Origin of the sequence: Paraburkholderia sp. RL17-373-BIF-A, from assembly GCF_046030175.1 — a bacterium.
Taxonomy (GTDB): Bacteria; Pseudomonadota; Gammaproteobacteria; order Burkholderiales; family Burkholderiaceae; genus Paraburkholderia.
Genome location: NZ_JARESO010000027.1, coordinates 1 through 57,671 on the forward strand (window position 1 = coordinate 1; position 57,671 = coordinate 57,671).

The following is a 57,671-nucleotide window of genomic DNA, read 5'->3' on the forward strand; positions in this document are numbered from 1 at the left end:
CCGCCTTCAATCCCTCCCCATCCGCAGCGCGTTCGCGTAGCCCGTCAATTCCAGATAGGCCCGTCCGACATCCACGCCTTCGCGGCTCACCCGCACCGCGCCTTCCCAGTACACCGCGCCTGTCGATTGCCGCGAATCGAGTTCTTGATCGTCCATCAGCGGATCGAGTTTCCACGTCAGCGTACCGGTTTTGACTGTCATCGAAACGGGATAGGACGTGTTCGTGCGCGGCGAGAGCCAAGTGCGAAGCGGCGTAAAGTCGACCTGATCGGGACCGAATGTCGTTACCTCGCCGTCGGGTTTGCGAAATGCCGCATGCGCCCACACGGCGTGTCCATCGTGACTTCGTACCTTGAATGCCATCAGCGCAGAGCCGTCGGTGAGATTGGCGCCCAGCCAATCCCATCCCACAGCATTGGCGTCGAGCAGCGTGCTCGACCACTCGTGATCGAGCCACGCCATCCCCGTTACGGCAGTCTCGCCATGCGACGGGCCGCCCGCGGCGACCGGCCGAACCACGCCACCAGTCACGCGCAATTGAGGCTCGCTGTAGTAATAACTCGCCTGCTCTGGCCGTGGACCTTTGCGTGAATAGCCGCGTTCGCCCTGAATCAAAGGTGCCTGCGTCGGCGTCAACTTGAGATGCAGCGAGAAGCCGGTCGCGTCGACAGTGACGTCGTAGTGACCGTCAGGTGCCCGGGTCATTTTCCACGCGTCGAGTTTGACGTCGGTGTTGGCCGGCTTCGCATAGGCGAGGCCAAAGCCCTGACGGCCAATGCGTTGATCGTGGGCAAGATGGCCGAGCGCGGGATCGCTTAACGCGGCATGGGCAATGATCAATTGCGAAGGCGCGAAAGCGCTTGGGTCAGCGGCATCATGGCCGGTTGCCGAGCGGAAGAATGTGATTTGAAAACCGAGCGGCTGATTGTCCGGCGTAGTGAGCCAACCCGTCGCGTACCACCACTCGGTGCGAAAAGCCGCGTGTGCGCCGCTGTCCTGCGGCAGGGCGATAGCGTGATCGGGCGTGACCGCCGCAAATTCAGGCGCCGCGGCGAACGCGGTCGACACAGTCAGCATCCAGATAGACAGCAAGCCGCGAATACGCAGACCTATGCGCCGATTAGCCACACGAGCGGACTTAGCCGGCGGCTCGCATGACAGCTCGCGCGTAATCGAGGTGTAGCCGGGCACAGTTCCGCTCGAAGCCACGCCCGTGATCTGCGGCGCATGTCGTTGCAGAGCGAAGCAATACCTGCTGCCAGAGGTCAGATCGAAGCACGATCTCATCCATGACAACTCGCGTGCGATCGATGCGTAGCCGAGCATACTCTCGCTCAAAACCGCGCTCATGATCCGCAACCCACGTCGTTGCAAAGCGGCGCAATACCCGCCGTTAGCGGCCAAATCGAAGCGCGACACCAATGACAGCTCACGCGCGATCAGTGTCCCTTGCCCCATGGTCCCGCCCAAACCCACGAGCGCCATCCGCAGCTCGCGCCGCCGCAAGACGAGCCAACTTCCGTCGCCAGCGAGTTCAAAGCGCGCCGCCCCCGCCCGCATAACCCCTCGTGCCAACTCGCGCGACAAAGCCCGCATCACCAATCCTCCTTCACGGCGCGCACCGCATCCACCGACACTGCGCCGCGTCCCGCGATCACCGCCGTCGAACACGACGAAGCGAGCATCACCAACGCGACGGTGGCGAGCGCCATCCACGGCACGTGCAGCGACATACTCCAATGAAATGACTGCGGATTGACGACGAACACCAGAATCAGACTGATCGCGAACCCGAGCACGAAGCCCATTGCAATGCCGCACGCGGTGAGCATGCCGCCTTCGAGCGCGAGGACGGCGAACACCTGCGAGCGCGTCACGCCGACGTGCCGCAGCATGCCGAACTCACGCGAGCGCGCGAGTGTCTGCGCGGAGAAGGTCGCCGCCACGCCGAACAAGCCGATCACGATAGCGACCGCTTCGAGAAGATAGGTGACCGCAAAGCTGCGATCGAAAATCACCAGCGTGCGCGCACGGATTTCACCTGGTAGCGACAAATCCAGCGATGCCCCGAAGGGCAGTGCGCGCAGCCCCGTGGCTACCTGCTCGACGCTCGTCCCCGGCTGAACGGTGACGGCCACATCGGTTGCACTCGTGTCGCGGGTCAAGCGCCGGTAATCGGCGAGCCGTATCTGAATGGCGCCGGTCTGCCGCACGTAATCGCGCCATACGCCGGCCACCACGAACATATGGTCGCGTTCACCAAGCGGCAATCGAACACGCTGACCCAATTTGTATCCATATAGATCGACCATTGCTTCGGATACCCAAACAGGTGTTTCACCTGCGTGAAGCTCAGCAGGCGACAGCACGGCTCCGGTCATCTGCAGATTCGCGCCCGGATCGGCCGCGTCGATCTCGCGCGCGAGCACAGCGATGTCAGGCCGCGCAGGGGCGAGCGTCAGATGCGAAGTGCGGGCAAATGCGGCTGTTCTGATGCCTGGCACGGCCGCGAGCCGGCTCTGTTCGTCCAACCGCAAACCGCCTGTGTCGCCGTTCGGCGCTACGCGGACATAGAGATCGGCGGAGAGCAGATGAACCAGCCAGTCTTCGACGGATACCCGGAAGCTCGCCACCATGATGGCCATCGCGACGATCAGCGCAAAGCTCGACAACACGCCGCCCATGGCGATCGACGCATGCCCCGGCGCGTTCGCCAGCCGCGCCAGCGCCAGCGTACCGGCTGCGCCGGCGCGGCTTCGCGCTGCGAAAGCACGGCTTGCCGCGCCGAAGATGAGCGCGGTTACGCGGGGCATCAGCGCAATCCCGCCGACCAGCAGCAATGCGACGGCCAGATAGCCGCCGATCGGCGCGTCGAACATCGGCGGCAACTGCGTGAGCACGGCAGCGGCCAGCAGGCATAGCAAGGCGGGCCACGGTGTGGCGAGCCGCGCCAACGCGCCTTCTTCGGCGCCTGCCTTGAGCGCCGTGGCGGGCCGGGCACGCGCCGCCTCCAGTGCAGGGGCGAGACTACCCAATACCGCCACGGCGAGCCCAAGCGTCAGAAACAACGCGGTCGCGAGCGGTTCGAAGCCGACTTGCGGTTGCACGCCGGGAAAGTAGCCGCCGCCCAGATCGCTGCCGAAAAAATGCAGTGCGCCGCTTGCCATCGCGTAGCCGAGCGCGAGTCCAGCGAGCGAGCCGAGCAGGCCCAGCAACGCGCCCTCCATCAAGATCTGGCGCAGCAACTGACCACGCGTCAGCCCGAGCACACGCAGCATGGCGAACTGCGCGCGGCGTCGCACGACGCTCAGCGCCTGGGTCGAAAACACCAGAAACGCGCCGGTGAACAACGCCACCAGCGCGAGCACATTCATATTGATCCGATAGGCGCGGGAGAGACGATCGGTGCGGCTCTCGGCGTCACGCGTTTCGGCAATGACCCACTGGCTGCCGAGCCGCGCTTGCAGCTCGCGCCTGAAGCGCTCCCGGTCGACGCCGCGTTCGAGCTGCACGTCGACGCGCGACAGCTTGCCCACCTTGCCGAACTTCCACTGCGCCGCGGCGATATCCATGACGGCGAGCCGCTGACCCGGCCGTGTTCTCACGATGCCACCGGCCACGCGCAAACGCACGATCGAGGTGCCGCTGCGCAGCGCCACCTCGTCGCCCACTTTCACATTGAGCCATTGCTGGGCCGCCGTCGAGAGAAACACGGTGTCTGACGCGAGCGTATCGAACGGCCTATCCGGCGACGGCACGCCGATCAGGTCCGGCGCAATACGGCTTGCCTTGAACGCGTCGATGCCGAGCACCGGCAGTGCCGCGCTCCGGTCGGGCACAGTGACGTCGAGTGCGAGCACCGGACTGGCCAGCGCAACACCGGGTTCGTTGGCGAGCAGCGGATAGATGGTTTCGTCGACTGAAGGTTGCGCACCGCGTACCTGGAGATCGGCCTCGCCCGACAGACTGCGGGCCGCCGCGGAGAATTCATTGAACGCCGCGCTGTTGATCAACTGCACGGCGTAACCGAGCGCGACGCCCAGCGCGATCGTTGCGATTGCGACCAGGGCACGTCCGCGATGACTACGCCATTCGGCGCCCAGCAGCCAGCGCGCGAGAACTCGGTGTCCTCGCAAGCGCAGCAGAGGACGGGAATCAGCGGACATCATCGGCGGAAGGCGCGCGCGTACGGGAGCCGAAAGGCCCGGCTGCGCCGGGCGCAGCATGCAGGCCGCCGTCGCTCAGAATCAGGATGCGGTCGGCAACGGCCGCGGCGGCTTCCGAGTGCGTCACCATGATCGTGGCCGCGCCGGTTGCCTTGCTTTGCGCGCGGAACAGGCCGAGCACCTCGTGAGCGGTATCGGGATCGAGGTTGCCGGTGGGTTCGTCGGCGAGAAGCAGTTTCGGGCGATGTACGAGCGCTCGCGCAATCGCAACCCGCTGCAATTCGCCGCCCGAGAGTTGGCGCGGAAAATCGTCGCCGCGTCCGCCCAGCCCGACCGCCGCGAGCATGTCGAGCGCGGCTGCGGTGGGCAGTTCGTTGAGCAGCAACGGCAGCGCCACATTCTGCGCAAGCGTCAGATGCGGCAGCACGTGAAACGCCTGGAAGACAAAGCCGAGTTTCTGCCTGCGCAGGCGCGTCGCCGCGTTGTCGTCCAGACGCGAAACGGCGCTGCCGTCGATGATCACGTCGCCACTATCCGCGCTGTCGAGGCCGGCCACCAGATTGAGCAGCGTCGATTTGCCGACACCGGAATCGCCCATGATCGCGACGAACTCACCCGGTTCGAGTGTGAAGTCCAGTTGCGCCAGTACGATGCGGCCTGCGCCGTAGGTCTTGCTGAGCCCGCGGCACTCGAGCGCGGGAACGACGCCTTCGTCACGAAGCATGCGGTTTCCGAAAAGTGTGGCCGGTGAGGGCGGCGTCCGGGCAGGCGAAACGCAGACGAAAAAGCGGCGCACTCATGCACGAACATCGGCCGTGAATCGCCGAAGTATATTCGGCTTCCGTAAGGCACGCAGAAGCTTGGCGCACGTGATCGGGCCGGGCCGAAAAATGAACGGCTGATCAACTGCGCTCCCACTTTTGAGCGCCGCGCGCCGGATTATTTAGAGCGCGGGATCAAAAAAATTTTCTGCTCGCGGGTAAGCAAATTTTTCTCCGGACGCTCGAAATTCGCGCGCGCACCGCGTCATGCGTCGGCACGTTCTATCCCAGTTTGAATTGCGCGCCTGGGCATCCGTGCAAGAGTTCCTAACTGACTGCCAATTGCACGCTTTTTCGCGCAAAATTTGCCCCTGCGAAACCAGGTCGGTCAGTTTGTGCATCTGCACATTTTTATCCATTTCGCAAGGGCCGGCGCCGCAACAATACATTGCCAGTTGCTTTGCAGCGTTGTTGCGCTGCAAAAGTATTCTTATCTTGGTAATCTCCCACCCTTGGTCATTCGACTGCGGGTAAACGTGTAGCGGTCAACCCCGATTGCACGTCAATTTCAGCGAAATCCAGCCTACATATCCATTTCAATGCTTTCCATTTTGAAGGCGTTGATGTGGCGTTTTGTACTTAAAGTTTTCGATAGAGCACATGCCATTGCCTCTTCTTAGCCTTCTAATCTGGATCCCTATTATCGCCGGCGTGGTGGTTTTGCGTGCCGGATCCGACGCGGCACGTAGTCGCACCCGGTGGCTCGCGCTAATCGGCGCGATTGCGGGTTTCCTGCCGGTGATTCCGCTGGTGTCGAATTTCCGCAACGACGTCACGTCGATGCAGTTCGTCGAGAACGTGCGCTGGTCGCCCACGTTCGATATCGCCTGGCATGTGGGCGTGGACGGGATTTCGCTGTGGCTCGTCGCGCTGACCGCGCTCACCACGATCATCATCGTGGTCGCCTCGTGGGAGTCGATCACCGAGCGGACCGCGCAGTACTTCGGCGCGTTCCTGATGCTGTCGGGTTTCATGCAGGGCGTGTTCACATCGCTCGACGGCATGCTGTTCTTCATCTCGTTCGAAGCGACGCTGATTCCGCTCTATCTGTTGATCGGCACGTGGGGCCAGTCGAACCGGTCGTACGCCGCGGTGAAGTTCTTCTTCGTGTCGTTCCTCGGCTCGCTGATGATGCTGATGTCGATGCTGTATCTGTACAGCCAGACGCACAGCTTCGACCTCGCGCTGTGGCGTGAGACGCGCCTCGGCACGTGGCCGCAGGTTCTGATCTTCCTCGGTTTCCTCGCCGCCTTCGGCGTGAAGGTGCCGATGTGGCCGCTGCACACGTGGCTGCCGGACGTCCACCTCGACGGTCCGACGGGCGCCGCCGTGATGATCGGCATGCTGAAGCTGGGCGGCTATGGTCTGCTGCGTTTCGCCTTGCCGATCGCGCCGCAGGCGAGCCACTTCTTCGCGCCGATGATGATCACGCTCTCGCTGGTCGCGGTGATCTATGCAAGCCTGCTCGCGCTCGTGCAGACCGACATGCGCCGCCTGCTCGCGTATTCGACGGTCGCGCACATGGGCCTCGTCACACTCGGCCTGTTCGTTTTCAACCGCATCGGCCAGGCCGGCGCGATCGTGCAGATGCTGTCGTACGGCGTGGTGTCGGGCGCGATGCTGCTGTGCACGGGCATGCTCTACGACCGCACGAAAACCGCGTCGATCACCGAGTACGGCGGTGTGGCCAACACCATGCCGCGCTTCGCCGCTTTCGTGATGCTGTTCTCCATGGCCAACATTGGCTTGCCGGGCACTTCGGGTTTCGTCGGCGAATTCATGGTGTTGATGGGCGCGATTCGCTTCAACTTCTGGATCGGCGCGATGGCGGCCACCACGCTGATCCTGAGCGCGGCTTACACGCTGTGGATGTACAAGCGCGTGATCTTCGGCGCGATCGCCAACGCTCGTGTGGCGAACCTCAAGGATCTCGGCAAGCGCGAGTTCGTGCTGCTCGGCGCGATGGCGCTGCTGGTGCTCGCCATCGGCATCAATCCGAAACCGTTCACCGATGCGATCGATCCTTCGGTCGGCACGCTGCTGGCTCAATCGGAGCGCTCGGCTCATCCTTCGGACGGCGCGCCGGCTGATGGCGGAGAGCATCTGCAAGCCGCAGTGCCCGCACCGGCAGCCGCGACCACCCGCTCGCCGGGCTGATCGAACGAGCTGCGGCGCAGCCGCAGCATTCGCCTCGCGAATGCTGCCTCGCCGATGCGCTTTTTTCCTTATGGATCAAGTCTCTTTGCACGCATGACACGCGGCGTGGCCAATCAGGCCGCGTCGCGTTTTCGCGCTTGTTTAAAGGGGTTTTCGCGTTTCGCCGGCATTTCAATACTCGGCAAGAGGGCACGGCAGACGCCCACCTGCGCGCAGCCGTGCGGCAACGTGTCGCACGGTGCTGCGACGCAATAGATCGTTGCTAAATCGAGTGTTTATTACGGCCGAACGTCCCCCTATTATGCGAGCGCTTACTATTGGAGAGCGGTCGAATGACGTTCGTGGAAGACGTAAAAAAGAGGCAATGGATATGAAAGGAAAGACTCTACGAGGGTCGCTTAGTTTCCTTTCCGGCAGCCTCGTGTTGTTGCTCTCGGGTTGCAGCAACCTCGATATTCTGAATCCGAAGGGGAGTGTGGGTCTGGCGGAACGTGAGCTGATTGCCACGTCCACCTGGGCCATGCTGATCGTGGTCGTGCCGGTTATCGCGCTCACGCTGCTGTTCGCGTGGCGTTACCGCGCGTCGAACAGGAGCGCCGACTATCGTCCGGGCTGGGTGCATTCGACCGGTATCGAAATCGCCATCTGGACGATTCCGACGCTGATCATTCTGTTCCTCGCCGTGTTGACGTGGAAGACCACGCACGAACTCGATCCGTACAAGCCGCTCGAGTCGCAGGTCAAGCCGATCAACATCGAAGTCGTCGCGCTCGACTGGAAATGGCTGTTCATCTATCCGGACCTCGGCATTGCGTCGGTGAACCAGCTCGCGTTCCCGGTCGGCACGCCGGTGAACTTCACGATCACGTCGGACACGGTGATGAACTCGTTCTTCATTCCGCAACTCGGCGGCCAGATCTACGCGATGGCGGGCATGCAAACGCGCCTGCATCTGATCGCGGATGAAGCCGGCAACTACGCGGGCGCCTCGGCGAATTTCAGCGGCAAGGGCTTCTCGGACATGAAGTTCCGCGCGCTCGCCACTTCGCCTGAAGAGTTCAACGCATGGGTTGCGAAAGTGCGCGCTTCGTCGGACAACCTCAGCATGGACCGTTATCACACGGTATCCGCGCCGACCGAGAAGGAGCCGGTGCGCTACTTCTCGAGCGTCGATCCGAAGCTCTTTCACAACATCATTGCCCGATACAACAACGGTAACGTCCTCGATAACATGAAGGACGCCAACTGTGCGCCAAAGGGCAAGGGGTAACACATGTTCGGCAAACTCTCACTAGACTCGATTCCGTACCACGAGCCGATCATCATGGTCACGGCCGTGATGATCGCCCTCGGCGGTGCGACGGTCCTGGGTCTTATCACCTATTTCGGCAAGTGGCGCTATCTGTGGACCGAATGGCTCACGTCGGTGGACCACAAGAAGCTGGGCGTGATGTACATCGTCGTTGCGCTGATCATGCTGTTCCGCGGCTTCGCGGACGCGATCATGATGCGTCTGCAGCAGGCGCTCGCTTACGCGAACCCGGGCTACCTGCCGCCGCATCACTACGACCAGGTGTTTACGGCGCACGGCGTCATCATGATTTTCTTCATGGCGATGGCGTTCATGATCGGCCTGATGAACATCATCGTGCCGCTGCAAATTGGCGCACGCGACGTCGCGTTCCCGTTCATCAACTCGCTCTCATTCTGGATGACCGCAGTCAGCGCGATCCTGATCAACATCTCGCTGGTGATCGGTGAATTCGCGCAGACCGGCTGGCTGGCTTATCCGCCGCTCTCCGAATTGCAGTTCAGTCCGGGTGTCGGGGTCGACTATTACCTGTGGAGCTTGCAGCTCTCCGGTATCGGCACCTTGCTGACTGGCGTGAACTTCTTCGCGACCATCGTGAAGATGCGCGCGCCGGGCATGACGTTCATGAAGATGCCGGTGTTCACGTGGACGGCGCTCTGCACCAACGTGCTGATCATGGCGTCGTTCCCGATCCTGACCGTGACGCTCGCGCTGCTGGGTCTGGACCGCTACCTCGGCATGCACTTCTTCACGAACGATGGCGGCGGCAACGCCATGATGTACCTGAACCTGATCTGGGCATGGGGTCACCCCGAGGTGTACATCCTGATCCTGCCGGCGTTCGGTATCTTCTCGGAAGTCGTGGCGACCTTCGCCAAGAAGCCGCTGTTCGGCTACAAGACGATGGTGTGGGCGACCTGCGCGATCATGGTGCTGTCGTTCCTCGTGTGGCTGCATCACTTCTTCACGATGGGTTCGGGCGCTGACGTCAATGCATTCTTCGGTATCGCCACGATGGTGATCGCGATTCCGACCGGCGTGAAGGTGTTCAACTGGCTGTTCACGATCTACAAGGGCCGCTTGACGTTTACCCCGCCGATCCTGTGGACCATCGGGTTCATGATTACTTTCACGATCGGCGGAATGACCGGCGTGATGATGGCGATTCCGGGCGCGGACTTCGTGCTGCACAACAGCCTGTTCCTGATTGCTCACTTCCACAACGTGATCATCGGTGGCGTGCTGTTCGGCTATCTGGCCGGCTTCAACTACTGGTTCCCGAAGGCGTTCGGCTTCAAGCTGAACGAAAAGCTGGGCAAGGCATCGTTCTGGTTCTGGCAGATCGGTTTCTGGGTGGCATTCACGCCGCTGTACGTGCTGGGCTTTATGGGCATGACGCGCCGTATCAACCACTATGACAACCCGCTGTGGCACCCGTGGCTGATCCTGGCCGCAGGCGGTGCGGCGCTCATCGCTATCGGTATCGCGCTCCAGGTGGCGCAGATCATCGTCAGCATTCGCGATCGCAATCTGCCGCAAAATCGCGACGTCACGGGCGATCCGTGGGACGCCCACACGCTGGAATGGTCAATCAGCTCGCCGCCGCCGGTGTACAACTTCGCGATCATCCCGACGGTGCACAAGCTCGACGCGTTCTCCGACATGAAGTCGCGCAAGGGCACGCAAGCGAAGCCTGTGTATCGCGACATTCACATGCCATCGAATACGTCCGCGGGTGTGATTGCCGGCGTGTTCTCACTGGTGCTCGGTTTCGCCGCTGTCTGGCACATCTGGTGGCTGGCAATCGTCGGCCTGGTCGGCGCGGTCGGCACCGTGATCGTCTACAGCTTCCAGAAGAACGAAGGCTATTACATCCCGGCCGCCACGGTCGCGGAGATTGAAGAGAAACGCTCCGGCGTTGGTGCGCAGGTCGCGTTGGAGGTGGATTGATGATAACCAGGACTATTGACGCCGGCTCGCATCACGACGCGGACCACGTACCATCGCAATCGGTGTTCGGCTTCTGGCTGTATCTGATGACCGACTGCATCATCTTCGCGGCGCTGTTCGCCGTGTTCGCAGTGATGGGCCATCAGTTCGCAGGCGGCCCGAGCGGCAAGGATCTGTTCGAGATTCCAGGCGTCGCGCTCGAAACGACGATGCTGCTCCTGAGCAGCATCACGTACGGCTTCGCGATGCTCGGCGCGCACAAGAAGAAGAAGGGCGTGCTGCTGTTCTGGCTCGGCGTGACCTTCCTGCTCGGTCTCGCGTTTCTCGTGCTGGAACTGCGCGAGTTCTCGCACCTGATCGCCGAAGGCGCCGGCCCGAGCCGTAGCGCGTTCCTGTCGTCGTTCTTCACGCTGGTCGGCACGCACGGTCTGCACGTCACGTGCGGCCTGATCTGGATGGTGGTGCTCGCCATTCAGGTGATCAGCCATCGCGACCTGACCGAACGCGACATGATTCGCCTGACGTGCCTGAGCCTTTTCTGGCACTTTCTGGACGTCGTGTGGATCGGCGTCTTCACCTTTGTCTATCTCGCGAGCGTGATCTAAATGGACCATAGCCATAACGCCCACGCAGGTGAAAGTCACGGCAGCATCGGCAGCTATACGACGGGCTTCATTCTCTCCGTCATTCTGACCGTCGCCGCTTTCGGCCTCGTCATGACCGGCACGTTGACGGGCGAGAACGCGTTGCTCGCGATCGCGGGCCTTGCGCTCGTGCAGATCGTCGTGCACCTGATTTTCTTCCTGCATCTGAATACGTCGTCGGAGCAACGCTGGAATGTGATGGCGTTTGCCTTCACGCTGCTGACCGCCGTCATCGTGATCGGCGGCACGTTGTGGGTCATGCACAACGTCAGCATGCACATGATGTCGCGCTAGACGAACGACCATTCGTTCGAAACGAGGCCCCGCAAGGCGAGAGTCTTGCGGGGCTTTTTTCGTGCGTCGACTGCAAGCGCGTGGCCTGCACTGAAGTGCGTCGGCGATTGACCGCACCGGCAAACCCGCGTTAGGATCGTTTCCATGACCGCTTCTATCCTTTCCCGTCCGCATTCTTTGCGCGCATGCTGTCACAGCCTGCCGAGGGGAGCTTGCGTCTAGCGTTCGATCTGCATACGTCCGCATCCCTGAGGCCACCCGTCACACGACCGGTGGCCTTTTTGCTTTTGAACACCCAGCGCCTGGAGACATGACATGCCGCTTCGCCTCTACGACACCTGGTCGCGCGCCGTGCGCGAATTCACGCCGATTCACGCGGATCAGGTCGGCCTGTATTGCTGCGGCCCGACGGTGTACGACCACGCGCATATCGGCAATCTTCGGACCTATGTGTTCGAAGACGTGCTGCGGCGCGCGCTGGTGTTGAACGGATACAACGTGCGGCACGTGGTGAACATTACCGACGTCGGCCATCTGGTGTCCGATGCGGACGAAGGCGAAGACAAGATGGAGAAGGGCAGCCGGCGCACCGGCGAATCGGCGTGGGCGATTGCCGAGCGGTACACGGCGGCGTTCATGAACGACTGGCGCGCGCTCAACCTGCTGGAGCCCGCCCTCTGGTGCCGCGCGACGGATCACATTGCGGAGCAGATCGACTTCATCGTCGAGCTCGAGCGCAACGGCTACACTTACCGCACGGCCGACGGCGTCTATTTCGACACCAGCAGGCAGGATGACTACGGCTATCTGGCGCGTCTCGATGTTACGGGCCTGCAGGCGGGCAAGCGCGTTGCGCCCGGCGAGAAGCAGCGTGCGACCGACTTCGCGCTATGGAAATTCAGTCCGCCCGGCGCCACGCGGCAAATGGAATGGGACAGTCCGTGGGGCCGCGGCTTTCCCGGCTGGCATATCGAGTGCTCGGCGATGTCGGCGAAGTATCTGAGCCCGTGGTTCGACATTCATTGCGGCGGCGAAGACCACATCCCCGTGCATCACAGCAACGAGATTGCGCAAACCCAGGCGCGCCACGGCACGCGCCTCGCCAACTTCTGGATGCACGGCCATTTTCTGTTGCTGGACGCCGGCAAGATGTCGAAGTCGGGCGGCGACTTCGTGCGTTTGCAGACGCTGATCGAGCGCGGCAACGATCCGCTCGCGTATCGCTATTTATGCCTTAGCGCGCACTACCGCAGCAGCCTGCGCTTCAGTGAGGCCGCGCTGGATGCGGCACAAGCCGCGTTGGACCGCTTGCGTAAAACCTATGTGCGATGGCCGCAAGGCGGCACGCCGGACGCGCCGAGCGTGGCGCGCTTCAAGGCGGAGGTCGATCAGGATCTGAACTTGCCGCGCGCGCTCGCGGTGCTGTGGGACGTGGTCAGAAGCGATCTGCCGGCGGCGACGCGAAGGGCTACCGTCGATCGCTTCGATACGGTGCTGGGATTGCGCCTCGCCGACTGGCAAGAAGTTGATGCGGCCGAGATTCCGGCGGATATTGCGGCGCTCGCTGACGAACGCCAGCAAGCACGCGCCGCGAAGCAATGGACCGAAGCAGACCGTTTGCGTGACGCGTTGGCGGCGGCAGGCTGGCTGGTGGAAGACAGCGCAAGCGGCCCCGTGCTGCGGCAACGCGGCAAAGCGGAGTAGCGCGACAGACAAACAGACGGACAGACGGCGTGGCGGTAGCGTTCAGGCTTGCGCAACCGCCACGCCGTGGCGTGGACGAGCCGCACCGTTTACATCGGGCCTTGCCGGCACACTATAACGGCACCACCTTCGGTTCCGAGTGCGAAGGCAGTTTGTCGAACGGGAAGTACACCGGTCCACAACCGAGATGAACCGGCGGAAATGCATCCCAGCCGCGTCGAATGAGCGCGGGCTGTTCCGCGCCGCCACAACCGGAAGGCGCTTCACGTGTCAGGTAGGCAATGCCGCCGCGAATCGATAGCGATGCCGTGCGGTCGAGTTCGTCGATGCGGGCCAGGTCTTTGAGGACGAGGTTTTTCATGGTGGATCTCCTGCGGAGTGAGTGAATCAAGGTGGATCGAGGAGAGCGGAGAAATGCCGCACTCATGCCTGTTGATTGCACACACCATGCCATCGGCGGCAAAGCGCCGTGCCGCGTGCTTCTCCGGCGTTTCCCGAGCAACTGTGATGGAGATCGGCCAACTGGCTGCAAGGCGATGTCGGCAATTCGCCGACATGCGTCCGCGTGTCATGCAGTCATGAAGCTCGCTGAAAATCACGTCACAATAGACCGCTACCGTGAACCGTGCGCATGGAGCGCAGGGTTCGTTGAATCTCGTCAGCAAGGAAAGGAGAACGCATGAGCCAGCTCAAAGCCATCGAATATTCCGCGGCGTCGCCGGAAGTCAAAGCCGTGTACGACGATATCAAGCAGACCCGTCAGGTCGACGACGTCAACAACTTCTGGAAGTACATCGCCCAGCATCCGCCGACCCTCGCGCGCACATGGGACAGTCTGAAGGACGTGATGGCGCCCGGCGCGCTCGATCCGCTCATCAAGGAACTGCTCTACGTCGCGGTGAGCGTGACGAACAATTGCGGCTACTGCGTGGCGAGTCACACGGCGGCAGCGCGCCGCGCCGGCATGACCGACGAGATGTTCGGCGAACTGCTCGCGGTCGTGGGCATGGCCAACGAGACGAATCGGCTGGCAGTGGGATACCGCGTGCCGATCGATCCGGCCTTCGAATAAGCGCTGTAGCGGGCGTGGCAGTCCGCGCGGTGTTCTGCGCCGTCGACAATGCGATATTCAGCGCCGTAGTCAGTGCGATACGTCGCGCCATCCCGCCAGCAAGGCGGGCAACGCGCCCATGTCCCTGAACACATGTGTGGCACCCGCGCCATGCAAGGCAGTCGCGCTGCTATGGCCGAGTTCGATCGGGCAGTAGCCGAACACGGTGGCGCCCACGGCAACGCCCGCGGTCGCGCCTGTCACCGTGTCTTCGATCACCGCGCAACGGCGCGGATCCACACCGAGCGCCGCGGCCGCGGCCAGGTAGACGTCGGGAAAGGGTTTGCTGCGGGGCATTTCGTGGCCGCTGAAGATGCGTCCTTCGAAGCAGTCGAGAATCCCTGCCTTGGCCAGTTGCATCTCCACCTTGATGCGATCCGCGCCCGACGCGACCGCGATGCGCCCATTCAGCGCCGCATGAAGCGCGCGCACCGCATCCGGCGCGCCGGGAATCGCAACGAGTTCGAGGTCCAGCGCCGCATTGCGCCGCTCGCGAAACTGCATGAGCCAGTCTGTCGTGATCGCGACGCCGGTGCGCGCTTCGATCAGCGCGGCTTCGTCCCGGACGGCTTTGCCCACGAAAATGCGCATCGTCTCTTCGACGCTCAAGTGCCAGCCCAGCTCGCCGAGCATCTCGGTGAGCACGCGGTTGGTGATGGGTTCGGAGTCGACGAGTACGCCGTCGCAGTCAAAGAGTACGGCGTCGAAGGGGAAATCGGCCATCGGGCAGGGTACGGATAAAGTTCGCGGAACCGGCAAGGATACCTCACCGGCTCGCTCCCCGCAGTGCAAGGGCCGCGTGAGCGGCCTTTGCACCTGGCTCGCAACGTTACTCCTTGTACCCGTCGCTCAGCGTCTTCATGAACGCGATGATGTCCTGAATATCCTGATCGCTCATCGCCGGTTGATCGCCGAACTTACGATCGAACGGTGCGTCGGCCACGTCCACGTTGGCATGGTACTGAGCCGGCAGATCGTTGTACTTCTGCACCTTGCCCGACGCATCGCGCGGATAGATTTTCTCCGGCGACGTATTGCGCAGGTTGTAAAAGTCCATCACCTGCTTCAGATCGTGATACACGCCGTTATGGAAAAACACCTTGCGTTCAGCCGCATTGCGCAGCGTCGGCGTGAGGAACATGCCGCAATACTGCGTCTGTCTGGCGAGGTCGTCGCGGAACGGTCCGCACACGCCCATATCGAAGAACTTCGGATCCTTGTTGACCGGAATCGCCGGGTTGCGCGGCACGCCGAGCGCTTCGTATTGCGTGTCGGTGAACACCGGCGGCAAGCCGTCCTTACTCGGCTGGCTCAAATGGCAGCCGGCGCAGTTCGCCTTGTCCTTGTCGTTGAACAACTGCAAGCCGTGCAGCTCGGCATGCGTCAAACGCGCCTTGCCTTCGAGCCAGTAGTCATACTTGCTGCTGAAAGCATGGAACGACGGATCCTCGATCTGATATCGCCCGACGGCGAACATCGCCTCGGAAATCAACAGGCTCGGATTGGTGACGATGCCGGGTCCGAAGATCTGCTTGAATTGATCCAGGTACTTGGTCGCCAGCAGCTTGTGAGCGACATCCTGCGGTGTTGCGTTGGCCATTTCCACCGGATTGGTCAGCGGTCCGAGGGCCTGGTCCTGCAAAGTATCGACACGGCCGTCCCAGAACAATCCGCCTTGCGGCACCATTGCCGGAGCGGCGGGCGCGGCGAGCGCCGTCTTTTGCGCGCGCTGCACGCCGGCAGCTTGCGTCGCCAGTTGCGTCATATCCACCGGCACGTCGGTGTCGCCCTGATCCGGGCCGATGCTGAACGGCGCCTGACGGTACAGATACGTGAGCGAAGGCGGCGGACGATAACCCGCCTGGTTCATATGCGCGCCGCCGAGTTGCACCGGGAACGCGTTGTCCGGCCCATACGAATGCTGCGGCGAGTGACACGACGCACACGACTGCGTGCCCGACGCCGACAAACTCTGGTCGAAGAAAATCTGTTTGCCGAGCAGCGCCACCGCGCTCAGCGGCGCGCTCTGCGGACGCAGCAACGTGACCGGATGCGGATTCGCGCCGGTGATTTCCTCGACGATCTCGCCGACCGCGGACGGCGTGCGCTCCGGGTACACGAGCGCGTACGCGCAGTAGACGATGAACACGAGCACGATACCGGCCGCGCTCCACGCGAGCAGCCTGAGCCACGAGCGGCGGGTAATCACGGGGCCGGGCTCGCCGCCGGCCGGCAGATGCGAAGGCAGCGCGGCGTCTGAAGGAGGGTTCATGGCGGTGATGACAGCTAGTGCGACAAAAAGCAAAATCGAGCCAGCACGTTTGCACTGGCTCGACGCCCAACTACGGCTTATGGTGCGTGACGCTTTTCACTACACGCTGCCGCGCGGCGTGAGGCACGCATGGGGCGCGTGCGTCACACAACGGCAAGCGGAAGCGGAGAGCGCTAGGCACGTCCGCGGATCAGCTCGCCGGCGCGGCTGCCGGCTTCGTACCCAGGCTCTGATCCAGGAACAGCGTCGGATTGTTGCCGGAGCCGGAGAAGTTGAACATGTTCATGATGCTGCCCGCCGTCGCGTCGAACGAACCACCGCCCAGGCGTTGCCCGCTCAGCCAGTTGTCTTCGATGAAGCGCACCACGGAGGCCTGGGTGATCGGCGTATCGTCGACGAAGTTGACCTTTGCCCACGGCGACACCACGATAAACGGCGTACGCGTACCCGGGCCGCAACGGCCGTTCACCGCGCCGCCGTTCACGCCTTGCGGCTGCACCGCGCCCGCTGCCGTGCACTGACCCACGCCGCTCAGGTTGTCGCTGCCTGCCACCGTCTTGCCGCCCGCGGATTGCGGCGTGGTCGAATCGAACGATGCGCTCGTCGGCGCCTTGAAGCGGTGGTCGTACCAGCCGTCCGAATCGTCGTAGGCGATGATCACGGCGGTGTTCTTCCAGTCAGGCTGCTGTTGCAGGAAGTTGATCACCTTCGTGACGAAGGCCTGTTCGTCGATCGGATCCGAATTGCCCGGGTGGCCGTCGCTGATCGCCGGCGCCTTGAGGAAGTTGACGGACGGATAGTTGCCCGCCTTCACCGCGGCGAAGAAGTCGTCGGTGTCGTACTGGTGGTGCACCGGCGTTGCCGTGTTGTCGAGCGGATCGGTCGCGCCGATCAGCGCCGTCGACGTCGGACGCGTATGCGCCAGGTTGGCCGTGCTCGCGTAATACTGGAACCACGCGTGATGCTGCACGTAGTCGGCCTTGGTCGCGTTCAGCACTTGCGAGAAGGTCGAGCGCGCGCAGCCGACCGTGCCGTTCGGGTTGACGGTCTGCAGATTGAAGCCGCCCATGAAACCGCCCCACGTCAGGCCCTTCGCGTTGAGCAGGTCGCCGATGTTCTTGTTCTTCGACGACATCACCGCCGTCGGCGGGCTGTTCGCCGCGATCGTGCAGACGTCGCCGGTCGGGTCGAGGTCGCCGATCATCGTGAAGCCGCCGGCGGAGTCCGGAATCGCGTTGGGCGAGGTGCCGCCCGTGACGACCGCGCCGTTGTTCTGGCCGGAGACCACTTCAATCGCGCCCGGCGTCGACGGGCCGTACGTGTCCGTGTACGCGTTCTGGTTCATCGCGAAGTTCTGCGCGTAGTTCCACATGGCCGTGACCGTGTTGCCGTCGAAGTAGCCGAGCACCTGGCCCTTCGTGGCGAACGCGCCGGTGCTGCCGGCGATCGTCGAGGTGGCGGCCGTAAACAGCGGGAACGCGTCCATCGCGCCGTTGTCATAGGCGAGCTCTTCGGCCGCGTAGGCGTGGTTCTGGCTCGACGTATTGGCTTGCGAACGGTCCAGGCGGAACGGCACCAGATCGGTTGCCGGCAGGCCCAGGCCCGCGATCGCCACGCTGCCGACCGTGCGGCCCGCCGTGTTCGGCGAGGTGGCCAGGGCGTTCGGGTTGACCGTGATCAGGTTGTTGCTGATGAGGTTGTTGACCGTCGGCGTGCCCGCGGCTGCCACGAATTGCGGCTCGCCGGTCGGGTTGGCTGCGCTCGGGTAGGTCCCGAAGTAGTGGTCGAACGAAACGTTCTCGCCGAAAATCACCACGACGTGCTTGATCGGCGTGGCCGTGGCCACGGCGTCCTGAGCCGATACCACCGGTGCGGGCGTGTTCACGTTGTTGTTCCCGCAAGCTGCGAGCGCCAGCAGCGCCGCGAACGGGATGGGTAAGAGGGTTCTACGGAACATTTGACAGGGCTCCAGATTCGACTTCGCCGTTCAGCGTTTCCATCGGAATACGTGTGGATGATCGCTGGGGATATCGCTAGAAATACAGCTAGTGCTAGTGGTCTTGCCGCGACGAACTGCGCGCATTGGACCATTCGATAATTAAGATTTCGAGGCGCGAACCTTACCGAAGCCCTCGGTTTTTATTCATTTGCGTAACCTTTCCTGTCGTTCCGCTAACGCAGCGTGGGCGCGCGGCAACAGCTGCGACCCTGCGCCTCGCGTTCCATCGCGGTTTTTCCCGCATCCTTCTTTCCTTTTGAATTTTTCACACGCTCGTGGCGACGGATTTTTTCCGCTGCTGCGTTCAACAGGAAACGGCGCCGCTTTTTCCGGCTTCGGCTCTTATGGGAGAAACCAACATGACATCCACCAAACCGCTTCGCTTGCTCACCTCCATGCTGGCTGCCGCGCTGACCTGCGCCGCCACGCTGACCGCCGCGCCGGCCTTCGCGCAGGCGGTGATCGTCGCGCCGATGGCGCCGCCGCCGCCGCGCGTCGAAGTGATGCCGGCGCCGCGTGCCGGTTACGCATGGGATCCTGGCCACTGGCGTTGGGCCGAAGGCCGTTATGTCTGGGTGGGCGGCCACTGGCAGGCGGTGCGCGTCGGGCATCGCTGGGTGCCGGGGCACTGGGTGGCGCGTGGCCCCAACTGGCGTTGGGTGGAAGGCCATTGGGCATGACCGGGAAGCGCTGCGGCGCTCGACGTTGTTCGGCGCGCCGCGTCCCCCAACCAGGCAGACTGCTATGAAAACGTTCGTGACGATTCTGCTGGCGGCCATGCTCGCCGGCTGTGTGGTGTACCCGGCGCGGCCGGCCTACTATCGGCCGGCGGTCGTCGTATATTGATTGCGGTTGTGCATGGCAAGGCGTGCTGTCTTCTGTCCCGCGCTCACCGTTCGAACCGGTGCGCGTGCAACCATCCGTGAGAGGTGCAGCCAGCATGAGAGGCATCAGAAGGCGTGACGTTCGTCCCACGGCGCGATCCATGCGGTGCGACGCACTCGCGCTCAGGAGCGCCATGCCTTGAGCGAACGCGACCCCGACGCGGAACTGCTCGAACAGGTCGGCCGGCAAGATCCGGCCGCCGTCCGCTCGCTCGTCTCGCGCAAGCTGCCGCGTCTGCTCGCGCTCGCCACCCGCATGCTCGGCGACCGCATGGAAGCGGAAGACGTGGCGCAGGAGGTGTTCGTGCGTATCTGGAAACAGGCGTCGCGCTGGCGGGAAGGCGAGGCGAAGTTCGACACGTGGGTCCATCGCGTCGCGCTCAATCTCTGCTATGACCGGCTGCGCGACCGGCGCGAGGAAACCCGCGACGAGATGCCCGAGGAGGTCGATCCCGCGCCGCTGCCTGAGGCCGGACTCGAAGCGCGCGCCCAGGACCAGCGGGTCCGCGATGCACTCGCCGCGTTGCCGGCACGCCAGCGCGAGGCGTTGGTACTCAACTACTACCAGGAAATGTCGAACATCGACGCCGCGGCCCTGATGGGCATCAGCGTCGATGCGTTGGAAAGTCTGCTGGCACGCGCGCGCCGCAATCTGCGCGCTCAACTGGCCGGCAGCGCCCTTAGCAAGGACAAGTCATGACGCCCGAAAGATTTCAGCAGATCGTCGAGGCCTACGGCGCCGAGCCGCGCCGCTGGCCGCAACAGGACCGCGCGGCGGCGCAGGCGTGGGCGCAGTCGCATCGCGCCGAAGCCGATGCGCTGCTGGCGGAGGCGGCCGGCGTCGATGCGTGGCTTGCCGCCGACAAGGTCGAGCCGCCGGACGCGGCCCTGCTCGAGCGCGTGCTCGACAGCGCGCCGGTGCGACAGCCGGCGGCGCCGCGGCGGCGCCTGTGGTGGTCGGGCGCGGCGGTCGCGGGCGTCGGACTGCTGGGCGGCGTGGCCGGCGCTTTCGCCGTGTCGTTCTTCGTGCTGACGGGAACGGGGCCGCAGGCGTCGCAGGCGCATGAGTCGTCTTATTTAACTTCGAGCTTCGGTGGTTCGTCCGCCGATTGGAGCGACGAATGAACGGCCGGTCGTGGAAAATCGTGCTGGTGGCCTCGCTGGTGCTGAATGTGTTTCTGGTGGGCGCGATCGTCGGTGGTGCGTATCAATGGTTTACCGCGCGCGGCGCCACGGCGCCCGTGCTGGCGCAACAGCGCGCGCTGCGCTTCGCCGCCGAAACGCTTTCGGCCGAGCGCCAGAAGGCCTTTGTCGACGGCCTGAAAGACGCGCGCCGCGACGGCCGGCAATATGCCCGCGAAGGCCGCGAAGGGCGTCGCGAAGTGTTGCGTCTGCTGGCGGCGCCGCAGTTCGATCGCGCCGCGCTCGACGCCGCGCTCACGCGTACGCGCGAAGCCGACAGCCATCTGCGCGCGCAAGTGGAAGGCAGTGTGGCCGACTTCGCGGCGAGCTTGTCGCCCGAGGAGCGGGTTCAATTCGCCGACAGCCTGAAAGTGCGCGGGCAATGGCGTGAACCTGCGCCGGCGGCGAATGCGAAGAAACCGGCGAACCAGGCATCGAGCGAATCTTCGGGCGATTAAAAAAACCGCGGCGGCCGCGACGGATTTTCGCGTGGCGGCCGTTCAAGGAATATCCACAGCCGAAGAGGATGGTATGGCCAACTCACCGAACCTGAACACCGCGGCGATTGCGCTGAACCGCTTCGGCCTGGGCGCGCGTGCCGACGACACGCCGCCCGCCGACCCCAAAGCCTGGCTGCTCGCCCAGTTCGAACAGTACCAGGCGCGGCCGGCCGCGTGGGCGAACCAGCCCGACTCGGTGGCGCTCTCGACCGAACTGGTGCAGCAGCGCATGCAGTTCAATCAGCAGGCTCGCCAGAATGCGGGCGAGGGCGCGGCGACTCGCTCCGCGAACGCGCAGAACATAGCGAGACCTGATGGGCAAACCAGCGCGCAAGCAGCGAACGCGCAAGACATGACAAAGCCTGGTCGGCAAAGCAGCGCTCAGGCGAACGCACAAGCAAACGCGCAGGCCGACACGCTAAGCCCGGCGCAAGCGAACGCGCAATCTACCAGGCAAGCCGAACGAAAAGCGCTTCGCGGTGAAATACTCGACATGTACCGCTCGTCGGTGAATGCGCGGGTCACGAGTGCATTGACCACGCAGACGCCGTTCGTCGAACGGATGGTGCATTTCTGGGCCAACCACTTCGCGGTCTCGACAGAAAAGCCCGGCGTCGCGGCGCTGGCCGGCTCTTTCGAGGCCGAGGCGATTCGCCTGCACGTGCTGGGCCGCTTTGAAGACATGCTGGTGGCCGTCGAGCGTCATCCGGCCATGCAACTGTTTCTCGACCAGACGCGCTCGGTGGGACCGGACAGCATGGCGGCCATGCGTGCCGCGCAGCGAAACCCGGAGCGCAAGCGCGGCCTGAACGAAAACCTCGCGCGCGAAATCATGGAACTGCATACGCTCGGCGTGCGCAGCGGCTATAGCCAGGACGACGTCACCGAATTCGCCCGCGCGCTGACCGGCTGGAGCGTCGCGGGCAATCCGGCCAACGCCGGCAATGCGGGCAACGCGGGCCGGCTGGCCATGCAGCAGAACGCCGCGCCGGGCACCTTCGTATTTCGCGCCGCACTGCACGAGCCCGGTTCGCGGACCATCATGGGACGCCGTTACGACCAGGCGGGCGAAGAGCAGGCGCTCGCGATCCTGCATGACCTCGCAAGCGCACGGGCGACCGCGCGGCATATCGGCGGCAAGCTGGCCCGTCATTTCGTCGCCGATAATCCGCCACCCGGCGTGAGCGAGCATCTGGCCAGCGCGTTCGAGCGCAGCGGCGGCGATCTGCCGACCGTCTATCGCGCGTTGATCGACATGCCGCAAGCGTGGTCGCCCACCGCCGTGAAGTTCAAGACGCCGTGGGAGTGGACCATTTCCTCGATGCGTGGGCTCGGCTGGCAGGACCTCGGCAAGCTGCAGGCGGCGCCCATTCTCACGCAGCTCGGCCAGCCGGTGTGGCGCCCCGGCTCGCCCGCCGGTTACGACGACATCGCCGCGAGCTGGGCTGCGCCCGACGCGCTCGTGCGCCGGGTCGAAGTGGCGCAGCGTTTCGCGTCGCAAGTCGGCGACCGGCTCGATGCGCGTGCACTCGGCCAGAACTTGCTCGCCGGTTCGCTCAGTGCGCCGACGGCCACAGCGGTATCGCGCGCCGAAAGCGCATCCACGGCGATCGCGCTGTTGCTGGTCTCGCCGGATTTTCAACGGAGATGAATGCCATGCTGTCACGCCGCAAGTTTCTGAGTGTCGCCGCTGCCGGCGCGGGCGCGATGCTCGTGTCGCCGCAGATCGCGTTCGCGAGCGTCGCCACGGAGAGCCGTTTCGTGTTCGTGATCCAGCGCGGCGCCGCCGATGGTCTGAACATCGTCGTGCCCTACGCCGAACCCGCCTACGCGACATTGCGCGGCCCGCTCGCCATCGACACCGCGAACGCGCCACGCCTGAACGGCACCTTCGCGCTGCATCCCGCGATGGGGCAGACCGCCGCGATGTACGCGAACCATCAGGCGCTGTTCGTGCACGCGGTGGCGTCGCCATATCGCGACCGTTCGCACTTTGACGGACAGAACGTGCTCGAGACCGGCGGCACGTCGCCGTATCAGATGAAAGACGGCTGGCTGAACCGGCTCGTCGCGCAGTTGCCCGCCACGCGCGAGAACGCGATCGCGTTCGCGCCGACTGTGCCGATGGCGTTGCGCGGCCCAGCGGCGGTGACGTCGTATGCGCCCTCGGCGTTGCCGCAAGCCCCCGACGATCTGCTCACGCGGGTCTCGCAACTCTACGACCAGGACGCGCAGTTGCGCCCGCTGTGGGAGTCGGCGATGACCGCGCGCGGCCTGGCCGGCGACGCCAGCGCGCGCCAGGATCCGGCGAGTCTCGGCAAGCTCGCCGCCAGTTTCCTGTCGCGCGAGAACGGTCCACGGATCGCGATGATCGAAACCGGCGGCTGGGATACGCACAGCGCGCAGAACGCGCGTCTCGCCAATCAGTTGAAGGCGCTCGACACGATGCTCGCGTCGTTGCGCGATGGCATGGGCCCGTTGTGGAGCAAGACCACCGTGCTGGTCGCGACGGAGTTCGGCAGAACCGCTGCCGCCAACGGCACGGGCGGCACCGATCACGGCACGGGTTCGGTGGCGATGGTGCTGGGCGGCTCGGTGCAGGGCGGACGCGTGATCGCCGACTGGCCAGGCCTTGCGCCGCACAATCTTTACGAAGCACGCGACCTCAAGCCGACCACCTCGCTCGATGCGTTGATCGCCGGCACCGCAAGCGAAAGCCTCGGGCTCGATCCGCAGCGCACGGCGTCCGCGCTGTTCGGCCAGACGCCGGCAGGGCGGCCGCTGAGCGGCATCGTGCGCGCGTAACGGCGGTCGCCGCGAAAGAGTGCGCTTTCATCCACGTCGTCAACCAAAGAGCCGGTAAGGGAACCGGCTTAAATCAAATGAAAACACTCAGGAGAGGAACTTGAAAACGATATCGAATGTACGCGCCGTATCGCTCGCGGGTCTTTGCGTTGCGCTGTTGTCAGCCTGCGTGGTCGAGCCCGCCAGACCGCCGCAACCCGAGCCGCTCGTCGAGGTGGTGCCCGCCGCGCCCGCGCCGGGCTATCACTGGGTGAAAGGCCACTACCGTTGGGAAGGCAATCATTGGGCGTGGGTGCCGGGGCATTGGAGAGGATGACTAGTAGCGGCCCAGCGGCCCTAACGCCGGCCACCCGCAAGCCGTCGCGCATCCGGCAAACGCCGCAAACGCGCCATCGCGACACAGCCGAGAATCGGCCCGATCGCGAGCATGGTGAAGGCGCCGCGCCAACCCGCCAGCGCGACGACGTCCGGCACCAGATGAATGCTCACCAACGTCAACAGAAAGCCCGCGCAAGTCTGCGCGGTCAACAGTGTCCCGATCGACGCCGGCTCGGCGAGCTCGGCAATACTCGCCGAGAACTGCGCGGAATCGGCAATCACGGAAATCCCCCAGCACAGCGCCACGCAGCCGACCAGCCAGACCGGCGCGCCGAGCAGCCAGCCCATCAGCGCGGCGCACGCGCCGCTCACGGCCATCGCGCCAATCGTCACCGTCGTGCGGCCGAGCCGGTCCGCCAATACGCCGCCGAGCCATGCGCCGAGCGCGCCCGCCGCGACCGCGCCGAAGGTCAGCCATTCGGCTGCCGCGCGCGGCTCCGGTATACCGGCCGCCGCAAAGCTCGCTTGCAGGAACACGGCGAGCCATGCCCACATCGCGTACAACTCCCACATGTGGCCGAGATAACCGAGGTTCGCGAGCCGCAACGCGGGGTTGCGCCAGGCGCCGGCCAGCGCGGACCATTCGATGCGCGTCGCGCGCGCCATGTTCGGGCCGACGCCGCACAGCAGAATCGCGACGCCCGCCAGCAGCGCGCAGCACGCCGAGATGCCATAGATGGCGCGCCAGTTTGAACCGCCGAGTGCGGCCAGCAGATGCGGACTCGCCGAGCCGAAGGTCAGCGCGCCGACCAGCAGTCCGATCAACAGGCCCAGGTCGCCTTTTGCCCAAGTCGCCGCGAGCCGCATGCCGACCGGATAGACGCCCGCCATACAGATGCCCGTCAACAGCCGCAGCATGATTGCGAGCGGACTCGCCGGCGCGAGAAACACGAGACACGCGGTGGCCACGCCCGCCGTCAGCGCGCTGGCCATGAAGAGTCGCCGTGGATCGAAGCGGTCGGCGAGGGAGAGCAGGGCGCTCGTGACGGTGCCGGCCACGAACCCGGCTTGTACGGCGCTCGTGAGCAAGGTCGCCTGCAAGGCGGACAGACTCTCCGCCTGCTTGACGATCGCCACGACCGCCGACGATGAAAACCATACGCTCATCGCGCCCACCTGGCAGAGCAGCAGAATCACGAGCGAACGGGTCTTGCCGGCCATCGCGCGGCTCGATCGATGGGGGCTTGCCGAGGCCTCTTTCATGCGTGTGTTGTGCCGTGCATCCTGCGTTAGCCGGCCGATTCAGCGGCGAGCGCGCCGCTGGCTTCTGCCGTATGCGTCGCGTGCACGGAGCGCGCGCCGACTCGGTGATAACGGCGGCCGTAGTAGATCAGCGCGTCGCCTTCGACTTGCGTATGCGCGGCTTTCACCGCGCAGAAGAACACCGTATGCGTGCCGACTTCGGTGACCGATTCGATCTCGCAGTCCAGCGAGGCAAGCGCGCCGTGCAGGACCGGTGCGCCTGTCGCGAGGGTATCCCATTGCGCGGCGGCAAAGCGTTCCGCCATCGGCAGCGTGCTGGTGGCGAAGTGGGCGGCGAGTGTCTGCTGCTCCGCGCTCAACACGTTGACGCAGAGTTTGCCATTGGCGCGAAAAGCCGCGTTGTTGCGGCTGCTGCGATTGATGCAGACGAGCAGCGTGGGCGGCTCGTCCGTCACGCCGCAGACCGCCGATGCGGTGCAGCCGGCCAGACCCGCCGCGCCATCGCTCGTGATGATGTTGACGGCGGCGCCGAGGCCGGCCATCGCGTCGCGGAAGGTGCTTTTGTCAAGCATGGGAGCCTCTGCGGAAAAATCGCCGCGCCGTTGCATGCCGGTGCCGGTGGCGCGGGCCGCGCGAAGTGAAAACGTGCATGACGGCGTGATTGCTAAGCATTGCCTGGAACCGGGGCGGCGGCACAAGCGGGCGAGCGGAATTTCGCGGCCGTGTGGCTGGAAGGCAAACGCGCATGCCCGAAGAGTTTTTCGCGCAACGTGCCCTCACGATACGCTCGCTTGTAGGCGCCGCGTTCCTGCAGAATCGGCACGACGTGCGCGACGAAATCCTCGAAGCATTCCGGCGCGACCGTGCGCGATAGATTGAAGCCGTCCACGCCCGCTTCTTCGGTCCACGCGATCAACTCGCTCGCCACCCGTTCGGCCGAGCCGACGAGCGGCGCCTGGCGGCTGCCCAGCATCATCTGTTCGAGCAGCTTGCGTTTGGTCCACTGCGGACCGGCGGCGCGCGTCATGGCTTCGACGTTCGATACGATGGCCTGGCTCTTGCCGGTTTCGATCGGCTCGTCGAGGTCGTAGCGCGCGAAATCGATACCGAGCGACGCCGCCGCATGCACGAGCGCCGCTTCGGAACTGACATAACGGCGGTACTCCGCGTACTTCTCCTGCGCCTCGTCATCCGTGCGTCCGGTGATGATGGTTTGTCCGAGCAGCACCTTGATGTCGTCCGCGTGGCGGCCACCCGTAACGGCATGCGCGCGAATATCATCGACAATCGCTTTCACGGCCGGTCTCGCCTGGCCGTTGACGAACACGCACTCGGCGTGCGCCGCGGCGAACTGTTTGCCGCGCGCCGACGAACCCGCCTGATACAACACCGGCGTACGCTGCGGCGATGGCTCGCTCAAATGCATGGCGTCCACCCGATACTGCTTGCCGTGATGATGGATCACATGGACTTTCGACGCGTCCGCATACACGCCCTGAACTTTGTCGCGCAGCACCGCGCCGTCTTCCCAACTGCATTCCCACAGTTTGTAGACCAGTTCCATGTATTCGTCGGCGAGGTCGTAGCGGTCGTCGTGCGCCATCTGGCCGGTCAGGCCGATCGCGCGCGACGCGCTATCCAGATAGCCGGTGACGATGTTCCAGCCGACCCGGCCGCGCGTCAGATGATCGAGCGTCGACATGCGCCGCGCGAACAGATACGGCTGCTCAACCGTGAGATTGGACGTGACGCCGAACGACAGATGACGTGTCACCGCGGCCATGGCCGGAATCAGCAGCGTCGGGTCGTTGACTGGCACCTGCACGGCGCCGCGCAGGGCAGCGTCGGGGTTGCCGCCGTAGACGTCGTAGACGCCGGCGACATCGGCGAAAAAGATGCCGTCGAACAGGCCCGCTTCAAGCGTGCGGGCGTAGTCGGTCCAGTACTGCAGATCCGTATAGCGCGTGGACTGATCGCGCGGATGCGTCCACATGCCTTGCTGGATGTGGCCGACGCAGTTCATGTCAAAAGCGTTGAGAACGATTTCCTTCGGCATGGTGTCTTCCGGCTGGGGTGGACGAATGCTTGCGGCTGCGTTCGAGTCGCGTGGGGTCGTGCTGGCTGGGCTTACCACGTGATCTTGCGTTTAATATAGTGGACGAAAAATCACTATGCAAGACTTTGATTTTGACTTTTAATGAGCGGCGAGGCGGCCGCGGGGCGTCAGCGTCCATGCCCACACTGCCTCGATATAATTTGCGGTGCCCACTTTCTCCACTCTTGAACTCGTCCATCTTTCCATGTCCGAATCCGCTGCCATCGATCTGACCCAGGCGATCTCCTCGCGCGTGAAGACCGAACGCGAGGCGCGCAACTGGTCGCTGAGCGAGCTGGCGGAGCGCTCGGGGGTGTCGAAGGCGATGATCAGCAAGATCGAACGAGGCGAGGCGAGTCCTACGGCGACGGTGCTCGGCCGTCTGTCAGGCGCGTTCGGCCTGACCTTGTCGACCTTGCTGGCGCTGGCCGAGCAGACCGGCGAGCGGCTCGTGCGGCATGCGCAGCAGTCGGTCTGGCAGGACCCGGAGACAGGCTATACGCGCCGGCGCATCTCGCCACCCACGGGCGGCGTGCTGGAATTGCTCGAGATAGAACTGCCGCCTGGCGTGAAAGTACCGTATCCGCCGGACGCTTTCGTGTTCCAGCATCAGCAGATCTGGGTGACGCTGGGCGTGTTGACCTTCCGGGAAGGCAAGCAGGTTTACCAGCTGGAAGCGGGGGATTGTCTGCAGCTTGGCGCGCCGCTCGAATGCGAGTTCTTCAATGCGGGCGAAGACGTGTGCCGCTACGTGGTCGGCCTCGTTCGACGATAAGCGCTTCCATGTACGTTTCAATGGGCGCTTCAATAAGCGGTTCAAATACCAGGACGACAGGCAACGCCTCACGCTCGCATCGAGCGACGAGCGGCGTTGCCTGTCGTGACCGGCAAGTCACCGGGTGAAAGCAGGCGCTTAACCTCCGCCGCCGCCCTGCGTGCCGATCGTGAGCTTATTGTTCACCGACTTCACGCCGGCCACACCCTTCGCCACTTCTTCCGCCTGCGGAATCTGCGCGCCGTCGGGCACCGATCCCGTGATCGTCACCGCACCGCCACGGGCCCGCACGAACACGTTCGACACGTCAAAACCCTGCGCTTTCGATAGAGCCTTGCGCACTTGCAGACCCAGCGCGCGGTCCGTCTTCTTCACCGTTTTGGCACTGGGCGCCGACGCGTCGCCGGTGGCCGTCGCGTCGCTCGACTGCGCATAGGCGCTGGCCGCCGTTGCCAAACACAATGCGATGCCGAGCGCCTTCAAAAGATTGACTGTTTTCACGTTTTCTCCATCCTCGAAAAGTTGATGTCGCTTCGTTGCATGCAAAAAACCACGCGCTTGCGAGCACTTTTCCGCCCACGAGGAGCACCCTGTCTTGTAGAAGAGTGATGCCGTGACGCTCCCGGCGCGCTTAAACAATACTCCAGCCGAAGCGCTCATGCTGGAAAAACTGGCCGGAATGCCCCATTGGCAGCCATTCCGGCAATCATTGCGACGACTTCCGTTGCGCACGTGTGACGAGGATGTTCCACATATCGGGCTGCGAGTCTGTTAATGCGGTGGAGCTTAGAACCATTGTGGCGCCATGCTGAGCGTGGTGTCGTCAAGACTGCGCAGCGTGGCGAGCATCAAGGCGACGCGCGGCAGTTCCCAGCGGAAGAACCATTGGCACGCCTGCAGCTTGCCGCGATAAAAGTCCGCGTCCGCTTCGCTATGGGATGCGGGTAGCGCGGTGCTCGCGACGATCGCCTGGCGCAACCATGTCCACGCAATCACGATATGGCCGAAGGCTTCGAGAAACGCATTCGCGTTGGCGAGCGCGCGTTCGCTGTCGTGAGCCAGCGTGGGCAGCAACGCTTCGACCGTGGCAGTCAGATCGGTCCATGCTTCGCCGAGCGCATCGGCGTGCGCATGCAATGCCGGGCGTTCGCGCGCCGCGTCGATCGTGTGCTGGATTTCGCGCGCCAGTTGTTTGAGCGCGGCGCCCTGTTTCATCGTCACCTTGCGGCCGAGCAGATCGATCGCCTGAATGCCGTGCGTGCCTTCGTGAATCATGTTCAGCCGATTGTCGCGATAGAACTGCTCGACCGGATATTCACGCGTATAGCCGTAGCCGCCGTGAATCTGGATCGCGAGGCTGTTCGCTTCGAGACACCATTGAGATGGCCACGATTTCACCACCGGCGTCAGGAGGTCGAGCAGCAGGCCGGCTTCGGCGCGCGCGGCCTCGCTCTCGCCGGTATTCTGTTCGTCGACGAGACGTGCCGCGTACAGACACAACGCGTAAGCGCCTTCCACATAGGCTTTTTGTGCGAGCAGCATGCGGCGCACGTCGGCGTGTTCGATCAGCGGCAATTGCGGATCGAGCGGATTCTTGTTGTCGGGGCGGCGTCCTTGCGGCCGTTCGCGCGCGTAATCGAGCGATGCCAGATAGCCGCGGTAGCCAAGCATGACCGCACCGAGACCGACGCCGATGCGCGCCTCGTTCATCATGTGGAACATATAGGCGAGACCGTGATGCGGTTCGCCCACCAACTCGCCGATGCATTCGCCGTGTTCGCCGAACGACAGCATGGTGGACGTGGTGCCGCGCCAGCCCATCTTGTGAATCAGTCCCGCGAGCGCGACGTCGTTGCGCGCACCGAGGCTGCCGTCTTCGTTGACGTGGAACTTCGGCACGGTAAAGAGCGAAATGCCCTTGACGCCCGGCGGCCCGCCAGGAATGCGTGCCAGCACCAGATGAACGATGTTCTCGCTCAACTCGTGATCGCCGCCGGAAATGAAAATCTTGTTGCCGCGAATCGAATAGGTGCCGTCCGCATTGGGCGTCGCGCTCGTGACGAGATCGGACAGGCTCGAGCCCGCCTGCGGTTCCGTCAACGCCATGGTGCCGAACGCGCGTCCTTCGAACAGCGCTTGCAGATACTTGCGCTTTTGCGCCGCGCTGCCGAAGCGTTCGATCACGTTCGCGTTCGCCGTGGTCAGCATGGCGTACGACGAGGTGGCAATGTTCGCACTCTTGAAGAGCGACAGGCACGCGAACGAAATCACCGACGGCAACTGCATGCCACCCCATTCGTAGTCCTTGCCCGCGGCGAGAAAGCCGGTGGCGCGCATCGCGTCGAGTGCATCCTTCACCTCGACGGGCAGGGTGACCCGTTGACCGTCGAACTGCGGTTCGTGTTCGTCCGAGAGACGGTTGTGCGTCGCGAACTTTTCCACGGCGACCGCATGCGCGGTTTCGAGCGCGGCGTTGAAGGTCTCGCGGCTGTGATCGGCGTGTCGTGCACGGCGTGTCAGCGTCTCTGCTTCGAGCACTTCGAACAGCTGGAACTCGAGATCGCGTGAGTTGATGATCAGCGCATCTTGCATAAGAGAAAACCCGTGGAAAGTGAGCGGTTATGCGGAACCGCTGCGTAAGACACGTGTAAAAAACGGCCCTCGAACGTATCGGCACAGCGCGGTTGAAATGCGCGGTATTCGGGTAATTCCGGATGCTCCGCCACTCGATGATGCGTACCAGTTTATAACGAAAGTGAATGAGCGTGCTTTTATTTACAGGCTGAATCTCGGCACGTATGATGGGCGCAAAAGCGGCATACCGATCTGCCTAGCAGAACAAATCTGGAGGAGCGACGCAATGTCTGTGAAGGACCTGTTTCAACTGGACGGCAAGGTTGCACTCATCACCGGCGGCTCGCGCGGCCTCGGTCTGCAAATGGCCGAGGCGCTCGGCGAAATGGGCTGCCGTGTCGCCATCACCGCGCGCAAGGCCGACGAACTCGCTGAAGCGAAAACGCATCTGCAACAACTCGGCATCGAAGTGCAAACAGTGGTCAACGACCTGCAGCGCTTCGAAGGTATCCCCGGCCTCGTGGATGAAGTGCTGGGCGTGCATGGCCGCATCGATATTCTCGTCAACAATGCGGGCGCGACATGGGGCGCGCCCGCCGAAGACTATCCGGACGAAGCGTGGCACAAGGTCATGAACCTGAACGTCAACGCGCCGTTCTTTCTCGCTCGCGAAGTCGGCAAGCGCAGCATGATCCCGCGGCGAGCGGGCAAGATCGTCAATATCGCTTCGGTGGCGGGCTTGAAGGGTTCGCCGCCGGGCATGAACACGATTGCGTACAACACGTCCAAGGCCGCTGCGATCAATTTCACGCGGGCGCTCGCCGCGGAATGGGGCAAGTACAACATCAACGTCAACGCGATTTGCCCCGGCTTTTTCCCTTCGAAGATGTCGGCGGGTCTGCTCGGCAAACTCGAAGACGCAATCGTCTCGCGCACGCCTTTGCAGCGTCTGGGCGGCGACGAAGATCTCAAAGGTCCGATCGTGTTTCTCGCGAGCGAGGCATCGCGTCATATCACCGGCCAGGAGTTCGCGGTGGACGGCGGCGCGATCATCGTCTGAGTGTCACGCTGTTCGGACGCGGCGATGTGAACGAAGCGCCCGGCAAAGACCGGGCGCGCACCGACAGTAAAAAGCAGGAGACGCTGATGAACGAACGCCATCACTCGCACTGGCCACCGCAAGTGCCGCTGCATCTGACGCTGCCCGAGACCAATCTTTTCTACAACGCCGAAGTCTCGGCGGCGCGCTATCCTCACAAGCCGTTCATCATCTTCTACGGCACTACGATCACGTTTGCCGGATTCAAGGACGAAGCCGAACGGATCGCGGGTTTTCTGCAGCAGGAGTGCCAGGTCAAGGCAGGCGACCGCGTACTGCTGTATATGCAGAACAGTCCGCAATGGATCATCGCTTACTACGGCATCCTGCGGGCGAACGCGGTAGTGGTGCCGGTCAATCCGATGAACATGACCGGCGAGCTCGCGCATTACGTGGAGGACAGCGGCGCGACCACGATCATCGCGCCGCAATGCCTGTTCGCGAACGTCGAGCCGTTGATCGGCAACGGGGCCGGCCAGGGCCTCGAGCACGCCATCGTGGCGACGTATAGCGATTATCTGAAGCAGGCGTCGCCGATTCCCGTGCCTGAATTCGTCGCCGCGCCACGCAAGACGTTCGCGATTCCCGGCGTCAGGCCCTGGCAGGACGTGCTCGAACGGCGCATCACGCCGGGGCCGCTCACCACCGGTCCCGACGATCTGTGCGTGATGCCTTATACGTCCGGCACCACCGGCAAGCCGAAGGGTTGCATGCATACGCACCGCAGCGTGATGAGCACGGCGCTCGGCGGCTGCGTGTGGTTCTCGTCGCCGCCGGACGGCGTTTATCTATCGGTATTGCCGCTCTTTCACGTGACCGGCATGCAGGGCGGCATGAACAGCGCGGTCTTCTCCGGCGCGACCATCGTGCTGTTGCCGCGCTGGGATCGCGAGGCCGCTGCGCTATGCATGCAGAAATATCGCGTCACCGCATGGCAGTCGATCTCGACGATGATGGTCGATTTCCTCTCGAACCCGAAGCTCGGCGAATACGATCTATCGAGCCTCACCGGCACGCGCGGCGGCGGCGCGGCGATGCCGGACGCGATCGCCAGAAAGCTCAAGGCGCTGACCGGGCTCGATTATGTCGAAGGCTACGGCATGACGGAGACGATTGCCGGCACGCACATCAATCCGCCGCATCGCCCGAAGCCGCAGTGCCTGGGCATTCCCGTGTTCGACGTGGACTCGCGCGTGATCGATCCGGTCTCGCTGCAAGAGCTGCCGCAAGGCGAAACCGGCGAGATCGTCACTCACGCGCCGCAGGTCATGCAGGGTTACTGGGGCAATCCGAAGGCAACGGCGGAAGCGTTCATCGAACTCGACGGCAAGCGGTTTCTGCGAACCGGCGATCTCGGCCATATCGACGAAGACGGTTATTTCTTCATGACCGACCGTCTCAAACGTATGATCAACGCGTCCGGTTATAAGGTGTGGCCGGCCGAAGTCGAGGCGCTGATGTACCGGCATCCGGCGATTCACGAGGTTTGCGTGATCGGCGTGAAGGACGAGAAGCGCGGCGAGACCGTGAAGGCGCTGGTGGTGCCCGACGCGGCGCATGCAGGCACGATTACTGCGCAGGAGATCATCGACTGGGCGCATGAGCAGATGGCCTCGTACAAGGCCCCGCGCATCGTCGAGTTCGTGGCGTCGCTGCCGAAGTCGGGCAGCGGCAAGATCTTGTGGCGGAAATTGCAGGAAGAGGATGCGACGCGCGCGGCTGGCTCGTGAGATTCGTCTGCTTGATGCAAGACCCGCTCGCGGCGCTGAAAATACTCTTGTGATGGTTTGCCTGTAAGCTTTGAGCGCGAGTCCGTACTGAGTGTCGTGCGCGCCTCGCGGTGGTGAACAGAAGACTCGCAGACAAGCTTGAATGCTATTGCCAACTTTCGAGAGGGGAATTGAAAATGAAGAGCTTTGCCATTAAACAGATCATGCTCGGACTTGCCGTCACGGCCATGGTAGCCGGCAGCATTCCGCTCGCCGCCGCTCAAGGCGCCAGCGACGCCGCCACGACGGCTGCGCCCGCCGCGGCGAGCACTGCGAAACCCACCAAAGCCGAGCGTAAAGAGGCGCGCAAGCAAGCGCGCGCCAAGAAGAATGCCGAGCTGAAGAAGCTCGAAGACGCAGGCTACCAGCCCGGCCAGAACGACCCGAACTATCCGGACAAGCTGCAGAAAGCGCAGAAGAAGGCCGGTATTGGAACTGGCGCGAGCCAGTAAGCGCGGACTGTTGCGGCTACGCTGCGCCGACGTCGACGTTCGGCGCAGTGGGCCGTGAGTGTCGCGAGGGTGATGCAGGAGGCAGGCGCGCAGCTCTAGTGCGTCGGCACAACAAATGACGGCTCGCTGCGCCAACTGCATTACGTGCGTGCCGATTGATCGCTCATCGAGTGGCCCGCGCGCCGACCCGCTTGCACGCGATTGACAGATTCACACAAGTCGCAGTCGGGACGCGAATAGGCTCGAATCCTCTCCATTGAGTAAAGAGGATTCTATGAGCCATTCGTACGCAAGCGGCCGACAGTTAAAGTGATTCAAAATAAATCCAGGCGCATTCTGTCCATTGTCGTGTTATGTGCCGTCCTTGTACCACGAGTGCAATCAACCTAAGCAATCTGGTGGAGGCTTACGGCAGTGACGCGCCTTACTATTCCCGGTCGGCGAACATGGGCAAGTGGACCGACCCATTGCCAATGCTTGGCGCCGTAGACACTGTCGTACTGTTCGCTGCCGCACTCTGGGCGTGGTGGTGGCGACGCACCGCTTCTCGGACGTAGATGTTTGCCCCCGCATACGACGACGGCGCAGGACCCGTGCGTACATCCCCGACTCGCTGACGATGAACGTGTCGTGTTTCCCGGAATGGCCTCGGTCGAACCGATGCTCCTGATTTTGAGCCATCCAACGCCCACCGTTGGACGGGTGACCACAGTTTTTTCAACCGACGTCCGCCGGCCAGCGCCTTGCTGCACTGCGACACCACACCCGGCCAGCCCCACCGACCTGCATTTTTTTTGCCGCGCACTGGCTCCACTTGCTCTGGCGCGACACGCCTCAACACGCCCCCGACCGCTGCCAAACCCTTACCCCACAAGGCTCCAGCCCCCATCGCCCGGCACGCCCAAAAAACGGGTGTCGCATTTCCACATGTGCCTGTCGCAAATAGTCGGCTAGCCATACTTTTTTCTGGCAACTATGTATGCACAGCGCGGACGGACGTCCGCCACTGCAGCAACTATCTTGCATGGGACCGGAGTAAGCATTAAAGCGCCAACTCAGGTCGACGCGGTGCATGGGACCGGAGTAAGCGCTAAAGCACCAACTCCGGTCGAAGCGGTGCATGGGACCGGAGTAAGCGCTAAAGCGCTAACTCCGGTCGACAAAGGAGAGCATTCAATGAATTCCCCCAAGGTCGTGGTCGAAGGGCTGTGCAAGGTGTTCGGCACCAACCCGAAGCAGGCGATCGGCATGCTGGCAGGCGGCGCGACGAAAGAGGAAGTGTTCGCGCGCACCGGTCAGATTGTCGGCGTCCACAACGTATCGTTCGAAGTCAAGGAAGGCGAGATCTTCGTTCTGATGGGCCTGTCCGGCTCCGGCAAATCGACGCTGATCCGCCTGATCAACCGGCTGGTCGAACCGACGGCCGGCAAGGTGCTGATCGACGGCCGCGACGTGGCCAGCGTGCCGCGCTCCGAGCTGACGGCGCTGCGCCGCAAGGACATGAGCATGGTGTTCCAGTCGTTCGCGCTGATGCCGCAGCGCACCGTGCTGTCCAACGCGGCGTTCGGCCTCGAAGTGGCGGGCGTTGGCCGCAAGGAGCGCGAGAAGCGCGCGATGACCGTGCTCGAACAGGTCGGCCTCGCGCCGTTTGCGGAAAAACTGCCCGCGCAGCTGTCCGGCGGCATGCAGCAGCGCGTGGGTCTTGCGCGGGCGCTTGCGGTGAACCCGTCGCTGATGATCATGGACGAGGCGTTCTCCGCGCTCGATCCGCTCAAGCGCAAGGAAATGCAGAACGTGCTGCTCGATCTGCAACGCGAACAGCAGCGCACCATCCTGTTCGTGTCGCACGATCTGGAAGAGGCGATGCGCATCGGCACGCGCATCGCGATCATGGAAGGCGGCCGGGTCGTGCAGGTCGGCACGCCGCAGCAGATCATCACCAATCCCGCCGACGATTACGTGCGCGCGTTCTTCGAAGGCATCGACACCAGCCGTTATCTGACCGCCGGCGATCTGATGCAGACCGACGCCGTGCCGCTCATGCAGCACTCGCCGCAGATCGATGCATCGAGCGTGGCCGCCACGCTCAACGGCAGCGCCGACTACGCATTCGTGCTCGACGGCGAACGCAAGATTCGCGGCTTCGTGTGCCGCGACGCGATGGGCAGCGCCTCGCCGCAGCTCAACCAGATCGAATGCATCCGCCGCACGACGCCGCTCGACGACGTCGTCGAACTCGTGGTGGCGAGCCGCGCGCCGCTGCCGGTGGTCGAAGCCGACGGCTCCTACTGTGGTTCGGTCAACAAGACGAACGTGCTGAACGTTCTCACACGCCATCGGAGTTCCCATGTCTGAAGTCATTCCACTTGGCGCCTGGGTCGATCACGGCGTTCATTACCTGCTCGACCACGACGCAAAAACTTTCGATTCGATCGGCAAGGTGATCGAGAGCTTTGCCGCGGTGATCGAACACGGCTTGCAAGCAGTGCCGATGTGGGCACTGATGGCGTTTTTCGTCGGCATCGGCCTGTGGCGGGTGGGCTGGCGCTTCGCGCTATTTACGCTGCTGGCCATGCTGCTGATCTACGGCACCGGCTTCTGGGATCAGATGGTGATCACGCTCGGCCTGACCTTGTCGTCCACGTTGATCAGCCTGCTGCTGGGCGTGCCGCTCGGCATCTGGACCGCGAAGAGCCGCACCGTCGAGATGATCGTGCGGCCCGTGCTCGACCTGATGCAGACCATGCCGGCCTTCGTTTACCTGATTCCGGCCGCGATGCTGTTCGGCCTCGGCCGTGTGCCGGGGATTCTCTCCACCGTGATTTTTGCCATGCCACCGGCGGTGCGTCTCACGTCGCTCGGCATCAAGCATGTGAACCGCGAGATCGTCGAAGCCGGGCAGGCGTTCGGCTGCACGCCGTGGCAATTGCTCTACAAGGTGCAGTTTCCGAACGCGCTGCCGTCGATCATGACCGGCGTGAACCAGACCATCATGATGGCGCTCTCCATGGTGATCATCGCGTCGATGGTGGGGGCGGGCGGTCTCGGCAACGACGTGCTGGCCAGTATTCAACGGCTCGACATCGGGCTCGGCTTCGAAAGCGGACTTTCAGTGGTGATGCTCGCGATCATTCTGGACCGCATCACGGAAAGCTTTGGCCGTTCGCCGGGCATGGCGCGCGCGCCGCTGCTGTCGGGCTTGCGCAGCGTGATGAAAGTGCGCCGCGAGCCGGCCGCGCAACACGGCTGAGCCGCCTATGAAGCGCGACGCGCTCACGCCAGTCGAGCCCGAGGCCAGTTCGCCGCTATCCGGGCTCGCGCACGTCGGCTTTCTGACGCTGCCGAACTTTTCGATGATCGCCTTCACCAGCGCGGTCGAGGTACTGCGCATGGCCAACTACGTGGGCCGCGCGCAGCACTACAGATGGTCGGTGATCACGCCGGACGGCGAGCCGGCGCGAGCAAGCAACGGCATCACGGTGAAACCCACCACGACGCTGGCCGAAGCGGGCATGCCGGATGTGCTGATCGTCTGCGCCGGCTGGCATGTGCGCGACTACGTGGACGACACGGTGATCGCGCTGCTGCGCGACGTCGCGGAAAAGGGTATTCCGCTCGGCGGCATTTGCACGGGACCGTATGCGCTGCTGGCCGCGGGTCTGCTCGACGGTTATCGCTGCACTGTGCATTGGGAAGACATGTCGCCGTTGCACAAGAGCTACCCGCACGTGCGTTTCGCCGACGAACTGTTCGTGATCGACCGCGACCGCATGACCTGCACGGGCGGCACCGCGCCGCTCGACCTGATGTTGAAGCTGGTTGGCATGCGGCTCGGCCACGCGGTGGCGGCGCAGGTGTCCGAGCAGTTCATCGTCGAGCGGATTCGCGGCTCGACCGATTATCAGCACATTCCCGTCGACGCGCGGGTCGGTTTCTCGCGCGCGGAACTGGTCGAGGTCGTGCGGCTGATGGAAGCGAATATCGAGGAGCCGTTATCGCTCGACGAACTCGCGCGGCTCGTGCATTTGTCGCAACGTCATTTGCAGCGCATGTTCAAGATGTTCCTGAGCGTGTCGCCCACGCACTATTACCTGACGCTGCGGTTGCGGCGCGCGCGTGAGTTGCTGCGCAATACGGATGCGTCGATTGCACGCGTGACGGCGGTGTGCGGCTTTCATTCGGCGTGTCATTTCAGCAAGGCCTATCGCGCGCAGTTCGGTCACGCGCCGAGCGTCGAGCGGCGCTTATCCGCGTGATGCGCGGCGCAAAACAATCCGCTTCATCAGAACCAGTCAAACATCAATCACCCTGAGGGAACGCCATGAAACGTTTGTGGGCTGCGTCGTTATGCGCGCTGTCTTTGTCGTCTGTGTTTGCCGCGGAACCCGCCACCTGCCGCGACGTCCGGTTCGCCGATGTCGGCTGGACCGATATCGCTGCGACCACGGGGCTTGCATCGACCGTGCTCGAAGGGCTCGGCTACAAGCCGACCAAGACGATCGCCTCGGTGCCGATCACCTTCGCCGGTGTGAAGAGCAAGCAGATCGACGTGTTCCTCGGCTACTGGTCGCCGACCATGGACCCGATGATCGACCCGTTCAGGAAGTCCGGCCAACTCAGCGTGTTGCCCACGCCGAATCTGACCGGCGCGAAATACACGCTTGCGGTGCCCGATTACGCGTACCAGTCCGGCATTAAAACGTTCGCGGACATCGCGAAGAACTACGACAAGCTCGACGGCAAGATCTACGGGATCGAGCCGGGTAACGACGGCAATGCGTTGATCAAGAAGATGATCGACAGCAATCAATACGGGCTCGGCAAGTTCAAGCTGGTGGAGTCGAGCGAGGCAGGCATGCTGGTCGAGGTGAACCGCTCGATCCGCGACAAGAAGCCGATCGTTTTTCTCGGTTGGGAACCGCATCCGATGAACGTGCAGATGAAGATCGATTATCTGTCCGGCGGCGATGCTGTGTTCGGCCCGAATTACGGCGAAGCGAAAGTGCTGACGGTCACGCCGAGCGACTATTCGGCGCGCTGCCCGAACGTGGCGAAGCTGGTGTCGAACCTGCAGTTCACGACCGATATCGAGAATCACGTGATGCTGCCCATCATGAACAAGACCGATCCGAACAAGGCCGCGCGCGAATGGCTGAAGGCGAATCCGGCGGTGTTGGACAAGTGGCTGGCGGGGGTGAAGACGTATGACGGGAAGGATGGGTTGCCGGCTGTGAAGGCGTATGTGGCGGGGAAGTGAGTGGTGAGAAGGGCAGCGTTAGGGCTGGGGCCGTGCGGGGCTGGCTAAGCGGTCTGACTTGACCGTTTAGCCATCAACATCTTCCGTTATAAGCGCGGACGTGCTGCCAGCAAACGGTCCCACATCGAGGGCGGGAGCGAGATATACGCGGAGTCGTCGCCGCCGTCCCCTATCGAAAATCCAACGGAAGGACCGATATAGCGGAGAGGTCCATCAGGTTCCAAGGAATAGGTCACGCCGGAAGACCAGGACAGGTCAGGGACTGGCGTGCTAAAGGTATGCTGCGCAAGCAGCTTCCCGTTCTTTGCATCTAAAACCCTGCCAACGTATTCGGAGTTTCCGCCTGGAACCCAATCTAATAGACAACGTTCACCCACGTACAAACCGTCTGGAGATGTCGATTTCTGACATTCGGTGCCGTGCGGCGTATGATTAAAAAGGCCGAAATAAAGCACGCCGATGACGACAACTATCGTCGTCAGCCCGGCAAACCTCGCGATCCATGCGCGCGACTTGTCTTTTGAAGTGATCCACTTGACTAGCACAGCAATGATGACAACAACCGCAACTAGTGCGCCGATCAGCGCACCAGCCGCAGCACCGTAGTCAAGCCTCATAGGTACACCTTGACTGGAGGTGCGACCGGAACAAAACGACGATCAGAGAAAACAACAAAGTCGCCGCCCTGCTGATGCTTGATCGCCCACTGTAGAAAGTCGCTGTTGTGCACCGGGTAGTAGACGTTGCCCTTGATAACTGGGTTGCCTATTGTGACGGATGCGTCGATATAAGGAAGGGTGACCGGGGATTCGATGTAGGGGATAGAAGAGATTGCTGCGGCAGCGTCGAGTGGCATGACGATAACGCCATCGCGGCTCCAATGACCCAGATACTGTGATCGATCATCTTGCTCATTGTCGGTGAATGTGTAGTTGTCTTTCACATACACCCAGATACCGGTCACCTCGGCTGTTGTTTTCCGCGAATTAACGTCTCTGGAGAGGCGGCCATGTCCAATGGCAGCGTAGAAGTTGAACGAACCGAGCGCGCCGGTGAGATCGTCGGGGGCACCGCCGCGTGACTCAGTGGTAACGCCAATCAAACCGGTGACGCTCGCGCCGGTGTCATACCGCCACTTACACCTTCAGCGAGTCCCGCCCATTGAATACCAGTGCCGTGAATTAGCGCAGTGTGGTTTATGAATGGTGCAGCATACGCCTTACGTTCACGCCGATGTGTCAAGATTTATTGTGATGGCGCAGAGTGCCGAAACGCTCAATAAAATTCGCATTCGAGTGGTATTAATTTGCGAGCATTTCACACGTGCCACAGACACCCTCAAATCGCCCGCGCCCGTCCCGGAAACGTCTCGTCATAATCCCCACTATCTTCCGCTTCCGCCGCCGTGCCGCGCTGCTCGCGATACATCATCGGCGGCAATCCGAATTGCTTGCGGAATTCGCGGCCCAGATGCGACGCATCGGAAAACCCGCAACTCGACGCAATGTCGGCCACGGTCTTATCCGAACTCGTGAGCAACCACGCGGCGGTTCGCAAACGCACCTGCTTCGCGTAGGCCTGCGGCGCCTTACCCGTTTGCGCCTTGAAGAGCCGCTCCAACTGACGCGGCGAGAGATCGAGCTTGCGCGCGAGTTCGTCGAGCGACAGCGAACGGCCCACGTGCTGCTCCATCAACAGAATCGCGCGTTTCACCTTCGGATGCGCAGCGGGCGCGAGGCCCGGTGGATGCGGCTGCGGCGCGTTGCCTTTCTGCATGTCGTCGACGAGCAGAATGCGCAGCGCCTTCTGCACCGTGGCGGTTTCGAAATGACGCAGCAGGATCGCGGCGGCCACGTCGATCGACGCGCGTCCGCCGGAACACGTAATGCGCCGGCGGTCGATCACGAACAGCCGGTCGGCCACCAGCGCTTCCTCGTTGACCGAGGGAAAGCGTTCGATGAAATCCCAGTAGTGAAACCAGCTCACGCAAATGCGGTGGCCTTCGAGCACGCCCGCGCGCATCAGCGAGAACACGCCCGTGCACATGCCGACGAGCGTCGCATCGGTGGCGGCGGCGCGGCGGATGAAGGCAAGCGTGGCGTCGTTCGCGGCGGGCCCGGAATGCAGCAGACCGCCCACCACCACGACGTAGTCGAACGGCTCGGCGCTGTCGAATGTCTCCCACGGCGTGATCTGGATGCCGCAACTCGCGCGCACCGGAGCAAGGGTTTCCCCTATCACACTCCACGAACAGCGTACGGGCTTGCTGAAATCGCCTTCGTCCGCGGACAGGCGCAGCAGGTCGACGAAACCCGAAAACGCCGTCAGCGTGAAATTCGGCAACAGGATGATGCCGAAGCGGATGCGCTGCTTCGAGGTGCCGTCGATCGATTGAGGGGGAAGCGGTTCAGCGGAATTCATGCATGCAGCCAGCAAGGGAAAGGGTTGGATCAAGCATAGCACCGGGGATGGCGGCTACCGCGTCCGGGCGTGCCGGCGGCATGACCGGTTGCGCGCGCGGCATCGTCAGCATCGCCAGCCGCAAGCCGGACGCATGTCGCAAATGCGTCAGAAGTCTTCGTAAATACGCCGCGGACCTTTGCCGGCGCGCCCGTTGACGCCACTATCCCACTGTCATGCCGTTTTTATTCTATCGATTCAATTTGACGTGCGGTGCAATAGAGGCAAATCCACCCAAGGCATCGCAACGCACAAGGCACGCCATGAACGTCAGCGTCTTCGATCTGTTCAAGATCGGTATCGGTCCTTCAAGCTCGCACACCGTCGCGCCGATGATCGCTGCATGCCGCTTCGCTTCGCATATCGAAGACGCGAATCTGCTCGGCTTCGTGCGCGGCGTGAAGGCCGACCTGTTCGGCTCGCTCGGCGCGACCGGCAAGGGGCACGGCACGGACAAGGCGGTACTGCTGGGACTCGAAGGCAATCTGCCCGATTCTATCGACCCGGACCTGATCGAGCCGCGCCTGCAGACGATCCGCGCGAGCAAGCAACTGGTGCTGCTCGGCAAGCATCCCGTGAAATTCGACGAGCGCGAGCATCTCGGCTTTTTCCGCAAGCTGATGCCGGGTGCGCCGGGTTCGGGCATCGTGCATCCGAACGGCATGCGCTTTCAGGCTTTCGACGAAAACGGCCAACTGCTGGTGGAGAAGGAGTATTACTCGATCGGCGGCGGCTTCGTGGTGAATCGCGAAGGCGATCGCGTGAACGGCGTGCGCGCCGGCGCGGACGTGCCGTATCCGTTTCGTACCGGCGACGATCTGATGCGCGTTTGCCGCGAGACCGGTTTGTCGATCGCGCAGATCACGTTGCGCAACGAATGCGCGGCGCGTCCCGAACACGAAGTGCGCGAAGGCTTGCTGGCGATCTGGCGCACCATGTCCGCGTGCGTCGAACGCGGTTGCAAGGTGCGCGGCGAGTTGCCCGGTCCGATGCATGTGAAGCGCCGCGCCGCCGATTTATGCGGGCAATTGCGCTCGCGCTCGGAAGAGTCGCTGCGCGATCCGCTCTCCATGCTCGACTGGGTCAACCTGTACGCAATGGCCGTCAACGAAGAAAACGCGGCGGGCGGGCGCGTCGTTACGGCGCCGACCAACGGCGCGGCCGGCGTGATTCCCGCCGTGCTGCACTACTACGTGAAGTTCATGCATGCGTCGAACGACGAGGGCATCGTCAACTTCCTGCTGACGGCCGCGGCGATCGGCATCATCTACAAGGAAACGGCGTCGATTTCCGGCGCCGAAGTGGGTTGCCAGGGCGAAGTCGGCGTGGCGTGCTCGATGGCCGCCGCGGCGCTCGCCGCCGTCATGGGCGGCACGCCGACGCAAGTCGAAAACGCCGCCGAAATCGGCATGGAACACAACCTCGGCATGACCTGCGACCCGGTCGGCGGGCTCGTGCAGATTCCGTGCATCGAACGTAACGCGATGGGCGCGATCAAGGCGTTGAACGCCGCGCGCATGGCAATGAAAGGCGATGGCCAGCATTACGTGTCGCTCGACAACGTGATCAAGACGATGCGCGAAACCGGCGCGGACATGAAGACGAAATACAAGGAGACGTCGCGCGGCGGGTTGGCCGTGAACGTCATCGAGTGTTGATTCCGCTTTTAGCCAATACGAAACACCAGTAAAGACAGCACCAACAAGGACCCACGATGAGCCGCTATTCGATATTCAGCCTGTTGCGCAACGGGATGTCGTATCACGAGAACTGGGAGCGACAGTGGAAGAGCCCCGAGCCCAAGCGTGAGTACGACGTCGTGATCGTCGGCGGCGGCGGGCATGGTCTCGCCACGGCGTATTACCTCGCCAAGGAACACGGCGTGCGCAATGTCGCCGTGCTGGAGAAGGGCTGGATCGGCGGCGGTAATACGGCGCGCAATACGACCATCGTGCGCTCGAACTATCTGTGGGACGAGTCGGCCGCGCTCTACGAAAAAGCGATGAAGCTGTGGGAAGGGCTCTCGCAGGATCTGAACTACAACGTGATGTTCAGCCAGCGCGGTGTGATGAACCTCGCGCACACGTTGCAGGACGTGCGCGACACCGAGCGCCGCGTGAATGCGAACCGGCTGAACGGCGTGGACGCCGAATTTCTCACGCCCGCGCAGATCAAGGAAATCGAGCCGACCATCAATCTGAACAGCCGCTATCCGGTGCTCGGCGCGTCGATCCAGCGGCGCGGCGGCGTGGCGCGTCACGATGCGGTGGCATGGGGTTTCGCGCGCGGCGCGGATCAGGCCGGTGTCGATATCGTGCAGAACTGCCAGGTGACGGGCATTCGCCGCAATGGCAGCCAGGTGATCGGCGTGGACACCACGAAGGGTTTCATCAAGGCGAAGAAAGTCGCGATCGTGGCGGCGGGCAATACCTCGTCACTCGCCGACATGGCCGGCGTGCGGTTGCCGCTGGAGAGCCATCCGTTGCAGGCGCTGGTGTCGGAACCGATCAAGCCGGTGGTCAACACCGTGGTGATGTCGAACGCGGTGCACGCGTATATCAGCCAGTCCGACAAGGGCGATCTGGTGATCGGCGCGGGCGTCGACCAGTACACGGGTTTTGGTCAGCGCGGCAGTTTTCAGATTATCGAAGGCACGCTTGAAGCGATCGTCGAAATGTTCCCAGTGTTCTCGCGGGTGCGGATGAACCGCCAGTGGGGCGGCATCGTGGATGTGTCGCCCGACGCGTGCCCGATCATCAGCAAGACCGATGTGAAGGGGCTGTACTTCAATTGCGGCTGGGGCACGGGTGGCTTCAAGGCGACGCCGGGTTCCGGGTGGGCTTATGCGCACACCATTGCGAAGGATGAGCCGCATCCGCTGAACGCGCCGTTCTCGCTGGAGCGTTTCTATACCGGCCACCTGATCGACGAACACGGCGCCGCCGCTGTTGCCCACTAACGCTACGCACTGCGACTAGGAGAACGAGATGCTATTGATCGAATGCCCGTGGTGCGGGCCACGCGCCGAAACCGAATTTTCCTGCGGCGGCGAAGCGGACATTGCCCGTCCGCTCGACACCGAGAAACTTACCGACAAGGAATGGGGCGACTACCTGTTCATGCGCAAGAACTCGCGCGGCGTGCATCGCGAGCAATGGATGCATACGCAAGGCTGCCGCCGCTGGTTCAAGGCGCAGCGCGACACGGTGAGCTACGAGATCCAGGGCTACGAGACGTTCGAGCGTCCTTTGCTCGCCATGGACAGCACTGACGCTAAAGCACAGAACAAGGCACAAGAGGGCAAGGCATCATGAGCCAGAAAGACCGACTCCCCAACGGCGGGCGCATCAATCGCGCAATGCCGCTGACGTTCACCTTCAACGGCCGCCAGTACCAGGGCTATCAGGGCGACACGCTGGCTTCGGCGCTGCTCGCGAACGGCGAGCATTTCGTCGCGCGCAGCTGGAAATACCACCGGCCGCGCGGCATCGTCACCGCGGGCGTGGAAGAGCCGAATGCCGTCGTGCAACTCGAAACCGGCGCGTACACGGTGCCGAATGCGCGAGCCACCGAAGTCGAGCTGTATCAGGGCCTGGTGGCCACAAGCGTGAACGCGAAGCCGAGCATCGAGAAAGACCGCATGGCGGTCAATCAGAAGTTCGCGCGCTTCATTCCGGCGGGCTTCTACTACAAGACCTTCATGTGGCCGCGCAAATTCTGGCCGAAGTATGAAGAAGTGATCCGCGACGCCGCCGGTCTCGGCAAGGCGCCGGAACACACGGACGCGGACCGCTACGACAAGTGCTTTGCGCATTGCGACGTGCTGGTGGTGGGCGGCGGCCCGACCGGCCTCGCGGCCGCGCATGCCGCCGCGTTGTCCGGCGCGCGCGTGACACTGATTGACGATCAGCCGGAACTCGGTGGCTCGCTGCTGTCGTGCCGCGCGGAGATCGACGGCAAGCCCGCGCTGCAATGGGTGCAGAAGATCGAAGACGAACTGCGGCAAATGCCCGACGTGAAGATCCTGTGCCGCAGCACCGCGTTCGGCTATCAGGACCACAACCTCGTGACGGTGACGCAGCGGCTCACCGAGCATCTGCCGGTGTCGCAGCGCAAGGGCACGCGCGAACTGATGTGGAAGATTCGCGCGAAACGCGTGATTCTCGCGACCGGCGCGCATGAGCGGCCCATCGTGTTCGGCAACAACGATCTGCCCGGCGTGATGCTGGCGTCAGCCGTGTCGACCTATCTGCATCGCTATGCGGTGCTGCCGGGCCGCAACGCCGTGGTGTTCACCAACAACGACGATGGCTACCAGTGCGCGCTCGATCTGAAATCGGCCGGCGCCCAGGTGACGGTAGTCGATCCGCGCGCGAGCGAATCGAAGGGCACGCTGCCCGCGCTCGCACGGCGCTATGGCGTCAAGGTGATGAACGGCGTCGTGATCACGGCGGCGCACGGCAAACTGCGCGTGGCCTCGGTGGACGTCGCACCGTATTCCAACGGACAGGTCGGTGCGAAGCAGGGCGAACTGTCCTGCGATCTGCTCGCGATGTCCGGCGGCTGGAGCCCGGTGCTGCACCTGTTCGCGCAGTCGGGCGGCAAGGCCCACTGGCATGACGAGAAGGCCTGCTTCGTGCCGGGCAAGGCGATGCAGCCGGAGACGAGCGTCGGCGCGTGTGCAGGCGACTTCACGCTGGGCCAGGGCATCCGCTTTGCGGTCGATGCCGGCATCGAGGCGGCGCGCGCGGCGGGCTTTATCGTCGCGCGGCCGAATCCGGTGCAGGTGGCCGAGATCATGGAAGCGAAGATGCAGCCGCTGTGGCTGGTCGGTGGTCGCGAGTTGGCTACGCGCGGGCCGAAGCAGTTCATCGATTTCCAGAACGACGTGTCCGCCGCGGATATTTTCCTCGCGGCGCGCGAGGGCTTCGAATCGGTCGAACACGTAAAACGCTATACGGCGATGGGTTTCGGCACCGACCAGGGCAAGCTCGGCAACATCAACGGCATGGCGATTCTCGCGCAGGCGCTCGGTAAGACGATTCCCGAGACCGGCACGACGACCTTCCGGCCGAACTACACGCCCGTCACCTTCGGCACGTTTGCCGGCCGCGAGCTGGGCGAGTTTCTCGACCCGGTGCGCAAGACGGCGGTGCACGAATGGCACGTGGAAAACGGCGCGGCCTTCGAGGATGTGGGCAACTGGAAGCGTCCGTGGTACTACCCGAAAGCGGGCGAAGACATGCACGCGGCGGTGGCGCGTGAATCGCTCGCGGTGCGTACGAGCGTCGGCATTCTCGACGCCTCGACGCTCGGCAAGATCGACATCCAGGGCCCTGATTCGGCGAAGCTGCTGAACTGGGTCTACACGAATCCGTGGAGCAAGCTGGAAGTCGGCAAGTGCCGCTACGGCCTGATGCTCGACGAAAACGGCATGATCTTCGACGACGGCGTGACCGTGCGCCTCGCCGACCAGCACTACATGATGACGACCACCACCGGCGGCGCGGCACGCGTGCTGACGTGGCTCGAACGCTGGCTGCAAACCGAATGGCCGGACATGCGCGTGCGGCTCGCGTCGGTGACGGATCATTGGGCGACCTTCGCCGTGGTCGGCCCGAACAGCCGCAAGGTGCTGCAGAAGGTCTGCCAGGACATCGACTTCGCGAACGCGGCGTTTCCGTTCATGAGCTATCGCGAAGGCACCGTTGCTGGTGCGGCCTCGCGTGTGATGCGCATCAGCTTCTCGGGCGAACTCGCTTATGAAGTGAACGTGCCGGCCAACGTCGGACGCGCGGTGTGGGAAGCGCTGATGGCCGCGGGCGCGGAGTTCGACATCACGCCGTACGGCACCGAAACGATGCACGTGCTGCGCGCGGAGAAGGGCTACATCATCGTCGGCCAGGATACGGACGGTTCGATGACGCCGTACGATCTCGGCATGGGCGGCCTCGTCGCGAAGTCGAAGGACTTTCTCGGCAAGCGTTCGCTGACCCGCTCGGATACGGCGAAGGCAGGGCGCAAGCAACTGGTCGGCCTGCTCTCGGACGACCCGTCGTTCGTGATACCCGAGGGTTCGCAGATCGTTGCGGGTCCGTTCCAGGGCGAGACGGCGGCGATGCTCGGCCACGTCACGTCGAGCTATTACAGCCCGATCCTGAAGCGTTCGATCGCGATGGCGGTCGTGAAGGGCGGCCTCGACAAGATCGGCGAAACGGTCACGATTCCGCTTTCGAGCGGCAAACAGATTGCAGCGAAGGTCACCAGTTCGGTGTTCTACGACAGCGAAGGAGCACGTCAACATGTGGAATGAAACCAGAGGGACGGCGTCGGTCGTGGATCGTGCTGTCGGCAAGCAGACCGGCGTATGGCAGGAGTCGCCGCTGGTGGGCGCGGACGCGCTGCTGAAGAAGCATCAGGCGACGGCATCCGCCGCGTTCAGGTTGAGCGAGCGGCCGTTCCTGGAACTCGTGAACGTGCGCGGCGATACGCGTGACGCCGCGTTCGTGCGCGCGGTGGAGAGTGTGATCGGCTGCCGTCCGCCTGAAAAGGCGAACACGGTGGCGCGCGGCAACGGCTACGACGTGATGTGGCTCGGCCCGGACGAGTGGCTGGTGCGCTCGGCCGCCGCGCACGACGCGACGCGTACCGCTCCGCTGCAGGCGAAACTCGGCGCTGTGTTCGCGGGCCTGTTCGCGTCGGCGGTGGATATCGGCAGCGGTTATACGGTGCTAGAAATCAGCGGCACGCGCACGCGTGAAGTGCTGTCGCGCGGTTGTCCGCTCGATTTGCATCCCAAGCTGTTTGGCGAAGGGCAATGCGCGCAGAGCCACTATTTCAAGGCATCGATGACGTTGCTGCCCACCGGTGCGAGCAGTTTCGACATTGTCGTGCGCCGCAGCTTTGCGGACTACTTCGTCAAGATCATGCTCGACGCGGCCGAGCCGCTGATGTCGTAAGGCGCGGCGAGCGGCAGTCCCTACACCGCTCGCGCCTTTCGCGTTGAATCATCGCCATGACGTCGACACGTCTAGCCACCGCGCGTCTCACCGAGCGCGCGTGCCTCGAAGGCGATGCCCATGCCGCGCTCGCGCTGCTCGATCAGAGCATCGTGCTGCGGCATAGGCGCATCGCGCTGATCCGTTATCTGCTTGCGCAGCAACTCGGCGCGCCGCTGCAGGCGCGTCACCACGCATACGTCGAAAAAATCGCCGCACGGTTGAGCGCGGATGCGCTCGTGCGCATTGCCGGCGCCGCGCGGGCGCGTCTGCGGTCCTAAGCCTCGCGATCCGCGTGTGTGGAACGACGCACCCGTTCCATCCCGATGACGTATTTCTTCTATGTGGCCGATTTATGTCGGCGTCTACTGAAAACGCCTCGGAGCACTCACGCGGCACTCGCCGCATCAACCAGGGGATGACATGTCTACCGCTTATCAGCCGCGCGCGAGCGCAGCCGCCCGACTCGAACGACTGCCGTTCTCCGGTTATCACCGGACCATTTTCATCATCATCGCCATCGCATTCTTTTTCGATTCCGTCGATCTCGGCACGATGACCTTCGTGCTCGGTTCGATCAAGACGGAATTTGGCTTATCCACCGCGACGGCGGGGCTGGTGGCCAGCGCGAGCTTCTTCGGCATGGTGATCGGCGCGGCGATTGCAGGGTTGCTGGCGGATCGCTTCGGACGCCGGCCGGTGTTTCAGTGGAGCATGGTGTTGTGGGGGCTCGCGTCGTATTTGTGCTCGACGGCGCAGAGCGTCGAAGCGTTGATCTTTTATCGCGTGCTGCTCGGCTTCGGTATGGGCATGGAGTTTCCGATCGCGCAGACCTTGTTGTCGGAGTTCGTGCCGGCTGCGTCGCGCGGCCGTCTGATTGCGCTGATGGACGGCTTCTGGCCGCTCGGTTTCATCGCCTCGGGCGTGGTGTCCTACTTCGTGCTGCCGACGTTCGGCTGGCGTACGGAGTTCGCGTTGCTCGCGATTCCTGCGGTGTTCGTGCTGATCGTGCGCCGCGTCGTGCCGGAATCGCCGCGTTGGCTCGAACATCGCGGACGTCTCGGTGAAGCGGACAAGATTCTCGCCGAGGTCGAAGTGAAGGTGATGAAAGCGGCCGGGCTCAGCCAGCTGCGCGCGCCGGCGATGCTCGCCGAGCCGCCGGCCGCGAAGGGCACGGGGGCGTTTCGCGAGATCTGGAGCATGGCTTACCGGCGTCGCACGATTATGGTGTGGACGCTGTGGTTCTTCGCGCTGCTCGGTTTCTATGGGCTGACGTCATGGCTCGGCGCGTTGATGCAACAGGCAGGCTTTGCGGTAACGAAGTCGGTGCTGTACACGGTGCTGATTTCGCTTGGTGGGATTCCCGGTTTTATCTGCGCGGCGTGGCTGGTCGAACGTTGGGGACGCAAGCCGACTTGCATTGCGTCGCTCGCGGGCAGTGCGGTGATGGCCTACGTTTATGGACAAACGGCGCTGCACGCGCAGACGCCGACCTTGCTGATCTGCGCCGGGCTGGCGATGCAGTTCTTCCTGTTTGCGATGTGGGCGGTGTTGTACACCTACACGCCGGAGCTGTACGGGACCGGTGCGCGGGCGACGGGTTCGGGCTTTGCGTCGGCGATAGGCCGCGTGGGTTCGCTGATCGGACCGTACGTGGTGGGCGTAGTGCTGCCGATGTTCGGCCAGGGCGGGGTGTTCTCGCTCGGCGCGATGTGTTTTGTGATCGCGGCGGCGGCGGTGTGGATTCTCGGCATCGAGACGCGCGGGTTGGCGCTCGAGACGCTGGTGTTCGAGGCGGTTGAGACGGATGCGCGTGGGGTGTTGAGTCCGGTGCGGGATTGAAGGTTGATTGGGCGCGTAATCAATGGTGCGTTCCAGTGCGAACAGCACTCCTATTCGCTCAATTCTGAACCCGCACATTAAACGGCTTCCCAGGCACCCAAGCCCACGTCGCCAACACTTTCGCGCCCGCCGGTCCGGCAGTCGTTACATGGACGACATTTGCCGGCATCCGGTAACTCTCGCCGGCGTGAACGATCTGCGCGGGTCGACCCTCGACCTGCACCGTGACTTCACCTTCGAGAACATAGGTGACCTCCGGTCCGGTTGCCTTGTGCTTCGGCTTGGCGGCATTGGGTGGAAATTCGGCGATACCCATGCCCATTTCCCGATCGGTTCCCGGAACGGGGACGCGCTGAAGCACCACGGTCTCTTTGGCATCGGGTGCCTTTTCGCCGGCATTGGCCGAAGGCAGATTCATGAGGATCGCGGCGAGCAGCGGCACGCAACGCAAGTTGTTCATGATCGAGTCGGCCCTATTCAATGCGAGGGCTCGGCAAGCGCCGTCAGAACCTTATAGGCGGCCGCCACCCGGTCTTCGTTCGGGAAGTTCTTGTTGGCGAGCATCACAATGCCCAACTGCTTCTCCGGAACGAAAGCCACGTACGCGCCGAACCCATTGGTCGAACCGGTCTTGTTGATCCAGACATCCTGTCGGGGCGCGAGCGGCGGCTTGATTTCGACCGCGGGTGTCGCCTTCAAAACCATCGTCGATGAATTGCCTGCCAGCAATGTCTTCAACGCGACCGGATACGCGTATTGCTCCCAGATCAGATCCTGCGTCAACACGCCAGCCTTGAAGTAGCCGGTGTGCGTCTCCGTGATGGCGCGCTGCAACTTCGCATCGAGCTGGAGCAAATTCATGTTGGCTTGCATGAAGCGCGTCATGTCGGCGGCTGTGGACTTGACGCCATAGGCTTCGGCGGACAGCACGCCAGGCGCCATGCGAATCGGCGCGCCGTCCTTCTTATAGCCTTGCGCGTAATCCGGCATCCGCGATTTCGGAACGTCGATGAAACTGTTCTTCAATCCCAGCGCGGGAAACACGCGCTGTTCCATCAACGGCGTGAAATCCTGCCCCATGCTCTTTGCCGTGATCAAGCCAAGCGTACCGATGCCGGGATTCGCGTAAGTCCGGCACGTGCCCGGCGCACAACTGGGCTTCCATGCCTTGAAAAACTGCATGAGTTCGTCGTCATTATGGATATCGTCCGGCACTTGCAACGGCAATCCGCCTGGCGTGTGCGTGCCCAGGTTGACGAGCTTCACATTGCCGAACTGGCTGCCCTGAAGCACGGGCAGATATTTGCCCGTCGTATCCGACAGCGAGAGATCACCGCTGACCTGCGCATACGATGCCAGCGTCGCCGTGAAGGTCTTGCTGATCGAGCCGAGTTCGAACAGCGTGTCCCGTGTCACGGGCTTGCCCGTTTCCGTCGACGCCACGCCGTAGTCGTACACATAAGGCTTGCCCCCAACGACGATGCCGACCGCCATGCCGTGAATACCGTCTTTCGCCATGAGCGGGCGGATCGCCGCGTCGACCGTCCGTTTGATGCCGTCTTGCGTGGTATCCGCTGCGTGGCTCATGGGAGCGGCCAACGCAAAGATCACGGTCGCCGTGAGGCTGAGGGCTTTGAACTTCATCTCTCGCGTTTCCTTGAATGTCTGTCGGCGGATGCGCTCCAGAATCATTCGGAGCGCGTTGAGGCCGAACTATCCGGCTTTTGCCAGACGTTGACAATCGAGGATAAGTTGCACGAGGGTAAAGAAAAACTTGTGGGCCGGCAGCGGCCTCAAACCGTCGCGATCTCCCGCTTTCTCGATGCCACGCCGTTGGCCACGAAGTAGGGCGTGTCCACCCGCGCCAACGCGTCGCGTCCGCGAATCCGGTCGGCGATCTTCTCCGCCAGCATGATGGTCGGCGCATTCAGATTGCCGGTCGTGATGCGCGGCATGATCGACGCATCTACCACGCGCAGCCCTTGCATGCCGTGCACACGCCCCTCGTTGTCCACCACGGCCATATCGTCATAACCCATCTTGCACGAACACGACGGATGAAACGCCGTCTCCGCCCGCATGCGCACGAAGGTGTCGAGCTGTTCGTCGGTAGCCAAATCGGCGCCGGGATTCAGTTCGCGGCCGCGATAACGGTCGAGCGCCGGTTGCCGCATGATCTCGCGCGTGATCCGAATACCGTCGCGGAACTCGCGCCAGTCGAGCGGATCGGCCATGTAGTTGAACAGGATGCTCGGATGCGCGTTCGGATCGCGCGACGTGAGCTTGACCCGGCCGCGGCTCGGCGAGCGCATCGAACCGACGTGCGCCTGGAAGCCGTGCATTTTGATCGCGTTCGAACCGTTGTAGTTGATCGCGACCGGCAGGAAGTGATACTGGATGTTCGGCCACAGATCGTCGTCGCGCGTGCGGATGAAGCCGCCGGCTTCGAACTGGTTGCTCGCGCCGATGCCCGTACCCTTCATCATCCATTCGAGTCCGATGGCCGGCTGATTCCACCACTGCAACGCCGGGTAGAGCGAAACGGGTTCCTTGCACTCGTACTGGATATACATCTCCAGATGGTCCTGCAGGTTTTCGCCGACACCCGGCAGATCGTGAACGAGCGGCACGTCGAGTTCGCGCAGCCATGTCGAGCGGCCCACGCCCGAGCGCTGCAGCAATTGCGGCGAGGCGATCGCGCCGCTGCACACCAGCACCTCGCGGCGCGCTTGCGCCGTCACTGCATTGCCATGATGCAGATACGCGACGCCGACCGCGCGCTTGCCGGAGAACAGCACGCGATCCGTCACGGCATGCGTGACGATGGTCAGATTCGGCCGCGTCTTCGCGCGATCCAGATAGCCGCGCGCCGTGCTGGCGCGCCGGCCGTTCGCCGTGACCGTGCGATCCATCGGGCCGAAGCCTTCCTGCTGATAGCCGTTCAGATCGTCGGTGCGTGGAAAGCCGGCCTGCACACCGGCGTCGACCATCGCGGCAAAGAGCGGGTTGTTGCCGGGTTTGCTGGTGGTCACGTGCACCGGGCCATCGCCGCCGTGGTACGCGTTCGCGCCGACATCGCGCGTTTCGGCCTTGCGGAAATACGGCAGGCAATCCAGATAGGTCCAGTTTTCCAGACCGGCTTGCGCGGCCCAGCCGTCGTAATCGAGCGCATTGCCGCGGATATAGCACATGCCGTTGATCAGCGACGACCCGCCGAGCCCCTTGCCGCGCCCGCATTCCATGCGCCGGTTGTTCATGTGCGGCTCGGGGTCCGTTTCGTACGCCCAGTTGTAGCGGCGTCCCTGCAGCGGATAGGCGAGCGCGGCCGGCATCTGCGTGCGGAAGTCGAAGCGGTAGTCGGGGCCGCCTGCTTCGAGCAGCAGCACGGTCACGTCCGCGTCTTCGGTCAGGCGCGAGGCGAGCACATTGCCCGCCGAACCCGCGCCCACGATGATGTAGTCGTAGTCGTTCGAAGCCATCGCGCCTCTCCTTAGAACACCGGTTGATACGGGCCGAGTTCGACCTGCACGGACTTGATGCGCGTGTAGTGTTCGAGCGTGGTGATGCCGTTTTCGCGGCCCACGCCCGACTGCTTGTAGCCGCCCACCGGCATTTCCGCGGGCGACTCGCCCCACGTATTGATCCAGCAGATGCCCGCTTCCAGTCGATGAATCACACGATGCGCCCGCGCTAGGTTCTCGGTCACGACGCCCGCGGCAAGGCCGTAAGCAGTGCGGTTCGCGCGCGCGATGGCTTCGTCTTCGTCGTCGAAAGCGAGGATGCTCATCACGGGGCCGAAGATTTCCTCGCGCACGATGCGCATGTCGTCATGGCAGTCCGCGAACACGGTTGGTTCGACGTATTGGCCGCTGCCGAAGTGGCCTTCGGTGAGACGCTTGCCGCCGGCCGCGAGCCGTGCGCCTTCCTGCTTGCCGCTTTCGATGTAGCCCAGCACCTTGTGCAATTGCGCGGCACTGACCAGCGGGCCGAAGTTGGTGGCGGCGTCGGTGGGCACGCCCACGCGAATGCGCTTGACGCGTTCCAGCACCAGCGCCTCGAAGCGTTCGAGCGCGCCGCGTTGCACGAATACGCGTGTGCCGTTGGTGCAGACCTGGCCGGAGCTGAAGAAGTTGGCGCTCATCGCGATGTCGGCGGCGCGTTCGAGATTGGCGTCGGCGAATACGAGCAGGGGTGACTTGCCGCCGAGTTCCATCGTCACTTCTTTCAGCGACGAAGCGCCCGCCATCGACATCACCTTCTTGCCGGTTTCCACGCCGCCGGTGAACGAAATTTTCTCGATGTCCGGATGCGCGGCGAGCATCGTACCGACGCGTCCGTCGCCTTGCACGACATTGAACACGCCTGCGGGCACGCCGGCTTCGGTGTAGATCTCGGCGAGTTTCAGCGCCGACAACGGCGTGATCTCGCTTGGCTTGAAGATCATCGCATTGCCGGCCGCGAGCGCGGGCGCGGACTTCCAGCACGCGATCTGGATCGGGTAGTTCCATGCGCCGATGCCCGCGCAAACGCCGAGCGGCTCGCGCCGCGTATAGACGAACGACGTGGGCCGCAGCGGAATCTGCTGTCCTTCGATTGCAGTGGCGAGCCCCGCGTAGTACTCGATCACGTCCGCGCCGGTGACGATATCCACCGCGAGGGTTTCGGCAATCGGCTTGCCGGTGTCGCGTGTTTCTAGCGCGGCGAGCTCGTCGTTGCGCTCGCGCAGAAGCTCCACCGCGCGGCGCAGAATGCGTGAGCGCTGCATGGCGGTGAGCGCGGCCCATTCGCGTTGGCCTTCCTGCGCGGATCGCACCGCGCGATCGGCATCGGCCGCCGAGGCCTGCTGCACGCTCGCTAGCGTCTCGCCGGTGGCGGGGTCGAGCGTGTCGAAGGTTTCGCCGCTGGTGGCGTCGACATAGCCGCCGCCGATATAGAGACGTTGCGTTGCGAATACCGCCATGACTTGCTCCTTTCTGAAGATGTCGCCGGTCTGTTCAAGTCCTTATTCGCGCGAGGCGAGGACCAGATCGATATAGTCGTTGGCCACGCGCAGCGCGGCCTTGGTGTCGAACGGCTCGCCCGACAACGCGCCGCGCAGCCACAGGCCGTCGATCAGCGCCGCGAGGCCGCTTGCCGCGCGACGCGCCGCCGCACGTGGCATGGCCTTCGAAAAATCCGCGCATAGATTCGAGTTCAGACGGCGCGTGTTCACGTATTGCAGCCGCCGCAACTGCGGCTTGTGCATGCTCTCGGACCAGAACGCGAGCCAGGTTTTCATGACCGGGCCGCTGGTCTGCTCGGCGTCGAAATTCGCGGCGACCACCGCGCGAAGTTTCGAGCGCGGGTCCGCTTTCGCCGCCCGGCGCCGGCGCGACGTGGCCTGCCACAGATCGCGCAGCACGTGACGCATGGTGGCTTCGAGCAAACCGTCCTTGTCGCCGAAATAGTGGCTGACGATACCGGTGGAAATGCTCGCGCGCTGCGCGACCGAAGCCAGCGTCGCCCCCGCGAGACCGGTCTGGTCGATCGTGAGAAGCGTGGCGTCGATCAACTGCGCGCGGCGGATTTCGCGCATTCCGAGTTTGGGCATGGTGCGGGCACTGTTGCTGGCGTTGGCTTCGGGCGAACCGCGGAAGACGAAAACGATCCGCCCCGAGTGATTTCGAACGGCCATGGTAGTTTTTTTATATTGAACGGTCAATCAATAAAAAACTGGTTGCATCAAGATGGACGCGGGCTCCGCTCGTCGTGTCGGTTACGGCCAAACCCATGTCGTGTTCGACACATGCGCTTTGTTCAGCGGGCGCTACGCTCGTTGAACGGCGTGCCTTGTGAACAGGCGCGCCGCTCACAAGACATGGAGACAGACAATGAGCAGCAATCGCGGCGTTGTGTATCTAGGGCAGGGCAAGGTGGAAGTGCAGTCGATTGACTATCCGAAGATGGTCGATCCGCGAGGCCGGTCGATCGGTCACGGCGTGATCCTCAAGGTGGTGAGCACGAATATTTGCGGCTCCGATCAGCATATGGTGCGCGGCCGCACGACCGCGGAAGTCGGCCTCGTGCTCGGCCACGAGATTACCGGCGAGGTGATCGAAGTGGGCCGTGACGTGGAAACGCTCAAGGTCGGTGATCTCGTTTCGGTGCCGTTCAACGTGGCCTGCGGACGCTGCCCGACCTGCAAGGCGCAGCACACCGGCGTGTGCCTGAACGTGAATCCGTCGCGTGCCGGCGGCGCGTATGGCTACGTGGACATGGGCGGCTGGATCGGCGGCCAGGCCGAGTACGTGTTGGTGCCGTACGCCGACTTCAATCTGCTGAAATTCCCCGACCATGCCCAGGCGATGGCGAAAATCCGCGACCTCACGTGTCTCTCCGATATTCTGCCGACCGGCTATCACGGCGCGGTGATGGCGGGCGTCAAACCAGGCGCCACCGTGTATATCGCGGGCGCGGGGCCGGTGGGCATGGCGGCGGCCGCTTCGGCGCGCTTGCTGGGCGCGGCTTGCACGATCGTCGGCGACATGAATGAGGAGCGTCTCGCGCACGCGCGCAAGATGGGCTTCCAGACCATCGATCTGTCGAAGGACGCCACGCTCGGCGAACAGATCGAGCAGATTCTCGGCAAGCCCGAAGTGGATTGTGCGGTGGACTGCGTCGGCTTCGAAGCGCATGGCCACGGCAGCAGCGGCTCGCACGAGGAAGCGCCGGCCACCGTGCTCAATTCGCTGATGGAAATCACGCGGGCCGCGGGCGCGATCGGCATTCCGGGCCTATACGTCACGGACGATCCGGGCGCCGCCGATGCCGCCGCGCGCAAAGGCAGCCTGAGCATCCGTTTCGGTCTGGGCTGGGCCAAGTCGCACTCGTTCCATACCGGACAGACGCCAGTCATGAAGTACAACCACAATCTCATGCAGGCGATCCTGTGGGACCGTTTGCCCATCGCGGATATCGTCAACGTGACC

General features: G+C 63.3%; 50 protein-coding genes (1 of these 50 running past the window's edge). 30 read left to right on the plus strand and 20 right to left on the minus strand.

What is annotated here, in order from left to right; genetic code table 11:
- Positions 1-6: 6 nt before the first annotated feature.
- The 3 genes from P0D80_RS28635 to P0D80_RS28645 all read right to left on the minus strand — a co-directional run bounded on the left by P0D80_RS28635 (position 7) and on the right by P0D80_RS28645 (position 4,890).
- A complete protein-coding gene (locus P0D80_RS28635) occupies positions 7-1,077 on the minus strand; it encodes a lipocalin-like domain-containing protein (protein WP_408288732.1) in 1,071 nt (356 codons plus the stop codon).
- A 518-nt stretch (positions 1,078-1,595) separates the two neighbouring features.
- On the minus strand, positions 1,596-4,169 hold the full coding sequence (locus P0D80_RS28640; RefSeq protein ID WP_408288505.1) for an FtsX-like permease family protein: 2,574 nt from the start codon (positions 4,167-4,169) through the stop codon (positions 1,596-1,598).
- Entirely contained in the window at positions 4,156-4,890 is a 735-nt protein-coding gene (locus tag P0D80_RS28645) for an ABC transporter ATP-binding protein (protein ID WP_342960590.1), read from the minus strand. Before P0D80_RS28645 ends, P0D80_RS28640 begins: the two co-directional genes overlap by 14 nt.
- Before the next feature lie 697 nt (positions 4,891-5,587).
- On the opposite strand from P0D80_RS28645, the gene P0D80_RS28650 reads away from it, so the two are divergent.
- The 6 genes from P0D80_RS28650 to cysS all read left to right on the plus strand — a co-directional run bounded on the left by P0D80_RS28650 (position 5,588) and on the right by cysS (position 13,048).
- Positions 5,588-7,144, plus strand: coding sequence for an NADH-quinone oxidoreductase subunit M (locus P0D80_RS28650; RefSeq protein ID WP_408288508.1), 1,557 nt, complete (start codon positions 5,588-5,590; stop codon positions 7,142-7,144).
- Positions 7,145-7,514: 370 nt separating this feature from the next.
- Positions 7,515-8,414 carry a ubiquinol oxidase subunit II gene (gene cyoA / locus P0D80_RS28655; RefSeq protein WP_408288511.1) on the plus strand — a complete coding sequence of 300 codons (900 nt, stop codon included), beginning with the start codon at positions 7,515-7,517 and terminating at the stop codon, positions 8,412-8,414.
- A gap of 3 nt (positions 8,415-8,417) precedes the next feature.
- On the plus strand, positions 8,418-10,406 hold the full coding sequence (gene cyoB / locus P0D80_RS28660; protein WP_408288514.1) for a cytochrome o ubiquinol oxidase subunit I: 1,989 nt from the start codon (positions 8,418-8,420) through the stop codon (positions 10,404-10,406).
- Positions 10,406-11,011: a cytochrome o ubiquinol oxidase subunit III gene (gene cyoC / locus P0D80_RS28665; RefSeq protein ID WP_408288519.1), complete on the plus strand. Its 606-nt coding sequence runs from the start codon at positions 10,406-10,408 to the stop codon at positions 11,009-11,011. The genes cyoB and cyoC overlap by 1 nt, the downstream gene beginning before the upstream one ends.
- Complete coding sequence (gene cyoD, locus P0D80_RS28670) at positions 11,012-11,344, plus strand: cytochrome o ubiquinol oxidase subunit IV (RefSeq protein ID WP_408179122.1); 333 nt, start codon at positions 11,012-11,014, stop codon at positions 11,342-11,344. It abuts the gene before it with no gap.
- 315 nt (positions 11,345-11,659) lie between these two features.
- Positions 11,660-13,048 (plus strand): cysteine--tRNA ligase, encoded by a 1,389-nt coding sequence (gene cysS, locus P0D80_RS28675; protein WP_408179123.1) that lies wholly within the window; start codon positions 11,660-11,662, stop codon positions 13,046-13,048.
- A gap of 112 nt (positions 13,049-13,160) precedes the next feature.
- Here cysS and P0D80_RS28680 read toward each other — a convergent pair whose 3' ends face one another.
- Positions 13,161-13,409, minus strand: a complete 249-nt coding sequence (locus tag P0D80_RS28680; RefSeq protein ID WP_132377062.1) for a hypothetical protein — start codon at positions 13,407-13,409, stop codon at positions 13,161-13,163.
- 318 nt (positions 13,410-13,727) lie between these two features.
- Here P0D80_RS28680 and P0D80_RS28685 point away from each other — a divergent pair, with 318 nt between their 5' ends.
- Entirely contained in the window at positions 13,728-14,120 is a 393-nt protein-coding gene (locus tag P0D80_RS28685) for a carboxymuconolactone decarboxylase family protein (protein WP_054038650.1), read from the plus strand.
- Positions 14,121-14,189: 69 nt separating this feature from the next.
- Here P0D80_RS28685 and P0D80_RS28690 read toward each other — a convergent pair whose 3' ends face one another.
- From P0D80_RS28690 to P0D80_RS28700, 3 genes are all read right to left on the minus strand, one after another.
- Complete coding sequence (locus P0D80_RS28690; RefSeq protein ID WP_408288530.1) at positions 14,190-14,882, minus strand: HAD family hydrolase; 693 nt, start codon at positions 14,880-14,882, stop codon at positions 14,190-14,192.
- A gap of 106 nt (positions 14,883-14,988) precedes the next feature.
- Positions 14,989-16,431: a cytochrome-c peroxidase gene (locus P0D80_RS28695; protein ID WP_408288533.1), complete on the minus strand. Its 1,443-nt coding sequence runs from the start codon at positions 16,429-16,431 to the stop codon at positions 14,989-14,991.
- A gap of 190 nt (positions 16,432-16,621) precedes the next feature.
- Positions 16,622-18,388, minus strand: coding sequence for a phospholipase C (locus P0D80_RS28700; protein WP_408288536.1), 1,767 nt, complete (start codon positions 18,386-18,388; stop codon positions 16,622-16,624).
- 401 nt (positions 18,389-18,789) lie between these two features.
- Here P0D80_RS28700 and P0D80_RS28705 point away from each other — a divergent pair, with 401 nt between their 5' ends.
- The 7 genes from P0D80_RS28705 to P0D80_RS28735 all read left to right on the plus strand — a co-directional run bounded on the left by P0D80_RS28705 (position 18,790) and on the right by P0D80_RS28735 (position 24,117).
- Positions 18,790-19,110, plus strand: coding sequence for a hypothetical protein (locus tag P0D80_RS28705; protein ID WP_408179127.1), 321 nt, complete (start codon positions 18,790-18,792; stop codon positions 19,108-19,110).
- A gap of 301 nt (positions 19,111-19,411) precedes the next feature.
- Positions 19,412-20,014: an RNA polymerase sigma factor gene (locus tag P0D80_RS28710; protein ID WP_408288736.1), complete on the plus strand. Its 603-nt coding sequence runs from the start codon at positions 19,412-19,414 to the stop codon at positions 20,012-20,014.
- Positions 20,011-20,439 (plus strand): hypothetical protein, encoded by a 429-nt coding sequence (locus tag P0D80_RS28715; protein ID WP_132377069.1) that lies wholly within the window; start codon positions 20,011-20,013, stop codon positions 20,437-20,439. Before P0D80_RS28710 ends, P0D80_RS28715 begins: the two co-directional genes overlap by 4 nt.
- Positions 20,436-20,954: a periplasmic heavy metal sensor gene (locus P0D80_RS28720; RefSeq protein ID WP_408288540.1), complete on the plus strand. Its 519-nt coding sequence runs from the start codon at positions 20,436-20,438 to the stop codon at positions 20,952-20,954. The genes P0D80_RS28715 and P0D80_RS28720 overlap by 4 nt, the downstream gene beginning before the upstream one ends.
- A gap of 73 nt (positions 20,955-21,027) precedes the next feature.
- Positions 21,028-22,647 carry a DUF1800 domain-containing protein gene (locus P0D80_RS28725; RefSeq protein WP_408179129.1) on the plus strand — a complete coding sequence of 540 codons (1,620 nt, stop codon included), beginning with the start codon at positions 21,028-21,030 and terminating at the stop codon, positions 22,645-22,647.
- A gap of 5 nt (positions 22,648-22,652) precedes the next feature.
- The gene (locus P0D80_RS28730) at positions 22,653-23,801 is read left to right on the plus strand and encodes a DUF1501 domain-containing protein (protein WP_408288544.1); all 1,149 of its coding nucleotides are present in this window, start codon (positions 22,653-22,655) and stop codon (positions 23,799-23,801) included.
- A 100-nt stretch (positions 23,802-23,901) separates the two neighbouring features.
- Positions 23,902-24,117, plus strand: coding sequence for a YXWGXW repeat-containing protein (locus tag P0D80_RS28735; RefSeq protein ID WP_408179131.1), 216 nt, complete (start codon positions 23,902-23,904; stop codon positions 24,115-24,117).
- 20 nt (positions 24,118-24,137) lie between these two features.
- On the opposite strand, the gene P0D80_RS28740 is transcribed toward P0D80_RS28735, so the two are convergent.
- The 3 genes from P0D80_RS28740 to P0D80_RS28750 all read right to left on the minus strand — a co-directional run bounded on the left by P0D80_RS28740 (position 24,138) and on the right by P0D80_RS28750 (position 27,438).
- Positions 24,138-25,340 (minus strand): MFS transporter, encoded by a 1,203-nt coding sequence (locus P0D80_RS28740; protein WP_408288548.1) that lies wholly within the window; start codon positions 25,338-25,340, stop codon positions 24,138-24,140.
- A gap of 68 nt (positions 25,341-25,408) precedes the next feature.
- A complete protein-coding gene (locus tag P0D80_RS28745; protein WP_132377074.1) occupies positions 25,409-25,954 on the minus strand; it encodes a flavin reductase in 546 nt (181 codons plus the stop codon).
- 92 nt (positions 25,955-26,046) lie between these two features.
- Positions 26,047-27,438 (minus strand): LLM class flavin-dependent oxidoreductase, encoded by a 1,392-nt coding sequence (locus P0D80_RS28750; RefSeq protein ID WP_408288553.1) that lies wholly within the window; start codon positions 27,436-27,438, stop codon positions 26,047-26,049.
- A gap of 244 nt (positions 27,439-27,682) precedes the next feature.
- Between P0D80_RS28750 and P0D80_RS28755 the strand changes: the two genes are divergently transcribed.
- Positions 27,683-28,252 (plus strand): helix-turn-helix domain-containing protein, encoded by a 570-nt coding sequence (locus tag P0D80_RS28755; protein WP_408288556.1) that lies wholly within the window; start codon positions 27,683-27,685, stop codon positions 28,250-28,252.
- 138 nt (positions 28,253-28,390) lie between these two features.
- Here P0D80_RS28755 and P0D80_RS28760 read toward each other — a convergent pair whose 3' ends face one another.
- Together P0D80_RS28760 and P0D80_RS28765 are read right to left on the minus strand one after the other, a co-directional pair.
- Complete coding sequence (locus P0D80_RS28760; RefSeq protein ID WP_408179135.1) at positions 28,391-28,753, minus strand: BON domain-containing protein; 363 nt, start codon at positions 28,751-28,753, stop codon at positions 28,391-28,393.
- A 285-nt stretch (positions 28,754-29,038) separates the two neighbouring features.
- Positions 29,039-30,844: an acyl-CoA dehydrogenase gene (locus P0D80_RS28765; RefSeq protein WP_408288560.1), complete on the minus strand. Its 1,806-nt coding sequence runs from the start codon at positions 30,842-30,844 to the stop codon at positions 29,039-29,041.
- A gap of 268 nt (positions 30,845-31,112) precedes the next feature.
- Here P0D80_RS28765 and P0D80_RS28770 point away from each other — a divergent pair, with 268 nt between their 5' ends.
- The 7 genes from P0D80_RS28770 to P0D80_RS28800 all read left to right on the plus strand — a co-directional run bounded on the left by P0D80_RS28770 (position 31,113) and on the right by P0D80_RS28800 (position 39,403).
- A complete protein-coding gene (locus P0D80_RS28770; RefSeq protein WP_408288563.1) occupies positions 31,113-31,886 on the plus strand; it encodes an SDR family oxidoreductase in 774 nt (257 codons plus the stop codon).
- A gap of 86 nt (positions 31,887-31,972) precedes the next feature.
- Complete coding sequence (locus P0D80_RS28775) at positions 31,973-33,655, plus strand: long-chain fatty acid--CoA ligase (RefSeq protein WP_408288566.1); 1,683 nt, start codon at positions 31,973-31,975, stop codon at positions 33,653-33,655.
- Positions 33,656-33,831: 176 nt separating this feature from the next.
- Entirely contained in the window at positions 33,832-34,146 is a 315-nt protein-coding gene (locus P0D80_RS28780) for a hypothetical protein (RefSeq protein WP_408288569.1), read from the plus strand.
- A 1,176-nt stretch (positions 34,147-35,322) separates the two neighbouring features.
- Entirely contained in the window at positions 35,323-36,501 is a 1,179-nt protein-coding gene (locus P0D80_RS28785) for a quaternary amine ABC transporter ATP-binding protein (RefSeq protein WP_132377082.1), read from the plus strand.
- Positions 36,494-37,396 (plus strand): choline ABC transporter permease subunit, encoded by a 903-nt coding sequence (gene choW, locus P0D80_RS28790; RefSeq protein ID WP_408179140.1) that lies wholly within the window; start codon positions 36,494-36,496, stop codon positions 37,394-37,396. Before P0D80_RS28785 ends, choW begins: the two co-directional genes overlap by 8 nt.
- A gap of 7 nt (positions 37,397-37,403) precedes the next feature.
- Positions 37,404-38,402 (plus strand): GlxA family transcriptional regulator, encoded by a 999-nt coding sequence (locus tag P0D80_RS28795; RefSeq protein ID WP_408288573.1) that lies wholly within the window; start codon positions 37,404-37,406, stop codon positions 38,400-38,402.
- A 65-nt stretch (positions 38,403-38,467) separates the two neighbouring features.
- Entirely contained in the window at positions 38,468-39,403 is a 936-nt protein-coding gene (locus P0D80_RS28800) for a choline ABC transporter substrate-binding protein (protein WP_408288577.1), read from the plus strand.
- A gap of 86 nt (positions 39,404-39,489) precedes the next feature.
- Here P0D80_RS28800 and P0D80_RS28805 read toward each other — a convergent pair whose 3' ends face one another.
- From P0D80_RS28805 to P0D80_RS28815, 3 genes are all read right to left on the minus strand, one after another.
- A complete protein-coding gene (locus P0D80_RS28805; protein WP_408288580.1) occupies positions 39,490-40,020 on the minus strand; it encodes a hypothetical protein in 531 nt (176 codons plus the stop codon).
- Positions 40,017-40,505 carry a DUF6402 family protein gene (locus tag P0D80_RS28810; RefSeq protein WP_408179143.1) on the minus strand — a complete coding sequence of 163 codons (489 nt, stop codon included), beginning with the start codon at positions 40,503-40,505 and terminating at the stop codon, positions 40,017-40,019. Before P0D80_RS28810 ends, P0D80_RS28805 begins: the two co-directional genes overlap by 4 nt.
- A 236-nt stretch (positions 40,506-40,741) precedes the next feature.
- The gene (locus tag P0D80_RS28815) at positions 40,742-41,824 is read right to left on the minus strand and encodes a GlxA family transcriptional regulator (protein ID WP_408288584.1); all 1,083 of its coding nucleotides are present in this window, start codon (positions 41,822-41,824) and stop codon (positions 40,742-40,744) included.
- A gap of 302 nt (positions 41,825-42,126) precedes the next feature.
- Here P0D80_RS28815 and P0D80_RS28820 point away from each other — a divergent pair, with 302 nt between their 5' ends.
- The 7 genes from P0D80_RS28820 to P0D80_RS28850 all read left to right on the plus strand — a co-directional run bounded on the left by P0D80_RS28820 (position 42,127) and on the right by P0D80_RS28850 (position 50,703).
- Positions 42,127-43,521 (plus strand): L-serine ammonia-lyase, encoded by a 1,395-nt coding sequence (locus P0D80_RS28820; protein WP_408288587.1) that lies wholly within the window; start codon positions 42,127-42,129, stop codon positions 43,519-43,521.
- 56 nt (positions 43,522-43,577) lie between these two features.
- Entirely contained in the window at positions 43,578-44,822 is a 1,245-nt protein-coding gene (locus P0D80_RS28825; protein ID WP_132377089.1) for a sarcosine oxidase subunit beta family protein, read from the plus strand.
- A 28-nt stretch (positions 44,823-44,850) separates the two neighbouring features.
- Complete coding sequence (locus P0D80_RS28830; RefSeq protein ID WP_132377090.1) at positions 44,851-45,177, plus strand: sarcosine oxidase subunit delta; 327 nt, start codon at positions 44,851-44,853, stop codon at positions 45,175-45,177.
- Positions 45,174-48,176, plus strand: a complete 3,003-nt coding sequence (locus P0D80_RS28835; protein WP_408288590.1) for a sarcosine oxidase subunit alpha family protein — start codon at positions 45,174-45,176, stop codon at positions 48,174-48,176. Before P0D80_RS28830 ends, P0D80_RS28835 begins: the two co-directional genes overlap by 4 nt.
- Complete coding sequence (locus P0D80_RS28840; RefSeq protein WP_408179147.1) at positions 48,166-48,822, plus strand: sarcosine oxidase subunit gamma; 657 nt, start codon at positions 48,166-48,168, stop codon at positions 48,820-48,822. The genes P0D80_RS28835 and P0D80_RS28840 overlap by 11 nt, the downstream gene beginning before the upstream one ends.
- 56 nt (positions 48,823-48,878) lie before the next feature.
- Positions 48,879-49,142: a hypothetical protein gene (locus P0D80_RS28845; RefSeq protein ID WP_408179148.1), complete on the plus strand. Its 264-nt coding sequence runs from the start codon at positions 48,879-48,881 to the stop codon at positions 49,140-49,142.
- Between the two features lie 142 nt (positions 49,143-49,284).
- Positions 49,285-50,703 carry an MFS transporter gene (locus tag P0D80_RS28850; RefSeq protein ID WP_408179149.1) on the plus strand — a complete coding sequence of 473 codons (1,419 nt, stop codon included), beginning with the start codon at positions 49,285-49,287 and terminating at the stop codon, positions 50,701-50,703.
- Between the two features lie 58 nt (positions 50,704-50,761).
- Here the strand turns inward: P0D80_RS28850 and P0D80_RS28855 are convergent, their stop codons facing one another.
- From P0D80_RS28855 to betI, 5 genes are all read right to left on the minus strand, one after another.
- Positions 50,762-51,163, minus strand: a complete 402-nt coding sequence (locus tag P0D80_RS28855) for a cupin domain-containing protein (RefSeq protein WP_408179150.1) — start codon at positions 51,161-51,163, stop codon at positions 50,762-50,764.
- Positions 51,164-51,180: 17 nt separating this feature from the next.
- Positions 51,181-52,347 carry a class C beta-lactamase gene (gene ampC / locus P0D80_RS28860; RefSeq protein WP_408288595.1) on the minus strand — a complete coding sequence of 389 codons (1,167 nt, stop codon included), beginning with the start codon at positions 52,345-52,347 and terminating at the stop codon, positions 51,181-51,183.
- A gap of 149 nt (positions 52,348-52,496) precedes the next feature.
- Positions 52,497-54,182 (minus strand): choline dehydrogenase, encoded by a 1,686-nt coding sequence (gene betA, locus P0D80_RS28865; RefSeq protein WP_408288597.1) that lies wholly within the window; start codon positions 54,180-54,182, stop codon positions 52,497-52,499.
- Positions 54,183-54,193: 11 nt separating this feature from the next.
- Positions 54,194-55,663, minus strand: coding sequence for a betaine-aldehyde dehydrogenase (gene betB / locus P0D80_RS28870; RefSeq protein ID WP_408288600.1), 1,470 nt, complete (start codon positions 55,661-55,663; stop codon positions 54,194-54,196).
- Between the two features lie 42 nt (positions 55,664-55,705).
- A complete protein-coding gene (gene betI / locus P0D80_RS28875) occupies positions 55,706-56,293 on the minus strand; it encodes a transcriptional regulator BetI (RefSeq protein WP_408218452.1) in 588 nt (195 codons plus the stop codon).
- A gap of 280 nt (positions 56,294-56,573) precedes the next feature.
- Between betI and fdhA the strand changes: the two genes are divergently transcribed.
- A protein-coding gene (fdhA, locus tag P0D80_RS28880) for a formaldehyde dehydrogenase, glutathione-independent (protein ID WP_408179154.1) crosses the window boundary here: on the plus strand, positions 56,574-57,671 show its 5' portion. It continues 102 nt past the right edge of the window; 1,098 of the gene's 1,200 nt are visible here — the first part of the coding sequence; the start codon lies at positions 56,574-56,576; its stop codon lies beyond the right edge, outside the window.

Coding starts and splice junctions, on each gene's coding strand:
- P0D80_RS28855 (WP_408179150.1), bottom strand. CDS start 51,163: ATGAACAACTTGCGTTGCGTGCCGCTGCTCGCCGCGATCCTCATGAAT.
- cysS (WP_408179123.1), top strand. CDS start 11,660: ATGCCGCTTCGCCTCTACGACACCTGGTCGCGCGCCGTGCGCGAATTC.
- P0D80_RS28685 (WP_054038650.1), top strand. CDS start 13,728: ATGAGCCAGCTCAAAGCCATCGAATATTCCGCGGCGTCGCCGGAAGTC.
- betA (WP_408288597.1), bottom strand. CDS start 54,182: ATGGCTTCGAACGACTACGACTACATCATCGTGGGCGCGGGTTCGGCG.
- P0D80_RS28840 (WP_408179147.1), top strand. CDS start 48,166: ATGTGGAATGAAACCAGAGGGACGGCGTCGGTCGTGGATCGTGCTGTC.
- P0D80_RS28805 (WP_408288580.1), bottom strand. CDS start 40,020: ATGAGGCTTGACTACGGTGCTGCGGCTGGTGCGCTGATCGGCGCACTA.
- P0D80_RS28725 (WP_408179129.1), top strand. CDS start 21,028: ATGGCCAACTCACCGAACCTGAACACCGCGGCGATTGCGCTGAACCGC.
- P0D80_RS28645 (WP_342960590.1), bottom strand. CDS start 4,890: ATGCTTCGTGACGAAGGCGTCGTTCCCGCGCTCGAGTGCCGCGGGCTC.
- P0D80_RS28740 (WP_408288548.1), bottom strand. CDS start 25,340: ATGGCCGGCAAGACCCGTTCGCTCGTGATTCTGCTGCTCTGCCAGGTG.
- P0D80_RS28775 (WP_408288566.1), top strand. CDS start 31,973: ATGAACGAACGCCATCACTCGCACTGGCCACCGCAAGTGCCGCTGCAT.
- P0D80_RS28850 (WP_408179149.1), top strand. CDS start 49,285: ATGTCTACCGCTTATCAGCCGCGCGCGAGCGCAGCCGCCCGACTCGAA.
- cyoC (WP_408288519.1), top strand. CDS start 10,406: ATGATAACCAGGACTATTGACGCCGGCTCGCATCACGACGCGGACCAC.
- P0D80_RS28780 (WP_408288569.1), top strand. CDS start 33,832: ATGAAGAGCTTTGCCATTAAACAGATCATGCTCGGACTTGCCGTCACG.
- P0D80_RS28820 (WP_408288587.1), top strand. CDS start 42,127: ATGAACGTCAGCGTCTTCGATCTGTTCAAGATCGGTATCGGTCCTTCA.
- P0D80_RS28815 (WP_408288584.1), bottom strand. CDS start 41,824: ATGAATTCCGCTGAACCGCTTCCCCCTCAATCGATCGACGGCACCTCG.
- betB (WP_408288600.1), bottom strand. CDS start 55,663: ATGGCGGTATTCGCAACGCAACGTCTCTATATCGGCGGCGGCTATGTC.
- betI (WP_408218452.1), bottom strand. CDS start 56,293: ATGCCCAAACTCGGAATGCGCGAAATCCGCCGCGCGCAGTTGATCGAC.
- P0D80_RS28770 (WP_408288563.1), top strand. CDS start 31,113: ATGTCTGTGAAGGACCTGTTTCAACTGGACGGCAAGGTTGCACTCATC.
- P0D80_RS28715 (WP_132377069.1), top strand. CDS start 20,011: ATGACGCCCGAAAGATTTCAGCAGATCGTCGAGGCCTACGGCGCCGAG.
- P0D80_RS28795 (WP_408288573.1), top strand. CDS start 37,404: ATGAAGCGCGACGCGCTCACGCCAGTCGAGCCCGAGGCCAGTTCGCCG.
- P0D80_RS28650 (WP_408288508.1), top strand. CDS start 5,588: ATGCCATTGCCTCTTCTTAGCCTTCTAATCTGGATCCCTATTATCGCC.
- P0D80_RS28720 (WP_408288540.1), top strand. CDS start 20,436: ATGAACGGCCGGTCGTGGAAAATCGTGCTGGTGGCCTCGCTGGTGCTG.
- P0D80_RS28825 (WP_132377089.1), top strand. CDS start 43,578: ATGAGCCGCTATTCGATATTCAGCCTGTTGCGCAACGGGATGTCGTAT.
- P0D80_RS28640 (WP_408288505.1), bottom strand. CDS start 4,169: ATGATGTCCGCTGATTCCCGTCCTCTGCTGCGCTTGCGAGGACACCGA.
- P0D80_RS28635 (WP_408288732.1), bottom strand. CDS start 1,077: ATGCTGACTGTGTCGACCGCGTTCGCCGCGGCGCCTGAATTTGCGGCG.
- P0D80_RS28705 (WP_408179127.1), top strand. CDS start 18,790: ATGACATCCACCAAACCGCTTCGCTTGCTCACCTCCATGCTGGCTGCC.
- P0D80_RS28750 (WP_408288553.1), bottom strand. CDS start 27,438: ATGCCGAAGGAAATCGTTCTCAACGCTTTTGACATGAACTGCGTCGGC.
- P0D80_RS28690 (WP_408288530.1), bottom strand. CDS start 14,882: ATGGCCGATTTCCCCTTCGACGCCGTACTCTTTGACTGCGACGGCGTA.
- P0D80_RS28765 (WP_408288560.1), bottom strand. CDS start 30,844: ATGCAAGATGCGCTGATCATCAACTCACGCGATCTCGAGTTCCAGCTG.
- P0D80_RS28800 (WP_408288577.1), top strand. CDS start 38,468: ATGAAACGTTTGTGGGCTGCGTCGTTATGCGCGCTGTCTTTGTCGTCT.
- P0D80_RS28845 (WP_408179148.1), top strand. CDS start 48,879: ATGACGTCGACACGTCTAGCCACCGCGCGTCTCACCGAGCGCGCGTGC.
- cyoA (WP_408288511.1), top strand. CDS start 7,515: ATGAAAGGAAAGACTCTACGAGGGTCGCTTAGTTTCCTTTCCGGCAGC.
- P0D80_RS28680 (WP_132377062.1), bottom strand. CDS start 13,409: ATGAAAAACCTCGTCCTCAAAGACCTGGCCCGCATCGACGAACTCGAC.
- ampC (WP_408288595.1), bottom strand. CDS start 52,347: ATGAAGTTCAAAGCCCTCAGCCTCACGGCGACCGTGATCTTTGCGTTG.
- cyoD (WP_408179122.1), top strand. CDS start 11,012: ATGGACCATAGCCATAACGCCCACGCAGGTGAAAGTCACGGCAGCATC.
- cyoB (WP_408288514.1), top strand. CDS start 8,418: ATGTTCGGCAAACTCTCACTAGACTCGATTCCGTACCACGAGCCGATC.
- P0D80_RS28745 (WP_132377074.1), bottom strand. CDS start 25,954: ATGCTTGACAAAAGCACCTTCCGCGACGCGATGGCCGGCCTCGGCGCC.
- P0D80_RS28755 (WP_408288556.1), top strand. CDS start 27,683: ATGTCCGAATCCGCTGCCATCGATCTGACCCAGGCGATCTCCTCGCGC.
- P0D80_RS28830 (WP_132377090.1), top strand. CDS start 44,851: ATGCTATTGATCGAATGCCCGTGGTGCGGGCCACGCGCCGAAACCGAA.
- P0D80_RS28695 (WP_408288533.1), bottom strand. CDS start 16,431: ATGAACCCTCCTTCAGACGCCGCGCTGCCTTCGCATCTGCCGGCCGGC.
- choW (WP_408179140.1), top strand. CDS start 36,494: ATGTCTGAAGTCATTCCACTTGGCGCCTGGGTCGATCACGGCGTTCAT.
- P0D80_RS28700 (WP_408288536.1), bottom strand. CDS start 18,388: ATGTTCCGTAGAACCCTCTTACCCATCCCGTTCGCGGCGCTGCTGGCG.
- P0D80_RS28835 (WP_408288590.1), top strand. CDS start 45,174: ATGAGCCAGAAAGACCGACTCCCCAACGGCGGGCGCATCAATCGCGCA.
- P0D80_RS28785 (WP_132377082.1), top strand. CDS start 35,323: ATGAATTCCCCCAAGGTCGTGGTCGAAGGGCTGTGCAAGGTGTTCGGC.
- P0D80_RS28730 (WP_408288544.1), top strand. CDS start 22,653: ATGCTGTCACGCCGCAAGTTTCTGAGTGTCGCCGCTGCCGGCGCGGGC.